Origin of the sequence: Enterobacter sp. 725m/11 (assembly GCF_011683705.1) — a bacterium.
Classification (GTDB): Bacteria; Pseudomonadota; Gammaproteobacteria; order Enterobacterales; family Enterobacteriaceae; genus Enterobacter; species Enterobacter bugandensis.
The window spans coordinates 1-57,671 of the sequence record NZ_JAAQOK010000012.1 but is presented as its reverse complement, the minus strand read 5'-3'; the positions used below and the strand labels follow the sequence as shown (position 1 = coordinate 57,671).

The following is a 57,671-nucleotide window of genomic DNA, read 5'->3' as shown; positions in this document are numbered from 1 at the left end:
GAGAGAAATCCTTATCAGTCCCGTCACACTTACGCATGCTGGACACTTATGGCCGGTGCTAACCCTTCCTTTATCGCCAGCCAGATGGGGCACGAGGATGCGCGTATGGTGTATGAGGTTTACTCAAAGTGGATTGGAGATATGAACCAGGACCAGGTCAACATGTTGAACAATCAGATGCCTACGGCGATGCCCCCAGGACGCCCCCAAGGCATAGGGAGCCTGAAAAAAGTCATTTAATTTCATGGCGCTGGTTTCAAACAACATAATCAGCGTTAAACTATTCATACTATTTATTCTGGGAGAAAAGATGATGCGCGTACTGGTTGTTGAGGATAACGCATTGCTACGCCACCACCTGAAGGTTCAGCTTCAGGAGATGGGACATCAGGTGGATGATGCTGAAGATGCAAAAGAAGCCGATTATTATCTCAATGAACACCTGCCGGACATCGCCATTGTCGATTTAGGCCTGCCTGATGAAGACGGCCTGTCGTTAATTCGTCGCTGGCGCAGCCATGACGTTTCCCTGCCGGTTCTGGTTCTCACCGCCCGCGAAGGCTGGCAGGACAAAGTTGAAGTGCTCAGCGCCGGTGCGGATGATTACGTCACCAAACCGTTTCACATTGAAGAAGTGGCGGCGCGCATGCAGGCGCTGTTACGCCGCAACAGCGGGCTGGCTTCACAGGTTATCTCCATTCCGCCTTTCCAGGTGGATCTCTCCCGTCGCGAGCTCTCGATTAACGATGAAGTGATCAAGCTCACCGCGTTCGAATACACCATTATGGAAACGCTGATCCGTAACAGCGGAAAAGTAGTGAGCAAAGACTCCTTAATGCTCCAGCTCTACCCTGACGCTGAGCTGCGCGAGAGTCACACTATAGACGTGCTGATGGGCCGTTTGCGTAAGAAAATTCAAGCGCAGTATCCGCAGGACGTGATTACGACCGTTCGCGGCCAGGGCTACCTGTTCGAATTACGCTAAATGAGACGGATTTTGCGCCACATTCTGCCCCTCTCGCTGCGGGTTCGTTTTTTACTGGCAACGGCCGCGGTGGTGCTGGTGCTGTCGCTCTCCTACGGTCTGGTCGCCCTAGTGGGCTACAGCGTCAGCTTCGATAAAACGACCTTTCGACTGTTACGCGGCGAAAGTAATCTGTTTTATACCCTTGCTACATGGGAAGACAACCATATCACCGTTGAAATGCCAGAGAACCTGGATCAACAGAGTCCTACTTTAGCCCTGATTTACAATGAAAAGGGAAAGTTGCTTTGGGCGCAACGTGATATTCCGTGGCTGGCGAAAAGCATTCGTCCGGAGTGGCTCAAAACCAACGGGTTTCATGAGATAGAAGCCGATCTCAATACCACCAGCACGCTGATTCGCGAAGATCGCTCGATGCAGCAAAAGCTCAATGAAATCCGGGCTGACGATGCCGAGACGGAAATGACGCACTCGGTGGCGATCAATATCTACCCGGCGACCATAAACATGCCGCAGTTAACCATTGTGGTGATCGACACCATTCCGGTTGAGCTAAAACGTTCCTATAAGGTCTGGGGCTGGTTCGTTTATGTTCTGGCCGCAAACCTGCTGCTGGTGATCCCGCTGCTTTGGGTGGCGGCGTGGTGGAGCTTGCGCCCTATTGAGTCCCTGGCGCGAGAGGTGCGCGAGCTTGAGGAACATCATCGTGAAAAGCTCAATCCGGAAACCACCCGTGAGCTGACCAGTCTGGTGCGTAACCTCAATCGCCTGCTGAAAAGCGAGCGTGAACGCTATGATAAGTACCGTACGACCCTGACCGACCTCACCCACAGCCTGAAAACGCCGCTGGCCGTAATGCAAAGCACCCTGCGTTCCATGCGCAGCTCAAGGCTGAGCGTCGACGATGCCGAGCCGGTGATGCTGGAACAAATCAGCCGAATCTCGCAGCAAATTGGCTACTATCTGCACCGCGCCAGCATGCGTTCCGGCAGCGCGCTCCTGAGCCGCGAACTGCACCCGGTGGCCCCGCTGCTGGATAATCTCACGTCCGCCCTTAACAAGGTGTATCAGCGTAAAGGGGTGAACATCAGCCTCGATATTTCGCCTGAAATTAGCTTTGTTGGCGAAAAAAATGACTTCATGGAAGTAATGGGCAACCTGCTGGATAACGCCTGTAAATACTGCCTGGAGTTTGTTGAAGTATCGGCGCGCCAGACGGATAACGAGTTACACATTATCGTTGAGGATGATGGCCCCGGGATCCCGATTAATAAACGTGATGTGGTGTTCGATCGCGGTCAGCGAGCGGATACGCTGCGCCCCGGTCAGGGCGTGGGTTTAGCCGTCGCCCGCGAGATTGTCGACCAGTATGACGGAAAAATCGAAACCAGCGAAAGCTTGCTCGGCGGGGCCAGAATGGAAGTGATTTTTGGTCGTCAGCAGCCCACATCGGATGATAGTTAACCCGTTATGTGAAAAATGCGAGGATCTCGCAGCCGGGGGGCTGAGCTTCCGTTATAATCCGAGTCAGTAAGAGCCTGCGGATAAAAAAATATGGATTATCATTTAACACTTAACTGGCCCGAGTTTATTGAACGTTACTGGCAAAAGCGCCCGGTGGTTCTGAAACGCGGGTTCAGCAACTTTGTCGACCCTATCTCACCTGACGAGCTGGCCGGTCTGGCCATGGAAAACGAAGTCGACAGCCGTCTGGTCAGCCACCAGGACGGGAAATGGCAGGTCAGCCACGGTCCTTTCGAAAGCTACGATCATCTCGGCGAAAGCAACTGGTCGCTGCTGGTGCAGGCGGTTAACCACTGGCACGAGCCGACTGCCGCGCTAATGCGCCCGTTCCGCGCCCTGCCAGACTGGCGAATGGACGATCTGATGATCTCCTTCTCCGTACCTGGCGGCGGCGTGGGTCCGCATCTGGACCAGTACGACGTGTTTATCATTCAGGGCACGGGCCGCCGCCGCTGGCGCGTGGGCGAAAAAGTGCCGATGAAGCAGCACTGCCCGCACCCGGATCTGCTTCAGGTGGATCCGTTCGAAGGCATTATCGACGAAGAGCTGGAGCCAGGCGATATTCTCTACATTCCGCCAGGATTCCCTCACGAAGGTTACTCCCTGGAGAACTCGCTGAACTACTCTGTCGGGTTCCGCGCGCCGAGCGGCCGCGAGATGATCAGCGGCTTTGCCGACTATGTCCTGCAGCGCGAGCTGGGCAGCTATCGCTACAGCGATCCGGATGTGCCTGCACGCGAGCATCCGGCAGACATCGTGCCAGAAGAGCTGGATAAGCTGCGCGGCATGATGCTGGATCTGATCAACGAGCCGGAACATTTCAGGCAGTGGTTTGGCGAATTTATCAGTCAGTCACGTCACGAGCTGGACGTTGCACCGCCGGAGCCGCCGTATCAGGCAGATGAGATCTATGATGCGCTGCAGCAGGGTGACAAGTTGGTTCGTCTGGGCGGATTACGCGTGCTGCGCATTGGTGAAGAGGTCTTCGTCAACGGTGAGAAGCTCGACTCCCCGCACCGCCCGGCGCTGGAAGCCATTGCCAGCCATATGGTACTGACTGCAGAAACCTTTGGCGACGCGCTGGAAGACCCATCCTTCCTCGCGATGCTGGCCGCGCTGGTCAACAGCGGGTACTGGTTCTTTGAGGACTGAGTTGTGACAATGCCCGGTGGCGCTGCGCCACCGGGCTTTTCTTACCGCTTCGCGGTTAACTCGGCTATGCGCACAATCACCTTCACCGCCTTTTCCATCCCTTCCAGCGTCACAAACTCATGCTTGCCGTGGTAGTTATAGCCCCCGGTAAACAGGTTCGGGCACGGTAGCCCCATAAACGACAGCTGCGAGCCGTCAGTTCCGCCGCGAATCGGTTTTAATACCGGTTCAATATCGCAGTCTCGCATCGCCTGCTGGGCGATATCCAGAATGTGCGGATGGGCCATCACCTTGTCGCGCATATTGTAATAGCTGTCTTCAATGATCAGCTCAATATAGCAGTCAGGATGCAATCCCTTCCCAACCTTCTTGGCGATCTCCATCATTTTGCGCTTGCGCGCCTCAAAGGCTTTACGATCGAAATCGCGGATGATGTAGTGCATCTGCGCGCTGTCCACGGTGCCTTTGATGCTGGTGAGGTGATAAAAGCCCTCGTACCCCTCTGTCTGTTCAGGGCTCTCTTCCGCCGGGACTTCCGCATGAATACGCGACGCCAGCGACAGCGCGTTCACCATCACCCCTTTGGCAGACCCGGGGTGAACGTTGTTTCCGACAATTTTTATGGTCACCGACGCCGCGTTGAAGTTTTCATACTCCAGCTCGCCCACGCCACCGCCGTCGACGGTATACGCCCACTGCGCGTTAAAAGCGTCCACGTCGAAGTGCTTCGCGCCCTTACCTACCTCTTCATCTGGGGTAAAAGCAACGCGGATGTCCCCGTGCGGGATGTTTTTACCTTTCAGCACTGCCAGCGCCGTCATGATTTCCGCGATGCCCGCCTTGTCATCCGCCCCCAGCAGCGTTTTGCCGTCGGTGGTGATCAGCGTCTGGCCGAGCAACTGGTGCAGCACCGGGAACATCACCGGCGACAGCACTTCGTCGCCAATCCCCAGCGCGATATCACCGCCGCGGTAGTTTTCCACGATCTGCGGGTTCACGTGTTTGCCGCTAAAATCAGGTGAGGTATCGACATGAGAAATAAAGCCAATCGCCGGAATATCACCCGGCACATTCGCCGGCAGCGTTCCCATCACAGTGCCTTTTTCGCTTAACGTGACGTTGACCAGCCCCATGGCCTCAAGCTGCTCTTTAAGCAGGTTTAACAACTTCCACTGGCCTTCGGTGCTTGGCACCTGGCGGACACCCGGCTTAGATTGGGTATCCAGCGAAACATACTGTAAAAAACGCTCAAGTAATTTATCCATGCAGTCACCCTCACTTTTTGTGACAACATTATCAGTAAGCATCAAAACGCAAATATTGCGTCAGGTCACTTTTATCCCGCAAACGAGAACTTTTTACGTTTATATCTTTATGCGTTAATAAATGTAGCTTATGAATCAGTGACAAGGATTGGCGATTACGGGGGATTGCCGTAGAATGTCCGCCCTCATTACGAGTCACCAAGGTGGTTACACACAAACCCCGCTTCAGTCTGCTGCCTGAGGCGTCTATATGGGACAGCGCAAAAATTGAATACACAATCCCGTTCTCGTTCACCGCTGGTGCAACTGGAACGAATTCGTAAAAGCTTTGATGGCAAAGACGTCATTTCCGACCTCAACCTGACCATCAATGATGGTGAGTTTCTTACGCTGCTTGGCCCTTCCGGCTGCGGCAAAACTACCGTACTGCGCCTTATCGCCGGGCTGGAAAGCATTGATAATGGCCGCATCCATCTTGAGAACCAGGACATAACCCAGGTTCCTGCCGAAGATCGCCACGTCAATACCGTTTTTCAGAGCTACGCCCTGTTCCCGCACATGACCGTGTTTGAGAACGTGGCGTTTGGCTTGCGGATGCAAAAAACCCCGGCTAATGAGATCGAACCGCGCGTCACCGAAGCCCTGCGCATGGTTCAGCTGGAGACGTTTGCCCAGCGAAAGCCCCACCAGCTCTCCGGCGGTCAGCAGCAGCGCGTGGCCATTGCCCGCGCGGTCGTCAATAAACCGCGCCTGCTTCTGCTGGATGAATCCCTCTCCGCGCTGGATTACAAGCTGCGCAAGCAGATGCAGAACGAGCTGAAAGCGCTACAGCGCAAGCTCGGCATCACCTTTGTCTTCGTCACCCACGATCAGGAAGAGGCGCTGACCATGTCAGACCGTATCGTGGTAATGCGTGACGGTAAGATTGAACAGGACGGTACGCCGCGTGAAATTTACGAAGAGCCGAAAAACCTGTTTGTCGCCAGCTTTATTGGCGAGATCAATATTTTCAACGCCACCGTGCTTGAGCGTCTGGATGCACAGCGCGTTCGCGCGAACGTCGAGGGACGCGACTGCATTATCACCGTGAACTTTGCCGTCGAGAAAGGACAAAAACTCAACGTCCTGCTGCGCCCGGAAGATCTCCGCGTTGATGAGATCCACGACACGGCCGACGTCGAAGGTCTGATCGGTTACGTTCGCGAACGTAACTATAAAGGGATGACCCTCGAGTCCGTTGTGGAACTGGAGAACGGCAAAATGGTGATGGTCAGCGAATTCTTTAACGAGGACGATCCTGACTTTGACCACTCTCTTGACCAGAAAATGGTTATCAACTGGGTAGAAAGCTGGGAGGTTGTGCTGGCTGATGAAGAACACAAGTAAGTTCCAGAAGGTGGTCATTGCCACTATCGTCGGTTGGCTTGTGTTATTTGTCTTTTTACCCAACCTGATGATCATCGCCACCAGCTTCCTGACCCGCGACGATGCAAACTTCGTTTCGCTGGTCTTTACGCTGGACAACTACGCGCGCCTGCTCGATCCGCTCTATTTCGACGTGCTGTTGCACTCGCTCAATATGGCGCTGATTGCCACCGTGGCCTGCCTGCTGCTGGGGTACCCTTTCGCATGGTTCCTGGCGGGACTGCCGCAAAAGGTGCGCCCGCTGCTGCTGTTTCTGCTGATTGTGCCGTTCTGGACCAACTCGCTGATTCGCATCTACGGGCTGAAAATCTTCCTCAGCACCAAAGGCTACCTCAACGCGTTTCTGCTGTGGCTGGGCGTGATTGATACGCCAGTGCGCATCATGTTTACCCCAGGTGCGGTAATCATTGGCCTGGTCTATATCCTGCTGCCGTTTATGGTGATGCCGCTCTACTCCAGCATTGAGAAGCTCGATAAACCGCTGCTGGAAGCGGCAAAAGATCTGGGGGCCAGCAAGCTGCAGACCTTTATCCGCATTATCATTCCGCTGACCATGCCCGGCATTATTGCGGGCTGTCTGCTGGTGATGCTCCCGGCGATGGGCCTGTTCTACGTGTCTGACCTGATGGGCGGGGCGAAAAACCTGCTGATTGGGAACGTGATCAAGAGCCAGTTCCTGAACATCCGCGACTGGCCGTTCGGCTCCGCGACCAGCATTACGCTCACGGTGGTGATGGGGCTGATGCTGCTGGTCTACTGGCGCGCTTCTCGCCTGCTCAACAAGAAGGTGGAACTCGAATGATCGGTCGACTGCTTCGCGGCGGTTTTATGACCGCCATTTACGCTTACCTTTATATCCCGATTATCATTTTGATCGTGAACTCGTTTAACAGCTCGCGGTTCGGGATCAACTGGCAGGGGTTTACCACCAACTGGTACAGCCTGCTGATGAACAATGACAGCCTGCTGCAGGCCGCACAGCACTCGCTGACGATGGCGATCGTCTCTGCCACCTTCGCCACGCTGATTGGCTCGCTGACCGCCGTGGCGCTGTATCGCTACCGTTTTCGCGGCAAGCCGTTCGTCAGCGGCATGCTGTTTGTAGTGATGATGTCGCCGGACATCGTGATGGCGATTTCGCTGCTGGTGCTGTTTATGCTGCTGGGCGTACAGCTTGGCTTCTGGTCGCTGCTGTTTTCCCATATCACCTTCTGCCTGCCGTTTGTGGTGGTCACCGTCTACGCGCGTCTGAAAGGGTTCGACGTGCGCATGCTGGAGGCGGCGAAAGATCTGGGTGCCAGCGAGATGATCATCCTGCGCAAAATCATCCTGCCGCTGGCGATGCCTGCCGTCGCCGCCGGATGGCTGCTCAGCTTTACCCTGTCGATGGATGACGTCGTGGTTTCCTCCTTCGTGACCGGGCCGAGCTACGAAATTCTGCCGTTGAAGATCTATTCGATGGTAAAAGTTGGCGTTTCACCGGAGGTGAACGCGCTGGCGACCATTCTGCTGCTGTTTTCGCTGGTTCTGGTGATCGCCAGCCAGGTTCTTGCTCGTGATAAAACAAAATCTCAGGGGACAATGAAATGAAAAAAATGCTCGCCGCTGCGGCGCTGGTGCTTGGCATGGGTGCCGCGCACGCTGATGACAGCAAAACGCTCTACTTCTATAACTGGACGGAATACGTGCCGCCGGGCCTGCTGGAACAGTTCACAAAGGAGACGGGCATCAAGGTGATCTACTCGACCTACGAGTCGAATGAAACCATGTACGCCAAGCTCAAAACCTACAAGGACGGCGCCTACGATCTGGTGGTTCCTTCCACCTACTTTGTCGACAAAATGCGCAAAGAAGGCATGATCCAGAAGATCGACAAAACGAAGCTAACTAATTTTTCAAACCTCGATCCTGAGATGCTCAACAAGCCTTTCGACCCGAATAACGACTACTCCATTCCGTACATCTGGGGCGCGACGGCGATTGGCGTGAACAGCGAGGCCATCGATCCGAAAACGGTCACCGGCTGGGCGGATCTGTGGAAACCGGAATACAAAGGCAGCCTGCTGTTAACCGATGACGCGCGTGAAGTGTTCCAGATCGCGCTGCGTAAGCTTGGCTATTCCGGTAACACCACCGATCCGAAAGAGATCGACGCGGCTTACAACGAGCTGAAAAAGCTGATGCCTAACGTGGCGGCATTCAACTCTGATAACCCGGCAAACCCGTATATGGAAGGCGAAGTAAACCTGGGGATGGTGTGGAACGGCTCTGCGTATGTTGCCCGTCAGGCCGGGACGCCGCTGGAGGTGGTCTGGCCGAAGGAAGGCGGGATCTTCTGGATGGATAGCCTCGCGATCCCGGCCAACGCGAAGAACGTGGACGGTGCGCTGAAGCTGATTAATTTCCTGCTGCGTCCGGACGTGGCGAAACAGGTAGCCGAGACGATTGGCTACCCGACGCCAAACCTGGCCGCCCGCAAGCTGCTGAAGCCTGACGTGGCTAACGATAAGTCACTCTATCCGGATGCCGAAACCATCAGCAAAGGAGAATGGCAGAACGATGTAGGCGACGCGAGCCGCCTTTACGAAGAGTATTATCAGAAGTTAAAAGCAGGTCGTTAATGCAATACATAACGGGCGACGCAACGTCGCCCGTTACTCTTACAGCCCCTTCAGAAGCTTATCTACAAACGCTGGCACCACTTCGCTCGCCAGGCCATATTGCTTCTCTTCAAACTCGCTGCCCACCTGGCTCGGCTCCAGATTGAGCTCCACCGTATGCGCCCCGTGCAGTCGCGCTTCGTGAACAAACCCCGCCGCCGGGTAAACGTGCCCTGATGTGCCAATAGCGATAAACACGTCCGCCATCGCCAGCGCGCTGTAGATCTCATCCATCCCCAGCGGCATTTCGCCAAACCAGACCACGTGCGGACGCAGGCGCGACGGGAACTGGCAGCAGTGGCACTTGTCCTCTGGCAGCACGTCCTCTTTCCAGTCCAGCACCTGGCCGCTCCAGGCGCAGCGAACCTTGAGCAGCTCACCGTGCATGTGGATGATGTTCTTGTTACCGGCCCGCTCGTGCAGGTTGTCGATATTCTGCGTCACCAGCAGAAAACGATCCCCGAGCGCCTCTTCCAGCTTCGCCAGCGCCAGATGCGCCGCGTTCGGCGCAATCTCAGGCTGCTGAAGCTGTCGACGGCGAGCGTTGTAAAACGCCTGCACGAGATCCGGATCGCGGGCAAAGCCTTCCGGCGTCGCCACGTCCTCGACGCGGTGCTCTTCCCACAGCCCGTCTGCCGCACGGAAGGTTTGAATTCCTGACTCGGCGGAGATCCCCGCCCCGGTCAGTACCACCACTCTGGGTTTATCCATCGCTTCTGGCATGATTCTGTCTCTGAAAAAGATCCGCTGGCGCAAGCGCTCTCGTAAGCGGCGTTTGTTTTTGCGAAAACGGCTGAGTCGACCCTGGCGACGCGACAGCATAAAGACCTCGTAAACTAATCGGTGAGATGAAGGAATGCGGCTCCGCGCATACCTCCCGCGTCCCCGTGTCGCGCGCGTTCAATGCGCGGCACGCGGGCGACCGGCAATAAATGTCGGGGCAGACGCCCGGACAACCGTTCCGTTATCGCAGTAAAGTTTGACAGCCCTCCCCCGATCACCAGCAGATCCGGGTCGACGATGGTGAGAATATTTCCCAGACACACCGCCAGCAGATCCAGATAGCGCTCGACGTGCTCACGCGCCTGCGCATCCCCCTGCTCCCACAGGGTAATGATTTGAGGGGCCTCAAGTTTCTGATGATAGAAGTGTTCGTAAAGCCATGCAAACCCGCGTCCTGAGAGATAGTTCTCGATACAGCCGTGCTGGCCGCAGCCGCAGCGGGTCAGCGGGAAATCACGCCCTACCACCTCCAGCGCATCCACCGGGAGACGGATATGACCAAACTCCCCGGTGATGTAGCTGCGCCCGGTAATCGGCTTGCCGTTGATGACAATCCCCCCGCCTACGCCGGTACCGAGGATCAGCCCCATCACCAGCGGATAGCGGCGGAATTCATCGTCCCAGGCTTCAGAGAGGGCAAAGCAGTTGGCATCGTTATCTAAACGCACGTCGCGTTCAAGGAGGGCCGAGAGGTCGGCGCGGAGCGGTTTACCGCTGGCGGCAGGCACGTTGGCGGCATACAGCGTGCCATCATCGGTTTCCGGCATCCCCGGAATACCAATGCCGACGCTGCCTTTCACGCCAAAGCGTTCATCCGCCTGCGCTACCAGCGCGGCAATGGCGGTTAAAAATTCATCGTAGCTTTCGCGCGGCGTGGGAACGCGGGTTTCCCACTGGAGTTTGAGGTCTTTATCAAACACGCCGAGCGCAATCTTGGTGCCGCCAATATCAAATCCATAATACATAACGCATTCCTCTTTCTGACATAGCGGCCTCAGGACCGCTACACCATGACGTAATTACTGGCCACTTAATACCCTCGCCGGATCAATTCGGCTTGCGCGACGCGCCGGATACCAGCTTGCCAGCAGACTCAGTAAAAGTGCTGTAACCAGCACATAAAAAACGTCCAGCCAGTGCAGTTCAGACGGCAGGAAGTCAATAAAATAGATGTCACCGGACAGGAACTGGTGACCAATAAGCTTTTCAATGCCGTTGATAATCGGCGTCAGCTGCAGAGAAACCACCACGCCAATCACCACGCCGCAAAGGCTGCCGAACAGCCCTGCCAGCAAACCGTACCAGACGAAGATGGCGCGAATAAGACCGTCTTTTGCCCCAAGGGTACGCAACACGGCGATGTCGCCGCTCTTGTCCTTAACCGCCATTACCAGCGTCGAGACGATATTAAAGCACGCCACGCCAATCACCAGCACCATCGCCAGATACATGATCGCACGGATCATCTGGATATCACGGTACATATAGCCGTAAGTGCCGATCCAGCTTTTGATGTAAACATAGTTATTGGTGACGCTGCCGGCATCACGCACCAGTTTGTTGGCGTTAAAGACGTCGTTCACCTTAATGGCAATGCCCGTCACGCTGTCGCCCATGTCGAGATACTGGCGCGCATCTTCCAGCGGAACCATCGCAAAGCTATGGTCAAGCTGGCCGCTCAGCTGAAGAATACCGGTAACGTGCAGGCGCACGCGCTTGGGCTGCTGCAGTTTGTGATCGGCACTGGCGTTGGGGATCATGATTGACACCCAGTCGCCCTGCTTCACCTTCAGGGCATCGGCAACGCCTTTACCCATAATGATCTGCTGCTCGCCGGCCTTAAAGTTCGCCCACGCGCCGTTCTGAACATATTTCGGCAGCGCGCTGAGCCGCTCCTCCTGGGCCGGGTTGACCCCTTTCACCTGGATGGCGCGCAGGTTAACCCCGCTCTCCACCAGCCCGGTAAAGTTAATGTATGGCGCGGCCGCGGCAATGCCCGGCACTTTTTCCACTTTGGCGAGTGCATCGCTCCAGTTGGCCCACGGCTGGTTAACCGGCTCGATCTCCCCGTGCGGCACCACCGCCAGAATGCGGTTATTCAGCTCGCGCTCAAAGCCGTTCATGGCGCTTAAGCCGACAATCAGGACCGCCACGCCCAGCGCAATACCGATGGTGGAGATCACGGAGATCAGCGACACCATACCGCCGCGACGGCGGCCGCGGCTAAAGCGTAACCCGATAAGTAACGATAACGGTGACGCCATTACTCAGCCCCCATCAGGGTCAGTTCCGCATTCAGATGGCCGTCGCGCATCTCAAGCTGGCGACCCATGCGTTTTGCCAGCTGCAGATCGTGAGTCACCACCAGAAACGCGGTTCCCTGCGAGGCGTTAAGCTCGCCGAGAAGCTGGAAGATACTGTCCGCATTGCGCGCGTCCAGGTTACCGGTCGGTTCATCCGCCAGCACCAGACGCGGGTTGTTGACCAGCGCACGGGCAATTGCCACGCGCTGGCGCTCGCCGCCGGACAGTTCCGACGGGCGGTGATTTCCCCGGTGGCCCAGCCCTACCGCTTTCAGCATATCGCTGGCGCGGGCGTTGATTTCTGCCGGTTTCTTTTTGCCAATCAGCAGCGGCATCGCCACGTTTTCCAGCGCCGTAAAGTCCGGCAGCAGGTGGTGGAACTGGTAGATAAAGCCCAGCTCGCGGTTACGCAGCTCGGCCTTCGCCGCAGAGGACATTTTGCTCATCGGCTGACCGGAGAAGATCACGTCGCCGTTGGTTGGCGTGTCCAGCCCGCCCAGCAGGTGCAGCAGCGTACTTTTGCCCGAGCCGGAGCTGCCGACAATCGCCATCATCTCGCCCTCGCCCACGCTGAAGCTCACATTGTGCAGCACGTCGGTCTGCACAGTGCCTTCCTGATAGCGTTTGGACAGGTTGTCGCATTGCAACAGGATCTTATTCATAACGTAAAGCCTCAGCGGGTTGAGTGGCGGCAGCGCGCCAGGAAGGATAAAGCGTAGAAAGCAGCGCAATGGCCATCGCGGCCAGCGCAATTCCGACCACCTGCAGCGGCTCGATAGCCACCGGCAGCGCCGCGCCGTCAAGGAGCGCGCCGATGATCGGCATTAAATTATTAAGCTGGCTGGCAAGCAGTGCGCCGAGCACGGCGCCCAACAGCGCGCCGATAATGCCTGCACTGGCCCCCTGCACCATAAAGACCGCCATGATCTGGCGCGGCGTCAGACCCTGGGTTTGCAGGATGGCGACTTCGCCCTGCTTCTCCATCACCATCAGGCCCAGCGAGGTGATGATGTTAAATGCAGCCACGGCGACGATCAGGCTCAGCAGCAGCCCCATCATGTTTTTTTCCATGCGCACGGCCTGGAACAGCTCGCCTTTACGCTCGCGCCAGTCCTGCCATTTGGTACCGTCCGGCAGTTTTTGCTGGCTGAGGGTATCGACCTTCAGGGGCTGATCGAGCCACAGGCGCCAGCCGGTGATATTTCCCGCCGGGTAACGCATCAGGCGTGACGCATCCTGAATGTTCACCAGCATCTGATAGCCGTCAACTTCGCTGTTGGCGGCAAAAGTACCAATCACGTTAAACAGGCGCTGGCTCGGCAGGCGACCCATTGGCGTAAACTGGCTGGCGGACGGCACCATCACGCGCAGCTGATCGCCGCGGTTGACGCCAAGCTGTCCGGCAAGCTGCTCACCCAGAATCACGTTGTATTTTCCGGCTTCCAGATCGGTTTGCTTCACGTTAACCAGGAACGGCGTCAGCGGGTCTTTTTGCGCCGGGTCAATCCCCAGCATCACGCCGACCGCCACGCTGCGGGCGCTTTGCAGCACCACATCGCCAGTGGTTAAGGGCGCAACGCGCGTGACACCCTGTAACTTCGCCGCGCTTTCCGGCAGCTGTTGCGGGTTAACGGAACCGTTATTCGATGAGAGAACGGCCTGCGGCATCAGCCCCAGGATGTTGTTTTGCAGCTCGCGCTCGAAGCCATTCATGACGGAAAGCACCGTCACCAGAGCCATCACGCCGAGCGTAATGCCAATAGTCGAAAGCCAGGAGACAAAGCGACCGAAGCGGTCCGCGGCGCGCCCACGCATGTAGCGTAAGCCTATGAAGAGTGCGACAGGTTGATACATGAAGTCCGTCTGTTTGCTGATAGCAGACCCACGAGTATATAAGCGAATCCGTTAAGGGTAAATGACTGAAACCGTAAGCTTTGGTAATCATTTTTCCGAAAAACTCAGATAAATCAGGGTGGTACTTTCCATTTACCCTCTGGATAGCCTCCACCTTTTCCGAAAAACGTCCCGATACAGACAGTTACCCGTTACATCTCTCTGTCGTTTTAGAACAATTGCCCCTACGTTTATGGCAAAACTGGTATGGGTTACCAATGAAACAAAAAGCATTATGGATTAATCAGATAAAAGGGCTGTGCATCTGTCTGGTGGTGATTTACCACTCGGTCATCACCTTTTATCCTCATCTCAGCGGGCTACAGCATCCGCTCTCCGGTCTCCTCGCCAAATGCTGGGTCTATTTTAACCTCTATCTCGCCCCGTTCCGGATGCCGGTTTTCTTCTTTATCTCCGGCTATCTGATCCGTCGTTACATTGATGAGGTAGACTGGCGCACCAGCCTCGACAAGCGGATCTGGAGCATTGTCTGGGTTCTGGCGCTGTGGGGGATCCTGCAATGGCAGGCGCTGACCCACCTGAACGCCTGGCTGGCGCCCGATCGCGAGCTTGCCACCTCGTCGAACGCGGCCTACGCCGATTCCCTGGCAGGATTTGTGCGGGGCATGCTCACCGCCAGCACCAGCCTGTGGTATCTGTATGCTCTGGTGGTCTACTTCACGCTGTGTAAACTGCTGAGCCGCTGGAAGCTGACGGTACTCGGACTGCTTGCGCTGGCGAGCATCACGATCAACTTCCTGCCGCTGCCGTGGTGGGGAATGAACAGCGTGGTACGCAACATGATCTACTACAGCCTGGGGGCATGGTATGGCGCCGAACTGATGGCGTGGATGAAAAGCTTCAACCTGCGCCGCACCTGGCTGGCTACTGGCGCTTTCGCGGCCGTCTCCGTGGTGCTGTGGTTTGCTAACGTTCCTCTCCTGCTTTCTCTGCTGTCGATCGTGTTGATCATGAAGCTGTTCTACAGCCTTGAGCAGCGTTATGCCGTACATCCCAACAACCTGCTGAACGTGATTGGCTCAAACACCATTGCGATCTATACCACCCACCGCATCTTAATTGAGGCCTTCAGCCTGATCCTGATCGGCGAGATGAATGCCGCTTACTGGCCGGTCTGGGCAGAACTGTGCTTAATACTGGTCTACCCGATTGCCAGCCTGCTTATCTGTACCCTTGCCGGGCTCGGGGTGCGTAAAATTTCCACCGCGCTGTTCGGGGACCTTTTCTTCTCTCCTCCGTCTGCGCGGAGCCTGTCACCTGCCACCCGTTAATGCCCTCTCCGCCCCCGTTTTGGGGGCGTTTAGCCCTGCCGTGCGGTTACAATTTGCTTATGTAAAACGATCGAGGATAATAAAGACATTGCGTATCAGTGATATGCCCCAATACTGTTGGTATATCCATAAGAGACTCTGACATAGCCATGCCTGAACACTATCGTTATTCCTTGCCCGTCAAAGCGGGCGACCAGCGCCAGCTGGGTGAACTCACGGGCGCGGCCTGCGCCACGCTGGTGGCAGAAATCGCTGAGCGACACCCTGGCCCGGTGGTGCTGGTTGCCCCGGATATGCAAAACGCCCTGCGCCTGCACGATGAAATCCGCCAGTTCACCGATAGCCTGGTGTTCAGCCTGGCCGACTGGGAAACGCTGCCGTATGACAGTTTCTCCCCGCATCAGGAGATCATCTCCTCGCGCCTGTCGACGCTCTATCAACTCCCGACCATGCAGCGCGGCGTGCTGATTGTGCCGGTGAATACCCTGATGCAGCGCGTCTGCCCGCACAGCTATCTGCACGGCCACGCGCTGGTGATGAAAAAAGGCCAGCGCCTGTCTCGCGACACCCTGCGAGACCAGCTTGACGGTGCCGGATATCGCCATGTCGATCAGGTCATGGAGCACGGGGAATATGCCACCCGCGGCGCGCTGCTCGACCTTTACCCGATGGGCAGCGACCAGCCGTATCGTCTGGATTTCTTTGATGATGAAATCGACAGCCTGCGCGTGTTCGATGCCGACACCCAGCGCACGCTGGAAGAGGTGGAATCCATCAATTTACTGCCTGCCCACGAGTTCCCGACGGACAAAACCGCCATCGAGCTGTTCCGCAGCCAGTGGCGCGACAGGTTCGACGTAAAGCGTGATGCAGAACATATCTATCAGCAGGTCAGCAAAGGTACGCTCCCGGCCGGAATCGAATACTGGCAGCCGCTGTTCTTCAGCGAGCCGCTGCCCGCCCTGTTCAGCTACTTCCCGGCGAATACGCTGATTGTGAACACCGGCGATATCGACGCCAGCGCCAGCCGCTTTGAAAGCGAAACCCGCGCACGCTTCGAAAACCGGGGCGTTGACCCGATGCGTCCGCTCCTGCCACCGGAAGCGCTGTGGCTGCGCACCGACGAACTCAACGCCGAGCTGAAGCGCTGGCCGCGCATGCAGCTGAAAACCGATTCGCTTGCCGATAAGGCCGCCAACACCAACCTCGCCTTCCGCACGCTGCCGGAGCTGGCCGTTCAGGCGCAGCAGAAATCCCCGCTGGATAATCTGCGCAAGTTCCTGGAGTCCTTTACTGGCCCGGTGGTGTTCTCCGTTGAGAGTGAAGGCCGCCGCGAAGCTTTGGGTGAGCTGCTGGGACGCATTAAGGTGGCCCCGAAGCGCATCCTGCGTCTGAGCGAAGCGACCGGAAACGGTCGTTATCTGATGATCGGCGCCGCCGAGCACGGGTTCATCGACACGCTCAACAACCTGGCGCTGATTTGCGAAAGCGACCTGCTGGGCGAGCGCGTCGCGCGCCGCCGTCAGGACAGCCGTCGGACCATCAACCCGGACACGCTGATCCGCAACCTGGCCGAGCTGCATCCAGGCCAGCCGATTGTTCACCTGGAGCACGGCGTTGGCCGCTATCAGGGGATGACCACGCTGGAAGCGGGCGGTATCAAAGGTGAGTACCTGATGCTGACCTACGCCAACGACGCCAAACTCTATGTACCGGTCTCGTCGCTGCACCTGATCAGCCGCTATGCGGGCGGCGCGGAGGAAAATGCGCCGCTGCACAAGCTGGGCGGCGACGCCTGGACGCGTGCACGCCAGAAAGCGGCGGAAAAAGTGCGCGACGTGGCGGCCGAACTGCTGGATATCTACGCCCAGCGCGCGGCCAAAGAGGGCTTCGCCTTTAAGCACGACAAAGAACAGTACCAGCTGTTCTGCGACAGCTTCCCGTTTGAAACTACGCCGGATCAGGCTCAGGCTATTAACGCCGTGCTGAGCGACATGTGCCAGCCGCTGGCAATGGACCGCTTAGTCTGCGGCGACGTCGGTTTCGGCAAAACCGAAGTGGCAATGCGCGCCGCCTTCCTTGCGGTTGAAAACAACAAGCAGGTGGCGGTGCTGGTGCCAACCACCCTGCTCGCTCAGCAGCACTTCGACAACTTCCGGGACCGTTTCGCCAACTGGCCGGTGCGTATAGAGATGCTGTCGCGTTTTCGCAGCACCAAAGAGCAGACGCAGATCCTGGAGCAGGCAAGCGAAGGCAAGATCGATATTCTGATCGGCACCCATAAGCTGCTGCAAAGCGACGTGAAGTGGAAAGATTTGGGGCTGCTGATCGTCGACGAAGAGCACCGCTTCGGGGTTCGCCATAAAGAGCGTATCAAAGCGATGCGCGCCGACGTCGATATCCTGACCCTGACCGCGACGCCGATCCCGCGAACCCTGAACATGGCGATGAGCGGCATGCGCGATCTGTCGATTATCGCCACGCCGCCGGCGCGTCGTCTGGCTGTAAAAACCTTTGTCCGCGAGTACGACAATCTGGTGGTGCGTGAGGCGATCCTGCGTGAGGTGCTGCGCGGGGGTCAGGTCTATTACCTGTATAACGATGTCGAAAATATCCAGAAAGCCGCCGACAGGCTGGCGGAACTGGTACCGGAAGCGCGTATTGCCATCGGTCACGGACAGATGCGCGAACGCGAGCTGGAGCGGGTGATGAACGACTTCCACCACCAGCGTTTTAACGTGCTGGTGTGTACCACCATCATCGAAACCGGGATCGACATTCCAACGGCGAACACAATTATCATCGAACGCGCGGATCACTTCGGCCTGGCCCAGCTTCACCAGCTGCGCGGCCGCGTCGGGCGTTCGCACCATCAGGCCTACGCCTGGCTGCTGACGCCGCATCCGAAAGCGATGACCACCGACGCGCAAAAGCGCCTGGAAGCCATCGCCTCGCTGGAAGACCTCGGCGCAGGCTTCGCGCTGGCCACGCACGACCTGGAGATCCGAGGCGCGGGTGAACTGCTGGGTGAGGACCAGAGCGGCTCCATGGAGACCATCGGCTTCTCGCTCTATATGGAGCTGCTGGAAAACGCGGTGGACGCCCTGAAGGCCGGGCGCGAGCCGTCTCTGGAAGATTTGACCAGCCAGCAAACCGAGGTCGAGCTGCGAATGCCTTCCCTGCTGCCGGACGATTTCATTCCGGACGTGAATACCCGCCTGTCGTTCTACAAGCGCATCGCCAGCGCGAAGACGGAAAACGAGCTGGAAGAAATTAAGGTTGAGCTGATCGACCGCTTCGGCCTGCTGCCAGATGCTGCGCGTAACCTGCTGGATATCGCGCGCCTGCGCCAGCAGGCGCAGAAGCTGGGCATTCGCAAGCTTGAGGGCAACGAAAAAGGCGGCGTCATTGAATTTGCCGAGAAGAACCACGTCAACCCGATGTGGCTGATCGGCATGCTGCAAAAACAGCCGCAGCACTTCCGTCTTGATGGCCCGACGCGACTGAAATTTACCCAGGAGCTGACGGAGCGCAAAACGCGCATGGACTGGGTGCGTAACTTTATGCGACAGCTGGAAGAGAACGCTGTCGCGTAACTCGCCCTTCCCCCCGTTAGCGCAGTGCTGGCGGGGGGACAATTTACAAACTCTTTGCACTTCACCCGATCTTCCCGACACACCCATTCGCCATAATTATCTTTAACCCCTTATAAAACAATAACCTTATCATTTTTATGGATTATGGTGATGATGACCTCTTCGCGTTTTACCCGCTGGATAACCCTGTTTGCGCTGGCAGCCACCGTCGCGGTTGCGCTTCCTGCTCGGGCAAACACCTGGCCCCTTCCCCCGCCCGGCAGCAAGGTGGTGGGCGAAAACCGTTTTCATGTGGTTGAAAACAATGGTGGCTCACTGGAAGCGATAGCCAAAAAATATAACGTCGGTTTTCTGGCCCTGCTGCAGGCGAACCCCGGCGTCGATCCGTACGTCCCGCGCGCGGGCAGCGTACTGACCATTCCGTTACAGACTATCCTGCCGGACGCTCCGCGGGAGGGGATCGTGATCAACCTGGCGGAGTTGCGTTTGTACTATTACCCGCCGGGTAAAAATGAGGTTACCGTCTACCCTATTGGTATTGGTCAACTGGGCGGCGATACGCTGACGCCGACGATGGTCACCACCGTCTCGGATAAACGCGCCAACCCAACCTGGACGCCGACAGCCAACATTCGCGCCCGCTATAAGGCCCAGGGCATCGATCTTCCTGCCGTGGTTCCGGCAGGCCCGGATAACCCGATGGGTCATCACGCGATCCGCCTTGCCGCATACGGCGGTGTGTACCTGCTGCACGGTACGAACGCGGATTTTGGCATCGGCATGCGCGTCAGCTCCGGCTGCATTCGTCTGCGCGATGACGATATCAAAACGCTGTTTAACGTCGTTACGCCGGGAACGAAGGTGAATATTATCAATACGCCGATTAAGGTCTCTGAAGAGCCAGGCGGCGTGCGGCTGGTTGAGATTCACCAGCCGCTATCAAAAAATATCGGCGATGATCCCCAGACGTTACCCATTAACCTGAATGCCGCGATGGTGAGCTTCAAAACAAATGCGAATACCGATAGCCTGGTGATGGAGCGCGCGATGGAAGCGCGGTCAGGCATGCCGACCGATGTCACCCGGCATCACAATGTCGTCCAGCAGTCCATGTAAGACGGAAAGTAAAACGCCCTGCTAAGCAGGGCGTTTTTTATTGCAGTGGCATAAATGAGGGTTTATGCCCAGCTTATTTGTAGATGACAGCGGTGCCGTGCAGGGTGTTAGGACCGGTCACAGAGGTGATGCGGTAAGATTTTGCACCCATTGCTTCCGCTTTTTGTGCCAGCTGATCTTCCAGAGAGCCCAGGTTAGTCCCGGCAGAGGCAGAGATCGTCCCGACTTTATGCTGATCGGCTGGAGTGGATTGTACCTGTACAGCAGCAAAGCTTGCGAAAGAGAGTGAACTCAGTACAGCAGCAGCGATGAGGGTTTTTACGTTTTTCATAATGTTTACCTTTGGCAGATGAATTTTTTGGTCGTTAGCTATTTAGTTAACGATCGATAGGTAAATCATAAATGTGATCCAGCTCACGCGTCAACACATTTTTATAACGAGCATTAATTAAATTTTAAAATTGTTATTTTTCATACATATATGATTAATTTATTTTTAAGCATTCTGCACTGGTGGTGGGTTGCGTTTATTTTTATAATGGTCATTCAACAAACCAACAGAGGACCAACGGCAAATGACAACCGACGTCACGAGTTGTGTGAAGAAAAGCCGTGGCCGACCAAAAGTGTTTGACAGGGATGCAGCGCTTGATAAGGCCATGACTCTCTTCTGGCAACATGGGTATGAAGCGACCTCGCTTTCCGATCTGGTAGAAGCCACCGGAGCTAAAGCGCCGACGCTTTATGCTGAATTTACCAATAAAGAGGGGCTGTTCAGGGCGGTGCTGGACAGGTACATTTCGCGCTTTGCGGCGAAACACGAAGCCCAACTATTTTGTGAAGAGAAAAGTGTTGAACAGGCGCTACGGGATTACTTTACCGCCGTTGCCACCTGCTTCACCAGTAAAGAGACGCCCGCGGGCTGCTTTATGATTAACACCTCTGCCACCCTGGCGGCAGCATCAAAAGAGATCGCCAATACGGTGAAATCGCGTCATGCGATGCAGGAGGAGACGCTCAGCGCATTTCTGGCTCAGCGCCAGCAGCGCGGCGAAATTCCCGCGCACTGCCAGCCTCAGATGCTGGCGCAATACCTGAGCTGTATTTTACAGGGAATGTCGATCAGCGCCCGTGAAGGGGCGACGCTGGAAAAACTGCAGAACATTTCCGACACCACGCTGCGCCTGTGGCCTGAACTGCTCAAAATCTGACGCAAAAAAAGCTCCTCAGCCTGAGCGCTTGAGGAGCTAAGTTCAGAGAACATCTTTTTTACGCTTTGTTATTCAGTACCAGCTGGCCGTTTCCATCCAGTGGAATTTGGGTGCCCGGGTCTTTATCCATGCGGATTTTGCCCTGCTGATCGCCAATTTTGTAGGTCACGTCATAGCCCAGCATTTTTTCCGACTTGTCATAGACGGTTTTACAGCGCTGCTGGGTCGTGGTGTAAGTATCGTTATCCTGCATTGCGCCCTGCACCTGGTTACCGGCATAGCCGCCACCCAGCGCGCCGACCACGGTCGCGACATCTTTACCCCGACCACCGCCAAACTGGTGACCAATCACCCCACCCGCTACCGCACCCAGAACAGAGCCGGCAATACGGTTTTCATCCTGTACCGGACGACGATGGGTTACGGAGACGTTACGGCACTCCTGACGTGGGGTTTTTACGGTTTCTTTAATAGGCGTTGCAGAAACCACCTGCGCATACTGCGGGCCGCGATCTAAAACGTTGAGACTGGCAACAGCAGCCACACCTAACGCAGCTGCGACGCCGATCCCTATACCCGCCAACATTGATTTATTCACGGGACTTCCTCCTTTGTTGCTATTGGTAACAATTCTGCTATGGAGGCGCGGCTTCGCCAATAAGACAAAGGATCAAAAAGTGGACATCGGGGAGAGATATATCGCGTTTAGGAGAACTCTTAGGCACCTAATCCACGACGAGCAGCATGATATGCTAAAAAATCCCTCCGGAGGGCCCGGAGGGAGTGAAAGATTAGTGCAGCTTCAGACGTGGACGAATGACGCGGTTGATTCTGCCCACCAGCATCATCAGGCCCGTTTTAAAGTAACCGTGCAGCGCGATCTGGTGCATACGGTACAGGGAGATATACACGAAGCGTGCAATGCGCCCTTCCACCATCATCGAGCCACGCATCAGGTTACCCATCAGGCTACCGACGGTAGAGAAGTTTGACAGCGATACCAGAGAACCGTGGTCTTTATAGACATACGCCTTCATTGGCTTGCCTTTGTACTGCGCCAGGATGTTGTGCAGCACCAGGCTTGCCATCTGGTGCGCGGCCTGAGCGCGCGGCGGCACGAAGCCCCCTTCAGGACGCGCGCAGGAGGCACAGTCACCAATAGCGAAGATTTCAGGGTCGCGCGTGGTTTGCAGCGTCGGCTCGGTGACCAGCTGGTTAATGCGGTTCGTCTCCAGACCACCGATATCTTTCATAAAGTCAGGCGCTTTGATACCTGCCGCCCAGACCATCAGATCCGCTTTGATGTACTCGCCGTCTTTGGTGTGCAGTCCACCTTCGTCAGCGCTGGTCACCATGGTCTGCGTCAGGACGCGCACGCCCAGTTTCGTCAGTTCATTGTGCGCTGCGCCTGAAATGCGCGGAGGCAGCGCAGGCAGAATACGCTCACCCGCTTCGACCAGCGTCACGTTCAGCGCTTCGTTAGTTAACCCTTTGTAACCGTAGCTGTGCAGCTGTTTAACCGCATTGTGCAGCTCTGCGGACAGCTCAACGCCTGTCGCGCCGCCGCCGACAATGGCAATGTTAACCTTGCCATTCGCACCCAGATTGCTGGTGTACTTCAGGAACAGGTTCAGCATTTCCTGATGGAAACGACGCGCCTGGTGCGGGTTATCGAGGAAGATACAGTGCTCTTTAACGCCCGGCGTGTTGAAATCGTTGGAGGTACTGCCGAGCGCCATCACCAGCGTGTCATACGCCAGCTTGCGCTCGGGGACCAGCAGCTCGCCTTTTTCATCACGCAGCTCGGCCAGGGTAATGGTTTTGCTCTCACGGTTGATGTCAACCACCGAGCCCAGTTGGAACTGGAAATGATGGTTGCGCGCGTGCGCCAGATAGCTCAGCGCGTCCACGCCCTCATCCAGTGAGCCGGTCGCCACTTCGTGCAGCAGCGGTTTCCACAGGTGGCTGTGGTTACGATCCACCAGCGTGATTTTGGCTTTTTTACCGCGCCCCAGCTTCTTGCCCAACTGTGTGGCCAGCTCCAGCCCGCCAGCACCACCGCCTACAATCACTATCTTTTTCAATGGCGTAGTCAACGTGACCCCCTCAAATTATTAACCAATTGTTAATTAAAAGTTATGAAAATAACCCTTAATTAACAACAGGTTACAGCACTGAAACCATTCAGGTGCATTGAGAATAACACGTCAGGCGCATTGGTCATACCAAAATTGATATGCATCAAGTTTTGATGGCTTAAAAGTAGACAATTCTGGACAAAAAGAAACCCGGTGCGCGTTCGCGACCGGGTTTCTGAAGTGGCAGGCTGTGGTTTAGCCCAGCGTTTTAAAGGCTTTGATGCGCTGGAGGTGCGGGGAGATGTTCTTGAACTTGTGGGTCTGCTCTTCGTCCCAGACGATCTCGTAATAGTGATGCAGCAGCTCTGCGGCCCGATGGCTGTTCAGTGCTTCATCATTACGCGAGAGGATCACCAGACAGCGATCGCGGTTTTTCTCACGGAAGTTGCTCACGCACTTGGTCGCAATATCGACATACTCTTCCGGGCGGTCAATTTTGCCTTCCATGTTCTCATTCGGGAAAAGATTAGGATTGAAGACCACCTGGCGGATGTCGCACAGGAAGCCAATCCGCTCCGCCCAGTAGCCGCCCAGCCCCACGCCGCAAATCAACGGGCGATCGTCGACGTTAAGCTGCAGCATCTTGTCCACCTCTTTGAGCAGATGCTGCATATCATGCTTCGGATGGCGCGTACTGTAGCTAATCAGCCGTACATCGGGATCGATAAACTGCAGCTGTAGCACCTTCTCATGATTACCAGGACTGTTTGAGTCAAAACCGTGTAAATAGATGATCATTGTCTTCTCACCACGCTACGCCTTCCGGGAGGGTTTACAGGCTGGCTTTATGTGCCTGCCAGCGCTCATTCAGGTCTTCAAGCCGGGCGTTGACCGACTTCCAGCGCGCCGAATCCATCAGCTCCTGACGGCTAAATGAACCTTTATGATACAAATGCGTAACACGCTCTGCATTGATCGGTGACAGGTTATCCAACACGCTAACGGCACCTTTACGATTATTGCAGACCAGGATCATATCGCAACCTGCATCCAGCGAGGCCTGACCGCGCTCAGCATAGCTGCCCATGATTGCCGCCCCTTCCATCGACAGATCGTCGGAGAAAATGACGCCGTTGAAACCCAGCTCCTGGCGCAGAACGGTTTTCAGCCAGTGCGGGGAGCCGCTGGCAGGACGCGGATCGACATCGCTGTAAATCACGTGCGCGGGCATAATGGCGTCCAGCTTGTTATCGGTGATAAGCGAGCGGAACACCGACATATCTTTGGCGCGAATTTCCGCTTCCGGACGCGGGTCGCGCGGGGTCTCTTTGTGGGAATCCGCCGTCACCGCCCCGTGGCCCGGGAAGTGTTTCCCGGTAGTTTTCATTCCCGCCTCGTGCATCCCGTCGATAAACCGGGTCGCCATTGCCAGCGCAATACGCGGATCTTCATGGTAGGAGCGCTCGCCAATCGCGGCGCTGATATGGCCCACATCCAGCACCGGGGCAAAGCTGATGTCGATATCCATGGCAATCATTTCGCTGGCCATCAGCCAGCCGGCTTCCTGCGCCAGTTTCCCACCTTCTTCCGTGCCGAGCAGCGCGGCGAAAGACTGGGCTGCTGGCAGGCGGGTAAAACCGTCGCGAAAACGCTGCACGCGGCCGCCTTCCTGATCGACGGCCACCACCAGATGATTGCGCGACGCGGCGCGGATCTGGCGCACCAGTTCACGCAGTTGCGCCGGATCGTGATAGTTGCGGGTAAACAGGATCAGGCCGCCCACCAGCGGATGCGCCAGAATTTCACGCTCCTCCGCATCCAGCTCAAACCCTTCTACATCTAACATGACTGGACCCACACTCACCTCTCTTATCCTTTCGTTTGTAACTGGCGCCAGGCATCGTCTGCCAGCGCAATAAATTGTTTATCTCTGGACTGCTGCAAACGCATCTCAAACCAGCCCGCCATCAGCATGATGACCCAGGGCCGCCAGCGTCTCACCTGGTGTGCCAGCGCATCGGCGTTAAAGTGCGCAACGCTGGCATAGTCTCTGATGAGTTTCTGCCGCGCGGCTTCACTTTCCGTCCAGACCGCGGCCAGCTCCAGCGCCACATCGCCGTCTCCGGCATATTCCCAGTCGATAAGCCTGGCGCCCTGTGGCGTATGCACGATGTTCCCGGCGTGCACATCCATATGTAACGGCGAGAGCCGAATCGGTTGCGGCTCGCCCGCTTTACGCAGCCGTTTGAGATGCGCAAGCCACACTGGGGTACGTCTTGCTGGAGAGGCTTGTTGCCAGTAGTTTTCCAGCAGTGGAAGTAAGGCGATTCGCCACCCCAGACGCTGTTGCTGGTGCAGATGATACAGCATCGCCGCAAGCGCTGGGGTGTCCGGCAGCGCGCTTTTCACCTCCCCCTCCAGATAGTCGACGGCCATCCAGCCCTTGCTGAAAAATCGGGGTTCAGGCACGAGATCCGACGGAAGGCGTTTGAGGGCGCGAAACTGACGGCGAAACTGGAAAGCCGGGGCGAAGGGATCGTGGTTCTGCCGCAAGACCAGACGGTGCGCGCCCCGCGCTATAATGCAACTCGCGCCGCTAAGCCCGGAGTGGGCCTGCGGCGCGATAAGGCGGTACTGTGGAAAATAACGCGTCAGAATCTCTTCACGCGTGGTGTCATTGTTGCGTAACCGCACCTTTACCTGACCAGATAATTTCGCCTGTCTGAACCAGCATCAGCTGCATCTGCAGGGCTGGGGTATTCACGTTACCGGTCGCATTAGAGTACAGCACATACTGGGCGCCAACGTTGCGGGCAATGCCAATCGCCTTGCTGCGGGTGCCGAGGCTATCCTGCGGCGACAGGCCCAGCTGCTGTTTGGCTAATGCGAGCTGCTGAGCAGAGACCAGCGTAAACTTACCGTTGTTTGCCAGTGCATTGCGCAGCGTTTCTGTCGCTTCGCCCGCGTTCAGCGAACCGTTGGTACGGTTGTTCACGCTATCGACCAGCAGCACGCTGCCTGCCGTCACGCCCTGAGCCTGCAGCATTTTACCGACCATCGGCTGCATCGCACCGTTCCAGTCGTAATGGCGCACGCGCGGCGCAGGTTGTGACGTCTGGTCCTGATGTTCAATCGGGCCAGGCTGTGACGGAATAGACGGTACAGACGGCACGGTTGGCTGGGTCTGCGTTGGCGGTGTCGGCTGCTCGGTACCCGGCTTTGCCTCTTCCACAGGTGCTGGCTGTTCTGTACGGGTCACACACCCTGCGAGGAACAGCGCGAATGCGGTCACGAGCGCATAACGGCTCATATTTTTAATCAAGGTTCACCCCTTAGAGATAAAGATAAAGTCTCACCTTATGCGCACCCAGATAGCTGGCGCTGTCATAGAGCGTTACCGACGACCTTGCCGGAAGAGTGACGCTGCGCGGCGCCTCCAGCGGGTGCATCTCAAGACCTCTTACGTCATACCAGAAAAAACGGTAGTGGACCGTCACCGGTTCATTTCTTTCGTTATAGAGCGTAGAGGAGGCAGAAGATTTAATTTCACTGATGGTCAGTGCGGGCTGTTGCGCCGTGATGCCCGCAGCCAGCACGGAGGATTCCATCACCAGCGTCTGTTCATCGCTGACAGGGATCGCCGGACGCGTGCTGCACCCCACAACCATCATCGTCATTACCAGCGCTGCAATACGCCCTTTAAACATGTTACAGACCTTTGTGAGCCAGCATCGGTCCCAGCGGACGTCCACCCAGCAGATGCATGTGAATATGATAAACTTCCTGGCCGCCATGACGATTACAGTTCATGATCAGACGATAACCGTCTTCCGCTATGCCTTCCTGCTCGGCAATTTTCGCCGCCACCGTCAGCATACGACCTAACGCCACTTCGTGCTCGGTTTTTACGTCGTTTACGGTCGGAATCAGAATATTAGGAATGATAAGGATGTGTGTCGGTGCCTGAGGGGAAATGTCCCGGAAAGCCGTTACCAGTTCATCCTGATAGACGATATCCGACGGGATTTCGCGGCGAATAATTTTACTGAAAATCGTTTCTTCAGCCATGACCTTTTCCTTTTTTGTTAGGTGCGTCCGCTGTTAACACACTCTCTGGAGGACTGTGTGACACAATTCAAGAGTATGAGCGAGTTTCTCCTGTCCTTTCAACCTTCTCCCCCGAATTCTTTGCTGAATATTCATCAGCTGACTGAAGAGTGACCGCTCGCGTGCCTTAACGGGCTGAAACATTATTTCAGTTTCGCACGACACATCTGTTTACAGCATTAATGGCAATGCGTATATTTCGCATTTGCATTTTCATGCGCATTTCTAACATAGAAAACGACGTCAGACCGTATTTGTGGGACTGACGCAAACACTCTTCACCGTTCATAAGGGTTTGATAATGTCTTTCATTGATCACACCAGGGATGGGCAACGTCAGCCTGTCGCAACGCCTTCGTTGCTGGCAGCCTGTATTGCTATGGCATTGACGCCAGCCGCCGCTTTCGCTGCATCAGCAACCGAAGACACCGTCGTCGTGGATGGAGGTTTTGACAATACGCAGGATCCTTCCGCAAGTCAGGACCGGGATTACAGCGTAAAAACCACCACCACCGGCACAAAGCTGTTGCTGGTTCCCCGTGATATCCCACAGTCCGTTAGCGTCATTAGCCAACAGCGCATGGCGGATCAGAACCTTCAGTCTATCGGCCAGGTGTTGACTAACACCACGGGCGTAACGGCGCAGGTGCAGGACAGCGATCGTACCGTCTTTTACTCGCGCGGATTTTTCGTCAGTAATTACGCCTTTGACGACCTGCCAACCTCCATCAGCGAAGTGTGGAACTTCGGCGACACCGCCGCCGATACCGCGATTTACGACCGTATCGAAGTGGTTCGCGGCGCGACCGGGCTGATGTCCGGCACCGGTAACCCGGCGGCGTACGTCAATATGGTGCGTAAGCATGCGGACAGCAATGAGTTCAAAGGCAATGTCTCCGCCAGCTACGGCAGCTGGGACAAGCAGCGCTACGTGCTGGATCTCCAGGCACCGCTGGTAGAGTCCGGGAAGGTACGGGGACGCCTGATTACGGGCTATCAGGACAACGACAGCTTCGTGGATAACTACCACTACCGGAAGAAGTTCCTCTACGGCGTGGTGGATGCGGACGTCACCGACAGCACCACCCTCTCTGTAGGGTATGAATATCAGGAAAGCCACACCGCCGATCCAACCTGGGGCGGATTGCCGACCTGGTACAGCGACGGGAGTAAAACCGACTACAATCGCAGCCAGACCGTCGCGCCTGACTGGGCCTACTCGGACAAGGATAGCACCCGCATCTTCGCTAACCTGACCCAGCGTTTCGACAACGGCTGGGAAGCGCACGTCAACGGCATGCACGCGGAGACCAACTTCGACAGCAAGCTGATGTATATGTCCGGCTATCCGGAAAAAGAGACCGGGGCGGGCATGGTTGGCTACGGCGGCTGGAACAGAGGTGAACGCAAACAGGATGCGGTTGATGCCTTCCTGCGCGGCGGCTTCGATCTTTTCGGCCGCCAGCATGAGATGATGTTTGGCGGCAGCTTCAGCCGACAGCGCAACCACTATGACAACAGAATGCCGGATGCGCTGTACGGCATGGTGGACGTGGGGAATTTCAAAAACTGGAACGGAAATATCGCCGATCCGCAGTGGACGCCGTGGAAGCTCTACAGCCAGGATGACATTCGCCAGTCCTCAGCGTACACCTCCGCCCGCTTCTCGCTGGCTGACCCGCTGCACCTGATCCTCGGGGCGCGCTACACCAACTACAACATTCGCTATAACCCGGCGGGCTCTCCTGACACCCGCCTGGAAAGCACTGAAGATGACGTAACGCCTTACGCGGGCCTGGTCTACGATATCAACGAAGACTGGTCGACCTACGTCAGCTATACCTCCATCTTCCAGCCGCAGGACAAGCGCGACGCCAGCGGACGTTATCTCGATCCAACCACGGGCAAAAGCTACGAAGCCGGTGTTAAAGCAGACTGGTTTAATACCCGTCTGACCACCTCGCTGGCGATTTTCCGCATCGAGCAGGATAACGTGGCGAGCAACACCTATACCTACATGCCGAGCGGTGAGTCGATTTATGAATCGCTGGATGGCGTGGTCAGCAAAGGGATTGAGTTCGAGCTGAACGGCGCCCTGACCGATAACTGGCAGCTGACGTTCGGCGCGACCCGCTACATTGCGGAAGATAAGAACGGCAGCGCTGTCAGTTCCGATCAGCCGCGCACGACAATGAAGCTGTTTACCCGTTATCAACTGCCAATGCTGCCGGCGCTGACGGTAGGCGGTGGCGTAAACTGGCAAAACAAAGTGTGGACGGATGTGGACGGTGGCCCGGCGGGACAATCCCGCGCAGAGCAAGGCAGCTACGGACTGGTTAACCTGTTCAGCCGCTATCAGGTCACCAAAGATTTTGCTATTCAGGCGAACGTCAACAACCTGTTCGACAAAGAGTATTACGATTACGTCGGCTCTTACGTGGTTTATGGCGCACCGCTGAACGTCTCGGTGAGCGCAAGCTACGACTTCTGAGTGTTGGCACAACAAACCACAGCAATAAAAAAGGCAGCCATTCGGCTGCCTTAGTCTCCCCAGGTCACAGCTTAGCTGTTGCGGATGTACTCATCCATTTCGGTTTTCAGGTTATCGGATTTAGTACCGAAGATAGCCTGAACGCCCGAACCTGCAACAACCACGCCCGCTGCACCCAGTTTTTTCAGACCCGGCTGGTCCACTTTCGCAACGTCGGCAACGCTCACACGCAGACGAGTGATGCACGCGTCCAGGTTAGTGATGTTCTCTTTACCGCCGAACGCAGCAACCAGTGCCGGAGCCATTTCGCTGGTCGCGCCTGCTTTGCTGTCTTCAGTTGCATCTTCACGACCCGGAGTTTTCAGGTCCAGTGCTTTGATCAGCACGCGGAAGATGGTGTAGTAAACAACGGCGTAGCACGCACCCACGATTGGGAACAGCCACAGCTTGCTGCTGTTACCGGACAGAACGATAAAGTCGATCAGGCCGTGAGAGAAGGACGTACCGTCACGCATACCCAGCAGGATACAGATTGGGAACGCCAGGCCAGCCAGTACAGCGTGGATGATGTACAGGATTGGCGCAACGAACATGAAGGAGAACTCGATCGGCTCGGTGATACCGGTCAGGAACGAGGTCAGCGCTGCGGAGATCATGATACCGCCCACTTTTGCACGGTTTTCTGGCTTAGCAGAGTGCCAGATTGCAATCGCAGCAGCCGGCAGGCCGTACATTTTGAACAGGAAGCCACCAGACAGTTTACCTGCAGTTGGGTCACCCGCCATGTAACGTGGGATATCGCCGTGGAACACCTGACCTGCTGCGTTGGTGAATTCACCAATCTGCATCTGGAATGGAACGTTCCAGATGTGGTGCAGACCGAATGGCACCAGGCAACGCTCGATGAAGCCATAGATACCGAACGCGACAACCGGGTTCTGGTAAGCAGCCCACTGAGAGAAGGTCTGGATAGCGGAACCGATTGGTGGCCAGATGAAGGACAGGATCACGCCAGTGAAAATCGCTGCCAGACCAGAGATGATCGGAACAAAACGCTTGCCCGCGAAGAAGCCCAGATACTCAGGCAGCTTGATGCGATAGAAGCGGTTGAACATATACGCTGCAATCGCACCGGAGATGATACCGCCCAGAACACCGGTATCTGCCAGGTGTTTCGCGGCAATCTCTTCTGCCGGTAAATGCAGAACCAGCGGCGCAACCACAGCCATGGTTTTCACCATGATGCCGTAAGCAACCACTGCAGCCAGCGCAGAAACGCCGTCGTTATTGGTAAAGCCCAGCGCCACACCGATAGCGAAGATCAGAGGCATGTTAGCAAAGACGGAACCGCCTGCTTCAGCCATCACATGGGAAACTACGGCTGGCAGCCAGCTGAAGTTAGCAGAACCGACACCCAGCAGGATACCTGCGATAGGCAGTACGGATACTGGCAGCATCAGCGATTTACCGACCTTTTGCAGGTTAGCAAATGCATTCTTAAACATAATTGAGAGTGCTCCTGAGTATTTGTGCTTTTTTTACGCTTTCACGCATTGGCCCGGGGGGAGTACCGTGCCGTGGACAGGACATCTAAGCGCCCTTTATTTATTACACAGAGTAAAATAATTCCCTCTGAGTTTGTTTGACGGCTATCACGTTTCAGCTTAAGACGGTCGAAAAACTTTCAGTAATTTACAAAAAGCATGTCTGGATGTTTCTGAGAACACCGTCACCGCCCCAAATGAGGCGGTGAACTTTACTCGTTTTATTTATTAATTACGAGCCTAAAAAAAACAGGCTTATCAGACGGATTGCAGGCGGGCGGGGTCGATATGGAACAGCGCAGAGAAGTTTTGCGTCGTGACGCGGGCCAGCTCTTCGATACTGACGCCTTTAAGCACGGCCATGTACTCTGCGACGTCTCGCGTCATGGCCGGCTGGTTCTCTTTACCGCGATGCGGTACCGGCGCCAGATACGGAGAGTCTGTTTCCACCAGAATGCGATCGAGCGGGACATAGCGCGCAGCATCACGGAGCTGCTCAGCGTTACGGAACGTCACGATCCCGGAAAACGAAATATAAAACCCCAAATCAAGCAGTTTACCCGCCGTTTCTCTGTCTTCTGTGAAACAGTGTAGTACGCCACCGCAATCCGTCACGTTTTCTTCCCGGAGGATCGCCAGCGTATCGGCGCGCGCATCGCGCGTATGTACGATGACCGGTTTATTCAGTTCGCGGCCGATGCGAATATGGTTGCGGAAAGACGCCTGCTGGCGCGCTTTCGTTTCCGGCGTGTAAAAATAGTCCAGCCCGGTTTCACCCATCGCCACGACGCCCGCTTCTGCTGCCAGTCGGCGCAGCTCTTCTACGTCATACTCTTCGTCCTGGTTCAGCGGATGAACGCCGCAGGAGAACACCACGTTATCGCGATCGCCCACCAGCTCACGCATTGAGCGATACCCTGGCAGCGTCGTCGCCACCGCAAGACAAAATTTCACATCGCGGGCAGCGGCTTTTGCCAGCACGTCATCCACGTCGTTGTGCAGGGATTGATAATCCAGGCCATCAAGATGGCAGTGTGAGTCGACTAAAAACATAATGTCTCTCTCAGAGATGGGAAACAGGCGGCGTAACGCCCGGTTGCAGGTAGTGTTCAATACGCAGTAACTGGTCGGTCAGCAAAAGCTCGCGATTAAGACCCGTCACGGTTAAAAGCTGTTCGCGGCTCTCGCAAACATCATGAAGGATAGCGTGCAGAGACGCGCCTGTAAGGCGGCTTGCCAGCATGTTCACCAGGGGCCACGCGTCCGGGTTAGTCAGCAGCGTAGCCCCTTGCTGGATTTTTAGCGCATCGAGCAATAAGGAGGCCAGCCAGTGCAGACGCTCGACGGCCCGATCGCTATTCAGCGCAGGCAGTAAACTCAGCCAGTCCTGGTTGTTAAGTGAAGCCTCAACGGCCCGGCAGAGCGCTTCTCGCTGCGACCAGACGTCAGGCTGTAGTAATGCCAGCGCCGCCGCGGGGGCGCCGCTGCTGAGGCGCAGCGCAGACAACGCACTCTCCTGTGACGTTGTCACCTCTCGCTCAAGCCAGCTTAACGCCCACGATTCCTGAGGTACCGCCAGATGATGGAGACGACAACGGCTGCGCAGCGTCGCCAGTAAACGTCCCGGGTCCCGGCAGGAAAGGAAAAACCACGTCTTTTCCGGCGGCTCTTCCAGGGTTTTAAGCAGCGCGTTCGCCGCCGCCTCGGTAAGCAACGCAGCGTCGTTGAGCCAGACCACTTTTGCCCCGCCCAGACGCGCATGTTCGTACAGTTTCTCGCTGACTTCACGCACGGCATCAATGCCAAGCGCGCTTTTGCCCTTCTCAGGCTCAAGCGTGTAATAGTCAGGATGCGTGCCGGCCTGCATCAGCTGGCAGCCGCGGCATTTACCGCAGCTTTTATGCCCTTCCGGCTGCTGGCACATCAGAAAACGAGTGATGGCGTAGATCAACGCATCATCCCCCATTCCCGGCAACGCCTGAATCAGTAACGCATGATGCCCCCGACCGGCCTGATAGCTGGCGATCAGCTGTTCAAAGTGCGGGCGCAACCATGGATACCATTTCATGCCTGCTGCTCCTGTAGCCACTGCGTAACGGTCTGTTGAATATCGCGCGTGACGTCGTCCAGAGATTGCGTGGCGTCAATGGTACGAATTGCGCTGTCCCGCGCGGCCAGCTCAAGATAGCGTGCGCGCGTGCGGTTAAAGAAATCGAAAGACTCTTGCTCAATGCGGTCCAGTTCGCCGCGCGCGCGGGCGCGCCTGAGGCCCACTTCCGGGGTCACATCCAGGTAGAGGGTCAGGTCCGGGCGAAAATCCCCCAGTACGGCATCGCGAAGGGTTGCCAGCATCGTCTGGTCAATACCGCGTCCGCCGCCCTGATAGGCCTGAGTCGACAGATCGTGACGGTCACCGATCACCCACTTGCCGTCGGCCAGCGCAGGTTTAATCACGGTCTCAACCAGCTGGACGCGCGCCGCATAGAACATCAGCACTTCGGCTTTGTCAGTAATAACCTCGTCGCCAACGGATTTAATATCCAGCACCAGGCTGCGCAGTTTCTCCGCCAGCTGAGTACCGCCCGGCTCGCGGGTAAAGACCATGTCAGCGACGCCAAGCGATTTCAGCGTATCCACTACCACGTTACGGGCGGTGGTTTTACCCGCCCCTTCGAGTCCCTCAATGACAATGTATTTACTGCGCATTTTTTTCCTTAAGTGCCTTCAGATAGTCCTGAACAGAGCGATTATGGCTGGCAAGGTTGGTGTTAAAGGTATGCCCCCCTTTTCCATCAGCCACAAAATAGAGGTACGGTGTTTTGGCCGGGTGCGCGGCGGCTTTGAGCGAAGCCTCGCTCGGCGTGGCTATCGGGCCCGGCGGTAAGCCGTTAATCACGTAGGTATTATACGCCGTTGGCGTCTCCAGATCTTTTCTGGAGATCTTACCGGCATAGCTCTCGCCCATGCCGTAGATAACGGTCGGGTCGGTTTGCAGACGCATGCCGATGCGCAGGCGGTTGATAAATACCGACGCGACCCGGTCGCGCTCGGCCGCCACGGCCGTCTCTTTCTCAATGATCGAGGCCATTGTCACAAACTGGTTTTGATCTTGATAAGGCAGCCCGTCCATACGCCCTTCCCAGGCGGAATCAACTGCCTCAACCATCTTTTTGTGTGCCCGTTTAAGAATCGCCACATCGGTCGTGCCCGCCGTATACATCCAGGTGTCTGGCCAGAACCAGCCTTCCACCCACTCAGGATGTTCAAATTTCAGCGCCTCGGCGACCGTCTCATAGCGATCGTCTTTTAGCGTGTGCTTGATGTAAGGCGCATCACGCAGCTGCTTGAGGTAATCGCTTAAGCGCATCCCTTCAACAAAGCGCAGCGGGAACTGTGCCTCTTTACCGCTTTCCAGCAGCTGCAGCATCTCTCTGACGGTCATGCCGGGCGTAAAGCGATAGGTACCAGCCTTGAAGTGAGACAGTTCAGGCTCGATACGCAATAACCACTGGAACACGCGTGGACGGTTGATGATTTTATCCCCGTAAAGCTGCTCGCCCAGCGCCATCCGCCCGGTACCGGCTTTCAGGGTAAAAATCGTCTCGTCTTTAATCAGTATTTTACTGTCCGCCAGCTGGCGAACCTTCCATACTCCCGCTCCGCCGGCAATACCCAGCGCAACGAGCAGGAGAAGGACAAAGCGCAACATTTTCTTCATGACTTTTTGATTTGCTCACATATCGGGGCTAAAAACGTAAAGAGCTCTCGCGAAGACCAGCGCTGTTGACCATACGCCCGAACGGGTATAACAGGCATCAGCGCATTGCAGATCACAACTTCATCGGCGGACAGCAGCGCCTCTTCCTTCGCGTTTACTTCGACAACGCGAAAGCCTGCATGTGCCAGCTGTTGCAAACAAAACTGGCGCATGATGCCGTTAACCCCAGCCTGCTCCAGCGAAGGGGTGAAGACCTCACGGCCCTTCCGCCAGAGTAAATTAGCCGCACAGCATTCCGTAATGAACCCTTCGCTGTCAAGGACTAGCGCCTCATCGGCGTCCGTCTGTTCAAGATGAGTACGAATAAGCACCTGTTCAAGGCGGTTAAGATGTTTTATTCCGGCGAGCATAGGGTTTCGCCCCAGCCGTACCGGGCTCAGCGTCAGCGTTACCCCCTCCTCACGCCAGCGCGCATAGTGAGCAGGATACGCTGATACGGAAAGAATACGCGTGGGATGCTGACAGGCGGAACCGCTGTACCCTCGCCCGCCGCTGCCGCGGCTAAGAATAACTTTTAAAACGCCGTTTGTATTACCTGACGCCAGCCGGCGCATCTCGCGCTCGAGAATGTCCCACTGCATGAAGGGAATCAGCAATTTCTCGCAGGCTTTTTGTAAACGACGGATATGGGCGTCAAGCAGGATCACCTCACCGTCAAGAATACGCGCAGTGGTGAAACAGCCATCGCCAAACTGGATTGCCCTGTCGCTTGCCGGCAGCGTTTCTTGCTCAAGGCCATTAATTAAAAACATGGTGGCTCCTTATGCGTGGAGGCTCAGTCTGGCAGGATGTTAAAAGCCGGACAAGGGGATTTTCCCTAATAAAAAAGGCCCGCCAAGCGGACCTTTTTTTTATAGCTTTCAGGCAGTCAGGCTCAGACCTTTTTGAAGATCAGAGAACCATTCGTGCCGCCAAAGCCGAAGGAGTTACACAGGGTGTACTCCATACCGCTAACCTGACGCGCTTCGTGCGGAACGAAGTCCAGATCGCAACCTTCATCCGGGTTATCCAGGTTGATGGTTGGCGGCACAGCCTGATCGCGCAGCGCAAGGATAGAGTAGATTGACTCTACTGCACCCGCCGCACCCAGCAGGTGACCGGTCATGGATTTCGTAGAGCTGACCATTACGCGGCTGGCAGCCTCGCCGAAGATAGACTTAACCGCCTGCGCTTCTGCTTTATCGCCTGCAGGCGTAGAAGTGCCGTGCGCGTTAACGTAGCCAATCTGTGCAGGGGTAATACCCGCATCACGGATCGCATTTTCCATCGCCAGCGCAGCACCCGCGCCGTTCTCCGGAGGAGACGTCATGTGATACGCATCGCTGCTCATCCCGAAGCCAACGACTTCAGCATAAATTTTCGCGCCACGTTTTTTCGCATGTTCGTACTCTTCCAGTACGAGCATACCTGCGCCGTCACCCAGCACGAAACCATCGCGGTCTTTATCCCACGGACGGCTCGCCGCCTGAGGGTTATCGTTACGGGTAGAGAGCGCACGCGCTGCGCCGAAACCACCAACACCCAGTGGGGTACTGGCTTTTTCAGCACCGCCCGCAACCATAGCATCTGCATCGCCGTACGCAATGATACGCGCGGCCTGGCCGATATTATGTACGCCAGACGTACACGCAGTAGCGATAGAGATGCTTGGCCCACGCAGGCCGAACATAATGGTCAGGTGACCTGCCACCATGTTAACAATCGTGGACGGAACGAAGAACGGGCTGATCTTACGCGGTCCGCCATTCATCAGCGATGTATGGTTTTCCTCGATCAGGCCAAGACCACCAATCCCGGAGCCGATAGCGGCGCCGATACGGGTTGCGTTCTCTTCCGTAATCTCAAGGCCAGAATCCTGCATGGCCTGAACGCCAGCGACAATTCCATATTGAATGAAGGCATCCATCTTGCGCTGTTCTTTGCGCGAGATGATCTCTTCACAGTTAAAATCCTTTACTAAGCCAGCAAATTTCGTTGCATAGGCGCTAGTATCGAAATGGTCGATTAGGCTGATGCCGCTCTGACCGGCAAGGAGAGCTTTCCAGGTGGACTCTACGGTATTGCCGACAGGAGACAACATGCCAAGTCCGGTCACAACTACACGACGCTTAGACACGTTTGTCCTCCAGGGAGGGATAAAAAAAGAGATACGTGGGACTAAAAAAGATAAAACTCAGGCGGTCGAATGACCGCCTGGAGATGTTCACTTACGCCTGGTGGCCGTTGATGTAATCAATGGCAGCCTGAACGGTGGTGATTTTCTCAGCTTCTTCGTCCGGAATCTCAGTATCAAACTCTTCTTCCAGAGCCATTACCAGCTCAACGGTGTCAAGAGAATCTGCGCCCAGGTCTTCAACGAAGGAAGCGGAGTTCACAACTTCTTCCTGCTTAACGCCCAGCTGTTCGCCGATAATTTTCTTAACGCGTTCTTCGATAGTGCTCATACTCTTAAATTTCCTATCAAAACTCGCTTTCGCGATGGTTTTCGTAGTGTATAAAATGTTGAAAAATTTGCAACTAAATCCCGGCAGGTCTTACCACGATTTTACGTTATTTTGAGGCCATTTGCCCTAATAACGCAAATATTTTCGATCGTGATTAAACCATGTACATCCCGCCGTTGACGTGGAGGGTCTCACCAGTGATGTAACCCGCTTCGTCAGAGGCTAAAAATGCAACCGCACTGGCGATTTCTTTAGGGTCGCCAAGACGACCCGCCGGAACTGCCGCCAGCGTACCCGCACGCTGATCATCAGTCAGCGCACGCGTCATGTCCGTTTCAATAAAGCCCGGAGCAACAACGTTTACAGTAATCCCGCGGGACGCGACTTCACGCGCCAGCGACTTACTGAAACCGATCAGACCTGCTTTCGCCGCAGCGTAGTTAGCCTGACCAGCATTTCCCATGGTACCAACCACAGAACCAACAGTGATAATACGACCATGACGCTTTTTCATCATAGCGCGCATTACCGCTTTTGACAGACGGAATACAGATGACAGGTTGGTTTCGATAATATCGTTCCACTCATCATCTTTCATTCGCATCAGCAGGTTGTCGCGAGTGATCCCGGCATTATTGACCAGAATATCCACTTCACCAAACTCTGCGCGAATATTTTCCAGAACAGATTCGATAGATGCAGGTTCGGTCACATTCAGTACCAGACCTTTACCGTTCGCACCCAGATACTCGCTGATGGCCTGAGCGCCATTCTCGCTGGTTGCTGTACCAATCACCTTCGCGCCGCGCGCGACCAGTGTTTCAGCAATTGCACGCCCGATACCGCGGCTTGCGCCAGTAACCAGGGCAATTTTTCCTTCAAAACTCATGGTATTCCTCTTTTATTGCGAGAGTGCCGCTGACATCGCTTCCGGCTCGTTAATCGCCGAGGCAGTCAGGGTGTCAACAATACGTTTCGTCAGACCGGTGAGGACTTTACCAGGACCGACTTCATAAAGGTGCTCAACGCCCTGAGAGGCCATAAACTCAACGGTTTTGGTCCACTGTACCGGGCTATAGAGCTGGCGAACCAGTGCGTCACGGATAGCCTCCGGCGCGGTTTCGCATTTCACATCGACGTTGTTCACAACGGAAATCGTCGGTGCGTTAAAGGTAATTTTTTCCAGCTCAGCCGCCAGTTTCTCGGCTGCGGGCTTCATCAGTGCGCAGTGAGACGGTACGCTGACCGGCAGCGGCAGTGCGCGTTTGGCGCCCGCGGCTTTACAGGCAGCACCGGCACGTTCAACGGCCTCTTTATGACCAGCAATAACAACCTGGCCCGGCGAGTTGAAGTTAACCGGAGAAACCACCTGCCCTTGAGCAGATTCTTCACACGCTTTTGCAATCGCGGCATCATCCAGACCAATAATGGCAGACATGCCACCCGTTCCTTCTGGCACCGCTTCCTGCATGAATTTACCGCGCAGTTCTACCAGGCGCACCGCGTCAGCAAACGCAATCACACCGGCGCACACCAGCGCAGAGTATTCACCCAGGCTATGGCCCGCGAGCAGTGCTGGCGCTTTACCGCCCTGCTGCTGCCATACGCGCCACAGCGCAACGGACGCAGTCAGCAACGCTGGCTGAGTTTGCCAGGTTTTGTTCAGCTCTTCGGCCGGACCCTGTTGGGTCAGCGCCCACAGATCATAACCCAGCGCATCAGAAGCTTCACGAAAAGTCTCTTCAATGACCGGGTAGTTTGCTGCCATTTCAGACAACATCCCAACGGTTTGAGAACCCTGGCCCGGGAACACAAAAGCAAATTGCGTCATTTTTTATTCCTTATACTAGAAACGAACCAGCGCGGAACCCCAGGTGAACCCGCCACCGAAGGCTTCAAGCAAGACCAGCTGGCCCCGTTTGATTCGTCCGTCGCGTACCGCTTCATCAAATGCGCACGGTACCGACGCCGCAGAGGTGTTGCCGTGACGATCCAGCGTCACCACAACGTTATCCATCGACATGCCCAGCTTTTTAGCGGTGGCGCTGATGATACGCAGGTTCGCCTGATGCGGCACCAGCCAGTCGAGCGCGGTGCGTTCAAGGTTATTTGCTTCCAGCGTCTCATCGACAATGTGCGCAAGCTCGGTCACCGCCACTTTGAACACCTCGTTACCCGCCATGGTCAGGTAGATGGAGCTGTCCGGATTAACGCGATCGGCGTTAGGCAGCGTTAACAGCTCGCCGTAGCGGCCATCGGCATGCAGATGCGTGGAGATGATACCCGGCTCTTCGGACTGCCCCAGCAGCACCGCACCGGCACCATCACCGAAAATAATGATCGTTCCGCGATCGGTTGGATCGCAGGTACGCGCCAAAACGTCAGCACCGATAACCAGCGCATATTTGACGGAGCCAGATTTAACATACTGATCGGCAATGCTCAGCGCGTAGGTGAAACCTGCGCACGCGGCGGCAACGTCAAACGCCGGGCAGCCTTTAATACCGAGCATGTTCTGCACCTGACACGCCGCGCTTGGGAAAGCATGCGTGGCAGACGTCGTGGCAACCACGATCAAGCCAATCTCTTCTTTATCGATACCCGCCATTTCGATAGCGCGCTGTGCGGCTTCGTAACCCATGGTGGACACGGTTTCGTCTGGCGCGGCGATACGACGTTCACGGATACCTGTGCGCGTGACAATCCACTCGTCAGACGTATCTACCATTTTTTCCAGATCGGCGTTGGTACGCACTTGTTTTGGCAGGTAGCTGCCGGTACCTAAAATCTTCGTATACATGTACGCTCAGTCACTTTTAGCTAATACAGATTCCAGGCGAGCGGCAATCCGCTGAGGGACTTGTCGCTGCACCGCCTGCACTGCCTGTTCAATGGCGACAGAAAATGCTCGCTGATTGGCGGCGCCATGACTCTTAATCACGATGCCGCGCAATCCTAACAGACAGGCGCCATTATACTGGTCGGGGTTGAGGTGACTGAATCGCCGCGTCAGGCTCTTTTGTAACCAACGCTTCAATAAAATCAACCACCAGGCGCTTTTTTTGCCTTCTCCCTGAGATTTCAGCAGAGAAAGGAACATGCGCACGACCCCTTCCATGGTCTTCAACGTTACGTTTCCGGTGAAGCCATCGCACACCAGAACATCCGTTTTTCCCGTCAGCAACTCATTGGCTTCGAGATAACCAATATAGTTGATGGAGGGAACCTGTTTGAGCATTTCAGCAGCGTCGCGAATGCTGTCCAGGCCTTTGGTCTCTTCTTCACCAATATTCAATAACGCAACGCGGGGATTGTTGATCCCGACCACGTCTTCTGCCAGCACCGACCCCATCACGGCGAACTGAGCCAGCATGGTACTATCACAATCCACGTTAGCGCCCAAATCGAGCACCACCGTTTTCCCCTTCTGCTGATGCGGTAACACCGTCACCAGCGCCGGGCGCTCAATGCCCTCAATCGGCTTGAGCAGTAATTTCGACAGCCCCATCAGCGCGCCGGTATTGCCGGCGCTGACGCAAGCCTGCGCTCGCCCTTCTTTTACCAGCTCCAGCGCCATGCGCATAGAGCTGCCACGGCTATTACGAATCGCCTGTGAGGGGCGTGCATCACTGGCAATAACTGACTGCGCAGGAATAATCTGCAGACGCGAACGTTGTTCAAAGTCAGCTTTTGCAAGTAATGGCGTGATTGTGTCGGGATTGCCGACTAAAAGAAGTGTGAGTTGCGAATTAGAATTCAGTGCCTGCAATGCTGCAGGCACTGTCACGGAAGGGCCAAAATCTCCCCCCATGACATCTAACGCCAGGGTTAGACGTGTCAAGGTATCGTCGCAGCCTGGTTCGGTAACTTCCCCGTTTGCACGGGGAAATCCTCACTAAGCCTAATCACGCTTTCGCGCGATTACTTAGTGATAACCTTGCGGCCGCGGTAGAAACCGTCAGCGGTGATGTGGTGACGCAGGTGTTTCTCACCAGAAGTCTTGTCTACAGACAGGCTGGTAACTGCAGTCAGCGCGTCATGGGAACGACGCATGCCACGTTTGGAACGGGTTGGTTTATTCTGTTGTACGGCCATGGACCTTACTCCTCAATTACTTACGCTTTAAGCTGGCTAATACGGCAAATGGGTTTGGTTTTTGCGCTTCATCAGGCAGTTCCCCAAAGACCATGTCCGCCTCGGACACTTCACAGTGTTCAGAATCATGCACCGGAACGACTGGCAAGGAGAGGATGATTTCATCTTCAACCAGAGCCAGAAGATCGATTTCACCGAATTCGTTAACCTCAATCGGCTCATACGCTTCCGGGAGTGCTTCAGCCTGTTCGTCAGAACGAACCGGACTGAAACAATACGTTGTGTGAACATGCTGTACAAACGGTTTCCCGCAACGCTGACACTCGAGCGTTACCGTTACCTTTGCATCACCGGTTAAAACGGCGAGACGCTGGTTGTCGATAGCGAACGACATGGAGCATTCTACATCACTGTCCACACTGACTACAGATTCGGCAATACGCTCGGCCTGATCGGAAGTATAGATACCTTCGTAATCAAGGCGTTTTTGAGCCGTACGAACCGGATCAAGAGTCAGGGGTAATTTTACCTTTTGCATAGGGCGCGCATATTAACTTTGTAACGTCATAGAGTCAAAGAAAAAGGCAACCAGAGCTGCCTTTTGCCAATTATTCGCACACATTGCGGCCTGTAGTTTAAAATGGCTGGCATCGATACGCTATATCTGGTGATAAAAATATGCCAAATCTCGTCCTTGCTTCCACTTCTCCCTACCGTCGAACGCTGCTGGAAAAGCTCGGGATCCCGTTTGAATGCGCCGCGCCAGAAGTAGATGAGACGCCGCAACCGGGCGAATCACCGCGTCATCTGGTAACGCGTCTCGCTAAGGAGAAAGCGCAATCGCTGGCCGCACGTTATCCTGCACATTTGATTATAGGCTCCGATCAGGTTTGCGTGCTGGACGGCGAAATCACCGGCAAGCCTCATACGGAGGAGAATGCCTGCCAGCAGCTTCTGCGTGCGCGGGGCACTATCGTGACCTTTTACACGGGCCTGGCGCTCTATAACTCCGCCTCCGGCCATCTGCAAACCGAATGCGAGCCGTTCGACGTGCACTTCCGCCATCTTAGCGAGCAGGAGATTATGGACTACGTGCGCCGGGAACGTCCGCTGAACTGCGCAGGAAGCTTCAAAAGTGAGGGGCTGGGAATTGCGCTGTTCGACAAGCTGGACGGTCGGGATCCGAACACACTGGTGGGATTGCCGCTGATTGCCTTGTGCCAGATGTTACGGCGAGAAGAGTGTAATCCGCTGATCGTGTAAGTTATGCCCAGCGGCGCTTCGCTTGCATGGGCCTACGGGTTTCGTAGGCCGGGTAAGCGCAGCGCCACCCGGCACATAATCAGCCGCGCAGAACCTTCAGGCAGCGTTTCAACTGCTCATCCAGCGGCGCTTCAATACGGATAACTTCCCCGGTATTAGGATGGGTAAACTTCAGCGCTGCCGCATGCAGGAACAGACGCGACAGGCCCGTGCCCGCCAGCTGTTTATCAAATTCCCGGTCGCCGTAGCGGTCATCAAACGCAATCGGATGGCCCGCAAACTGGGTATGGACGCGAATCTGATGGGTACGTCCCGTCACCGGGCTGCAGCGCACCAGCGTGGCAAACTCGTAGCGCTCTTCAACCTTAAAGCGCGTCTCCGACGGTTTCCCTTCCTGGCTCACGCGCACAATGCGCTCGCCGCTTTGCAGAATGTTCTTCAGCAGCGGGGCCTGCACCACCTTCACGTGGGACTGCCACTGACCGCGCACCAGCGCCAGATAATCTTTCTGCATGCCCTTCTCACGCAACTGCTCGTGCAGGGAACGCAGCGCTGAACGCTTTTTCGCTACCAGGAGCACGCCTGAGGTATCACGGTCCAGGCGGTGAACCAGTTCGAGGAAACGGGCTTCCGGACGCAGCGCACGTAACCCTTCAATCACGCCGAAGCTCAGACCGCTACCACCGTGGACCGCGGTACCCGATGGCTTATTCAGCACCAGAATATGATCGTCCTCATAAAGGATGACATCGCTCAGGGCCGCGACTTTTTGCAGCTTCGGCGAAACCACCTCTTCTTCACGTTCAGCCACGCGAACCGGTGGAATACGCACTTCATCACCGGCTTCGAGCTTATACTCAGGCTTCACGCGTTTTTTATTCACCCGCACCTCGCCCTTACGCAGGATGCGGTAAATCATACTCTTTGGCACGCCCTTCAGTTGGGTGCGCAAGAAGTTATCGATGCGTTGCCCCGCGTAGTCATCCGCGATAGCAACCATTTTTACGGCTGGAGTCTCTGTTTTCATGGTTGGCGATTCTAAATATCGTCAGCCATTAGCGCCACTCATTTTTCTATGCTTATATTTACTTTTATCCGGCCTGCGCCCCGTTTCACGCAATCGATTTGGTGGTTATTAAACCAATCACCACCTTGAGGTGAAGAAACTGTGAGTAACCGGGTGATAATTGGTAAAAGTCATCTTGCTATAACCCGGCGAGCAATGGAATAATGGGGCTGTTTTCCGCGTTAAATCCGGGTTTTGTAAGGATGTCGACGGAATGACCAATTTTGTCTGACCGATCATCCACGCAGCAATGGCGTAAGACGTATTGATCTTTCAGGCAGTTAGCGGGCTGCGGGTTGCAGTACTTCCCGGTATAAGGATTGTTCTCTGGAGAGTTCTACCCAGGCAATTCCCCTGATAATTGCGCTGTGTTTCCGTATGAAATACAGGCAACCGACACTCTGCGCCTCTTAAGCGAGCGACAACCGTGAGGTTGGCGACGTGAACAGACACGAGGCCATCGGTTCATACCCCGGAAAGCGTCACCTTGCCCGCAGCTTTGTCGTCAATGTAAGAATAACGAGTAAGTTACGATGAAAAGAATGTTAATCAACGCAACTCAGCAAGAAGAGTTGCGTGTCGCCCTTGTGGATGGGCAGCGCCTGTACGATCTGGATATCGAAAGTCCTGGACACGAACAGAAAAAAGCGAACATTTACAAAGGTAAAATCACCCGCATTGAACCAAGCCTTGAAGCTGCATTTGTCGATTACGGTGCTGAGCGTCATGGTTTCCTCCCTCTGAAAGAAATCGCCCGCGAATATTTCCCTGCAAACTACAACGCCCATGGCCGCCCAAACATCAAAGATGTTCTGCGTGAAGGTCAGGAAGTTATCGTTCAGATTGATAAAGAAGAGCGCGGCAACAAGGGTGCCGCACTGACCACCTTTATCAGCCTGGCGGGGAGCTATCTGGTGCTGATGCCAAACAACCCGCGCGCGGGGGGCATCTCTCGCCGTATCGAAGGTGATGACCGTACCGAGCTGAAAGAAGCGCTGGCAAGCCTTGAGCTGCCGGATGGCATGGGGCTTATCGTGCGTACCGCGGGCGTGGGCAAATCTGCCGAAGCGCTGCAGTGGGACCTGAGCTTCCGTCTGAAGCACTGGGAAGCTATCCAGAAAGCCGCAGAAAGCCGCCCTGCTCCGTTCCTGATCCACCAGGAAAGCAACGTTATCGTGCGTGCCTTCCGTGATTACCTTCGTCAGGACATCGGTGAGATTCTGATCGATAACCCGAAAGTGCTTGAGCTGGCTCGCCAGCACATCGCCGCGCTGGGTCGTCCGGATTTCACCAGCAAAATTAAACTGTACACCGGTGAAATCCCGCTGTTCAGCCACTATCAGATCGAATCCCAGATCGAGTCCGCCTTCCAGCGTGAAGTGCGCCTGCCGTCCGGCGGTTCTATCGTTATCGATACCACCGAAGCGCTGACCGCTATCGACATCAACTCCGCGCGTGCAACCCGCGGCGGGGACATCGAAGAGACGGCCTTCAATACCAACCTTGAAGCCGCTGATGAAATCGCCCGCCAGCTCCGCCTGCGCGACCTGGGCGGTCTGATTGTTATCGACTTCATCGACATGACCCCTGTTCGCCACCAGCGCGCGGTTGAAAACCGCCTGCGTGAAGCGGTGCGTCAGGATCGCGCGCGTATCCAGATTAGCCACATCTCGCGCTTCGGCCTGCTGGAGATGTCCCGCCAGCGTCTGAGCCCGTCGCTGGGTGAGTCCAGCCATCACGTCTGCCCGCGCTGCTCCGGCACCGGTACCGTGCGTGATAACGAATCGCTGTCTCTCTCTATCCTGCGTCTGATTGAAGAAGAAGCGCTGAAAGAGAACACCAAAGAGGTTCACGCCATTGTGCCTGTGCCGATTGCCTCCTACCTGCTGAACGAAAAACGTGCAGCGGTCAGCGCAATCGAAGCGCGTCAGGGCGGCGTTCGCTGCATCATCGTGCCAAACGACCAGATGGAAACCCCGCACTATCACGTGCTGCGTGTCCGTAAGGGCGAAGAGACCAGCACCCTCAGCTACCTGCTGCCGAAGCTGCATGAAGAAGAGATGGCGCTGCCTTCCGATGAAGAACCTGCCGAGCGCAAACTCCCAGAGCAGCCTGCGTTAGCGACCTTCATTATGCCTGAAGCACCACCGGAAGCGGCGCTGGAAAAACCTGCAGCCAAACCGGCGGCGCAGAAACCAGAAGCAACGGCAGTGAAAGCCCAGCCGGCGCAACCGGGTCTGCTGAGCCGCTTCTTCGGCGCGCTGAAGAAGATGTTTGCGGGTGAAGAAGTTCAGCCAGAGCAGCCGAAAGAAGAACCTAAAGCAGCCAAACCTGAACGTCAGCAGGACCGTCGCAAGCGTCAGAACAACCGCCGCGATCGTAACGACCGCAGCGACCGTAACGAGCGTCGTGACAGCCGTTCAGACAATAATGAAGGCCGTGAGCAGCGCGAAGACAACCGTCGCAACCGTCGCGAGAAACAGCAGCAGAATGTTGAAGATCGTGAAATTCGCCAGCAGGCGGGCGATGAGTCCGAGAAGAGCAAACAGCGCGACGAGCAGCAGCCACGCCGCGAACGCAACCGTCGTCGTAACGACGAGAAGCGTCAGGCGCAGCAGGAAGTTAAAAACCTGAACCGCGAAGAGCCCGCTGAGCAGCAGGACGGCGAGCAGGAAGAACGTACTCAGGTGATGCCTCGTCGTAAGCAGCGCCAGCTGGCACAGAAAGTGCGAGTTGGTGCGGCTCCGGTAGAAGAAACCACCGTAGTTGCGGCTGAAGCGGCAGAAACCGCAACAGGCACGCAGGTTGCAAAAGTTGACCTGCCAGCCGTCGTGGACAATAACGTTGAGCAGGATGAAAACGGTGAAAACCGTGACAACGCAGGTATGCCGCGTCGCTCCCGCCGTTCTCCGCGTCATCTGCGCGTGAGTGGCCAGCGTCGTCGTCGCTACCGTGACGAGCGTTATCCGACTCAGTCTCCAATGCCGTTGACCGTGGCGTGCGCGTCACCAGAAATGGCATCCGGCAAAGTCTGGATCCGTTATCCGGTCGCTCGCCTGGAGCAGGCTGTTGAAGAGCAGGCTGTGACCGAAGAGGTGATTGCTCCTGTAGCCGCGGTTGAAGATGCTGTGACCGAAGCAGCAACCGTGGTTGAACCTCAGGTTGTTGAAGCAGCAGAACCACACGCAGTGGACGTCGAAACCACCCATCCTGAAGTGATTGCCGCGCCGGTTGATGCCGCACCGCAGATTATCGCCGAAGAAGACGTCGTGGTGGCTGAGGAAGTCGCTGAAGAGGCTGAACCTGTAACCGCAGTGGAAGAAGCCGCTGAAACCCTCGTCGAAACCACCACTGAAGAAATCGTTCAGGACGTTGAGATTCAGGTTGAACCGGTTGTTGAAGAAGCGAAAGCGCCTGAAGTGGAGCCAGAGCCGGTTAAGGTTGTTGCCACTCCTGCGCCTGCTCACATTGCGACAGCGCCGATGACGCGCGCTCCGGCACCAGAGTATGTGCCTGAAGCACCGCGTCACAGCGACTGGGTTCGCCCGGCGTTCAGCTTTGACGGTAAAGGCGCTGCAGGCGGCCACAGTGCAACGCATCAGGCGACTGCACCAGCGACGCGTCCGCAGTCTGTCGAATAACGACGCAGAAAGTAAAAAGCCGACCTTCGGGTCGGCTTTTTTTATGGCTGCTGCACGGGCTTTCTCATCCCGGTGACCTCCGGCATGATCTGCCGCATTAGCTCCAGAAATCGCCGCAAGCGCGCCGGATAATACCGGGACCAGGGGTAAACCAGATGCACCGGTAACGCCGCCGGCTGCCACTCTGGCAGCAAATGTACCAGCCGACCTTCCCGGATATCATCCTGTACCGTCCAGCTGGATACTACCGCCACGCCAAGGCCGGTGAGTGCCGTATTGCGTGCGACATACAGACTGTCGGTGCTCAGGCGTGGGGTAATTATCACGCGCGCGGTGGCGGATGATGCCTCGTGAAAAAGCTCCACATGGCGCTGGTAGAAAGAGCTGATGGCAATCCAGGGAAGCTGCTGCAGATCCTCCGGGGCGTTAACCGTCGGAAAGCGTTCCAGCAATGCCGGAGAAGCCACCACCGAGCGCGGCACTTCGGCCAGCAGCACGGACACGGTCGCCGGGTCGACTTCCATTCCCACCCGAATAGCGCAGTCAAGGTTGTCGCCCAGAAAATCAGCCGACCGATCGTTGAGCATCCACTCAATCGAAAGTTGCGGGTAACGCTGCAAAAACTCGGTTAGCGGTTTCAGGAGCTGATCCTGACCAAACGCATGCGGCGCCCGCACCCGCAGCACGCCTACAGGTTCATCTTCCGTCTGCCCCACCTCATCTTCCAGCGCCAGCCAGCTGTCAATTACCCGGCGGGCATGCTGATAGCAGCGCTCCCCGTCATCCGTCAGCCGCGTCGTGTGGGTGGTGCGCAACATCAGACGCACGCCCAGCATTGTCTCAAGCGACTGCAGCCGCCGGCTCACCGTGGCCTGGGTGGTGTCCAGCTGCCGTGCCGCCGCAGAGAGAGAACCCGCCTCCACAATGCGGACAAACGTCCGCATCAGCTCTACCCTGTCTATACGCTCAGATCTTTTCATTTACTTTTCATCTATACGTTCAACGTATAAGCGTTTTACCACCGCGCCCGCTACCGCCGCAAGGCGTACTGATGAAAAATAGCCTCACACGATGAATGAGGAACGTCTTATGAACACAACAACCGCCGCCCATGCCGTAAGCCGCTGGGTAATCTTAATGCTGGCGCTCGGTGCAGGCTTCAGCGTGGCATCCATCTATTATGCCCAGCCTCTGCTGCCTCTGATGGGCGCCGATCTTCACCTGAGTATCGAAGGAATGGGCCTGGTCCCGACCCTCACCCAGGCGGGATATGCCTTAGGGATCCTGTTCCTGCTGCCGCTCGGCGATCGCCACGACCGCAGAACGTTAATCCTGATAAAGAGCGCGGCCCTGGCGCTGTTCCTGCTGGGCTGTAGCCTGACCGGACAGATCCACTCTTTGCTGCTGGCAAGCCTGCTCATCGGCATGGCCGCCACCATGGCGCAGGATATTGTCCCGGCTGCGGCGATCCTTGCGCCGGTAGGCAAACAGGGGAAAACCGTGGGTACGGTGATGACCGGTCTGCTGCTGGGCATTTTGCTCTCCCGAACCGTCAGCGGCGTGGTGGGCGAAGCGTTTGGCTGGCGCGTGATGTATCAGCTGGCTGCGGGAAGTATTGCGTTTATCGGCGTGGTGATGTGGGCCGTACTCCCTCGTTTCGCCGTTCACTCCACGCTGAGCTATCCCGCTCTGCTGCGCTCGATGGAACATCTGTGGCGTCGCTATCCCGCTCTGCGCCGTGCCGCGCTGGCCCAGGGTTTTCTGTCGATAGCCTTTAGCGCCTTCTGGTCTACGCTTGCGGTCATGCTGCTGGAACGCTATCACCTCGGGAGTGCCGTCGCAGGTGGTTTTGGTATCGCAGGTGCAGCCGGTGCGTTGGCAGCCCCGCTGGCGGGCGGCCTGGCGGATAAACTGGGTGCCGGGAAAGTCACGCAGCTTGGTGCCGTCCTTGTGACCGTCTCGTTTGCCCTGATGTTCCTGATGCCCGCCCTGGGAGTTCACGGACAGCTGATTCTGATTGCCGTCTCTGCTATTGGGTTCGATCTGGGCCTGCAGTCCAGCCTGGTCGCGCACCAGAATCTGGTTTACAGCCTTGAGCCACAGGCACGGGGTCGTCTGAACGCCCTGCTCTTTACCGTGATCTTTATCGGCATGGCGTTGGGTTCCGCGTTAGGCAGCAATATTTACACGCTGGCTGGCTGGACGGGCGTAGTTGCGCTGGCAACGGTCTGCGGCATCATTGCGCTGGCAATCCGTATGATTGAAAGCGCGCGGGTCGCCTCGGCACCAGCAGAAATGGCATAAAAAAAATGCCCAATCCAGACGGATTGGGCAGTAAAACATGCCCAGTTTCAAGACATGTTCCAAGAGGTCAAGATGTTATTTGTTCAGCTGGAACAGAGACATGCCCTGCATATCGCTAAACGCTTTATAAGAGGCCTGCAGGGCCGCCTGCTGCATGGTGTAAGAGGAAATCGCTTCGTTCCAGTCCACGTCCACCAGGTCGCTCATCTGCTTAGTCTGACCCAGCGCGCGGTCGTCACCCAGGGTATCGAGTTTTTCCAGTTCGTTCAGTTTAGTACCCACATCCGCAACGACCGTCAGGACGTTGTTCTGAGCATTTTTAATACCGATCTGCGCGTTGGAAATCACCTGACCTTGCGCGGCGGCCGCGGCCGGATCGTTCTCAATCGGCGTCTTCAGCGAAGCAATGGCGGAATCAAGAATTTTAAACATGTTGGTATCGCCATACCCACCGCCCGGCAGCTCTTGTGCATTGCTGGTAATGCTCTCAAAGATCTGCTGGCCGGTATGGCTGATCGCCATGTTTCGCGCCGTATCGACCTGTTGAGTGATCGCCTCAGTACCACCATTGTAGGTGCCGGTTGCGGCATCAAACGGTGCACTCTCGGTTTTGTATCCCGCAAAGATAAAGCGACCATTGCCATCCGTCGTGTTAGCCAGGTTCATCAGCTGGTCGCGGATCCCCTGGATATCGGTCGCCAGAGAGAGACGGTCGTCATCGCTTAAGGTGCCGTTTGACGCGTAGACCAGCTTCTCACGCACGCTTGATAACGCGGTGTTCACCTGGGTCAGCACGTTATCTTCCAGCGACACTTTTTGCGTGGCAAAGGTGCGCGCTAACGCGAACTGGCTGTTTTGAGACTGAGACTGTGACAGCACAATAGACTGTGAAGCCGCGATAGGATCGTCCGACGGACGGTTAACGCGCTTGCCGGTGGACATTTGCTCACCGTAGCTCAGCCATCTGCTCTGGGAATCGGTGATCCCGCGCATGTTCTGTTCGTACATCATCTGGGTGCTAATACGCATTTTTCACCTCAACCTTAACGAATGTTGATAATTGCATCGAAGAGCGTACTGGCAGTCTGAAGCACCTGCGCGTTGGCGAGGTAATACTGCTGATAACGCTGCAGGTTGCCATACTCTTCGTCGAGGTTTACCCCAGAGATGGTCTGCTGCTGCTTAATTAACTGCGTTTCCACATTGGCTTTCGTCTGGCTACTGACTTTCAGTGAAGCGGTGGTGCTCCCTACGGTGCTCACCAGTGAGGCATAGGCATCGTTAAAGGTTTTGTTCCCGCCAACCACTTTGCTGTTTTGCAGATCGAGCATTTTCTGCCCGTTGCGGTTGTCGCTCTCACCGCCGTTCTGCACCGCGGCCATGGCCAGTTTGGATTCGTCACTGATGGACAGTTCCATGTTCATGATGACGTCAGAGACGGGCTTCACGGTAAAGCTGTCTTTAGCGTTGGCCGAACCGCTGACGTTCACGTTGAGACCGTCAAACGACAGATTGCCGCTGGCATCCGGGCTCATGGTAAAGCTGGTCTTGTCCGACGTGCGGGTGATGGTCCAGTCGGTGCCGTTAAACTGCAGCTTATAGTCCGTTGCCTGAACTTTGGTGCTGTCCGCAACGGTGGCATTGACGACCGCCGTGCCGCTATTTTTGCTGTTGGAAAGCACAGCCGGAGAACCGAAGCCGAACAGCTTGCCGCCCGCATCGCCGTTGGCATCAAAGCCGGCCTCATGCTGCTTGTTCATCGCGTCAGCAAACGCCAGCGCCATCTGGTTCAGGTTATTACGAGCCTTATCCAGATCTTCCGCGCGGAAGGTCAGCAAACCGCCTAACGAGCCGGTGGTGATCATCTTTTCCGGGATCTCGACATTACCCGCAACTTCATCGACGTAGGCGATAGTGGTGCGGGAAGGATCGGCGCTGGACTTCACGGCAGCCAGCTGGTTAGCTTTGCTGCCCTGCACCAGGCTGTAGCCGTTGCCGAAAGAGATGTTAAACGTGCCGCTATCCTGAACCGAAACTTCCACACCCACGATTTTGTTCAGCTCGTTGACGAGCTGATCGCGCTGGTCGAGCAGATCGTTAGGCGATGCGCCCGCGCCGACGCCGGTGAGGCGGGAAATCTGATCGTTCAGATTGGCAATCTGTTTGGCATAGTTGTTGATCTGCGAAACGCTGGTTCCGATCGCCGTATTCACCTGCGTATCCTGATCGCGGAGATACTGATCGTTGGTTTTGAACTGATTGACCAGGCCGCCCGCTTTTCCCAGCACCGTCTGACGCGCAGCCGGGTCTTCCGCGTTGCTCACCAGCGTTTGCAGGCTCTTAAAGAAATCCTGCAGAGTGGTGGAAAGCGAGTTGGTGGTATCGGAGAGCACATCGTCAATTTTTGACATCTGCTGATAGCGCGTGGTCAGGCCGCTGCTCTGAGTCTGCGCGGCGCGCAGCTGGTTGGTGATGAAAGCGTCATATTCACGCTGGACACCGGAGACATACACCCCGTTACCCACCCAGCCACCGCCGGTCAGCGTGCTGTTAGATGCACCCAGCACCGTCGTCTGGCGGGTGTAACCTGCCACGTTATAGCTTGAAATATTATTACTGACGGTATTGAGTGCCGACTGCGCGGCACTGAGGCCACTCATGGCGCTGTTAATCAAACTGGACATGGGGGTTCCTTTTATACGTTCAGACACGAGTCCTGATGAAGGTTATCGGCAACCTCCACCGGGACTTGAGAACTTTCAGAACAGATTTTCGATATCTGTGCTATAGGCTTTGCTGACCATTTCGCCCATCGATTTCAGCTGCTGGATCATGCTGGTAAGCTTGCGCGCGTAGTTCGGGTCGGTCGCGTAGCCCGCGTTTTGCAGGGCCTGAGCGCCCTGCTCCGCCGTTGCCGCCTGCGTAACGGCGGTATAACGCGGATTTCGGCTCAGCAGGCCTACATAATCGGATAAGGCTTCCAGATACGAGCTGTAGACGCGGAATTTGGCTTTCACCTTCACCGCCGCGCCGTTCTCGTATTCCGTAGTCGTGATCTCGGTGGTCGGCCCCTTCCAGCTGGAGGTGGCCTTCACGCCGAAGATGTTGAAGCTCGGGTCGCCGTTTTCCTTGCGGATCTGGCGCTGGCCCCAGCCCGACTCCAGCGCGGCCTGGGCCAGAATCAGGTGATGAGGCACGCCGCTCTGTTCACTGGCAAGCCGTGCCGGCAGAGAAAGCTGCGCCAGGAAGTCTTTGCTGTCACCGGAGAGCGCCTCGTCGCCGCTGCCCGTTGCCTTCGGTATCGCTTTACGCACCATCTGCGTCAGCGCCTGGTTCTGATAACTGGTCACCGTTTCGAGGTCGAACTTCATCGGCACCTGCGGCGGCTGCTCTTCTGGCTGAACACCCTGTGCGGCAGCGGTCTGTTTGACAATCATGTCAGCCAGACCGAGGCCTCTACCGGCGGTCATCTGCTGCGCAATCTGCTGGTCGTACATGCTGGTATAAAGACGCGTTGAATCGCTGCTGAACATCCCGTCTTTCGGCAGGGTTTCACGCATGCTTTTCAGCATCATCTGTACAAACATCCCTTCCACCTGGCGAGCAACCGGGCGGATATTCGCCGCCGGGTCTTTACCTGCTTTGGCTTTCAGTTCGTTGAGCGACTGGGCGTCCCAGGCGGCACTGGTCAACAGTTTGCTATCGGTCAGCATCAGATGATTTCCAGTTTGGCGCGCAGGCAGCCCGCGCTTTGCATGGATTGCAGAATGGACATCAGATCCATCGGCGTCGCGCCCAGCGCGTTCAGGGCACGCACCACGCTGTTCAGGTTGGCGCTGGAGCGCACGCTCTGCAGGGAACCGCCGCTCTGGCGTAAATCAATCTGCGTTTGCGGCGTCACTACCGTCTGGCCGCCACCAAATGGTGTATCCGGCTGGCTGACGTTGGCGGAACGGTTAACCGTCACCGAGAGGTTACCCTGCGCCACGGCACAGCTATCCAGCGACACTTCCCGGTTCATCACCACGGAGCCCGTACGGGAGTTGATGATCACTTTGGCATCCTGCACCGGCACGTTCACTTCCAGATTCTGGATATCCGCCAGCATGCGCACCTGGTTGCTGCTGCCGGTGGAGGTGCGGATCTGCACGGTACGCGCATCCAGTGCCGTGGCATTGCCATAGCTGCGGTTGATAGTGTCGGCAATCTGCTGCGCCATCGTGAAGTCTTCATTATTCAGCTGCAGGTTGATGGTGTTGCCCGCGCCAAACTGGGTCGGCAGTTCACGCTCGATGATCGCACCGTTGGTGATGCGCCCGCCGTTCAACTGGTTCACCTGGACGCTGCTTCCACCAGCGGATGCGCCTGCCCCGCCGACCAGGATGTTCCCCTGCGCCAGCGCGTAGACCTGGCTGTCGACGCCTTTCAGCGGGGTCATCAGCAGCGTACCGCCGCGCAGGCTTTTGGCGTTACCCATTGAGGAGACCACCACGTCAATGGTCTGCCCCTGGCGCGCAAACGCCGGGTATGAGGCAGTGACCATTACCGCGGCCACGTTTTTCAGCTGCATGTTGGTTCCCGCCGGCACGGTAATGCCGAGCTGGGAAAGCATGTTGTTTAAGCTTTGGGTGGTAAACGGCGTCTGGGTCGTCTGGTCACCGGTACCGTCCAGCCCCACCACCAGGCCATAGCCAATCAGCGAGTTCCCGCGGACGCCCTGAACGCTGGTGAGATCGCGAATGCGATCGGCCTGGGCAAACGTTGCGACAAGAACCAGCGCCGCGGCGAAGATCGATTTAAACATGGGTCACCTCGCTTACATCGGCGATAAATTAAGGAAGAAGCGCTGCAGCCAACCCATATTCTGCGCTTCATTAATGTAGCCGTTGCCGACGTACTCAATGCGCGCATCCGCCACCAGGGTGGACGGAACGGTGTTGGTGCCGCTGATGGTGCGTGGATTCACCACGCCCGAGAAGCGAATGAATTCAGTGCCCTGGTTAATGGCGATCTGTTTTTCACCCACGACGTGTAAATTGCCGTTAACCAACACCTGGTCAACCGTGACCGTCAGCGTACCGCTGAAGGTGTTGCTGGCGTTCGCGCCACCTTTACCGTTAAAGGTGTTGCCGCCGGAGGCCTCAACATCCGCACGGGCATTGCCGAACAGGCCCTGCAGATAGCGTGGAACGGTGTCAAAGCCAAAATTGGTTTTGCCATCGCGGCTGGCGTTCGCCGACGAGCTCTTGCTCGCGCTGACGTTTTCCTGCAGCACAATGGTCAATGTATCGCCGACATTACGCGGGCGGCGATCTTCAAACAGCGGCTGATAGCCGTAGTTAATCGGCTGCGCGGTCTGAAAAATAGAGCCGTTTACGACTGGCGCAGGGCCAGGAACGGGTTGGGCAGTCGTCGCACCCTGGACCAATGGTTTAGACGGGATCAAAGCGCACCCGCTGAGGGTGACGGCCAGAACAGTCAGTATCGGATAACGAAACGCCGCGTTTTTTTGCATTGCCTTCATCTTCGAAAACAGGGAGCCGGTGCGGGGTTTACCGCACCGGGCTACACCTTAGAGTTGCGTCAGTTTCTGCAGCATCTGATCGGTCGTCGAGACTGCTTTACTGTTAATTTCATACGCGCGCTGGACCTGGATCATATTCACCAGCTCTTCCGCCACGTTCACGTTGGAGGTTTCGACATACCCCTGATACAGCAGACCGGCACCGTTCAGGCCTGGCGTACTTTCATTTGGCGTACCGGAGGATTGCGTTTCGGTGTAGAGGTTCTCACCAATGCTTTCCAGACCGGTATCGTTCATGAAGGTGGTCAGGTTGAGCTGTCCTACCTGGACCGGCGCGGCCTGCCCCTGCTGGGTCACGCTCACGATGCCGTCGCGGCCGATGGTAATGCTCAGGGCGTTCGCCGGAATGGTGATCGCAGGCTGAACCTGGAAACCGCCCGCCGTTACCAGCTGGCCGTTCTGATCGACCTGGAAGGAACCGTCACGGGTGTAGGCAGAGGTCCCGTCAGGCAGCTGCACCTGGAAGAAGCCCTGGCCTTTGATCGCCACGTCTTTGCTGTTGTTGGTCTGAGACAGGTTGCCCTGGCTGTGCAGACGCTCGGTCGCCACCGGGCGAACGCCGGTACCGATCTGCAGGCCTGACGGCAGCGTCGTCTGTTCAGAAGACTGCGCGCCCGGCTGGCGGATGGTTTGATAAAGCAAATCTTCGAAAACGGCGCGCTGACGCTTGAAACCATTGGTGCTCACGTTTGCCAGGTTGTTGGCAATCACATCCATGTTGGTTTGCTGCGCGTCCAGGCCAGTTTTCGCGATCCATAAAGAACTGATCATAAAGAGTCCTGTTAACTCATCGACAGAAGTTGGTTAGCCTTGCCCGCGTTTTCGTCCACGCTGCTGATAATTTTCATCTGCATTTCAAAACGACGGGCGCTGGCGATCATGTCGCTCATGGCGGCTACCGGCTTAACGTTGCTGCCTTCCAGAACGCCGGACATCACGCGGATGCTCGGATCGGCCTGTAATGTGGCACCACGGGTAGCCTGAGCTGCCTGGGTCAGACGGAACATACCGTCGTCGCCGCGCTGCACCTCTTTGCCTTCCGCTTTGACCAGCTTCAGACGCCCGACGGGGGCAACGGTGTTGGCCGGATCGCCCGGGTTCAGCGCCGAGATGGTGCCGTCCGCGGCGATGGTCAGCTCAGAGCCTTCCGGCACGGTCAGCGGGCCCGCTTCACCCATCACCGGATGCCCCTGAATCGTCAGCTGGCCGGTCGCGCTGACCTGGATATTCCCGTTACGGGTATAGCCTTCGCCACCGTCCGCCGTTTGCACCGCCAGCCAGCCGTCCTGCTGCAGAGCAACGTCCAGCGGGCGTGAGGTGTAATCCATCTGCCCTGGCGTCATGTCTGCGCCCGGGGTGGATGCCGCCACCAGCGTACGGGTCGGCAGAGAGAGCCCTTCTACCGGCACCGCGCGCAGCGCATTCAGCTGCGCGCGAAAGCCCGGCGTAGAGACGTTTGCCAGGTTGCTGGCGGTAACGGCCTGCTGGCTGAGCGTCTGACTTGCCGCGCCCATCGCGGTATATATTGCGTGATCCATTGCGCTTTCCTGTTAGCCGCTTAACGCAGGTTAACCAGCGTGTTGAGGATCTGATCCTGGGTCTTGATTGTCTGCGCATTCGACTGATAGTTACGCTGCGCGACAATCATGTTCACCAGTTCTTTACTCAGGTCCACGTTAGAGGCTTCCAGCGCGCCGTTGGTCAGCGTGCCGAAGTTACCGGAGCCCGCGGTGCCCAGCAGGGCAACACCGGAAGACTGCGTGGCAGACCAGACGTTATCCCCTTCGGACTTCAGACCTTCGTTGTTGGCGAAGTTTGCCAGCACGATCTGGCCCAGCACCTGAGTCTGCTCGTTGGAGTAGTTCCCGACGACGGTGCCATCATCGTTAATCTGATAGCTGACCAGGTCGCCCGGCTTGAAGCCGTTCTGGTTGGTCGCCACGATATTGTTCGCACCGGTGTTCTGCTGCATGGAGTTAGCAAAACTCATCGCGAAGGTCGCCGGGTCCGCACCTGGGATAGTCGCGGTAGTGACTGTCTCTTATACACATCTGACGCTGCCGACGACGGA

General features: G+C 56.3%; 54 protein-coding genes and 1 pseudogene (1 of these 55 running past the window's edge). 16 read left to right on the top strand and 39 right to left on the bottom strand.

Annotated elements, in window-relative coordinates:
• The 4 genes from HBA26_RS07150 to HBA26_RS07135 all read left to right on the top strand — a co-directional run.
• Positions 1-240, top strand: partial view of a site-specific integrase gene (locus HBA26_RS07150; protein WP_163363187.1) — the final stretch only. The gene continues 1,047 nt to the left of window position 1, outside the view; 240 of the gene's 1,287 nt are visible here — the last part of the coding sequence; the start codon falls outside the window, past its left edge; its stop codon occupies positions 238-240.
• Positions 241-313: 73 nt separating this feature from the next.
• Positions 314-985 (top strand): two-component system response regulator PhoP, encoded by a 672-nt coding sequence (gene phoP, locus HBA26_RS07145; protein ID WP_025911763.1) that lies wholly within the window; start codon positions 314-316, stop codon positions 983-985.
• Positions 986-2,449, top strand: a complete 1,464-nt coding sequence (gene phoQ / locus HBA26_RS07140; protein ID WP_126345247.1) for a two-component system sensor histidine kinase PhoQ — start codon at positions 986-988, stop codon at positions 2,447-2,449.
• 90 nt (positions 2,450-2,539) lie between these two features.
• A complete protein-coding gene (locus tag HBA26_RS07135; protein WP_047364295.1) occupies positions 2,540-3,661 on the top strand; it encodes a cupin domain-containing protein in 1,122 nt (373 codons plus the stop codon).
• 41 nt (positions 3,662-3,702) lie between these two features.
• On the opposite strand, the gene pepT is transcribed toward HBA26_RS07135, so the two are convergent.
• Positions 3,703-4,926 (bottom strand): peptidase T, encoded by a 1,224-nt coding sequence (gene pepT, locus HBA26_RS07130; RefSeq protein WP_032644861.1) that lies wholly within the window; start codon positions 4,924-4,926, stop codon positions 3,703-3,705.
• A 237-nt stretch (positions 4,927-5,163) separates the two neighbouring features.
• On the opposite strand from pepT, the gene potA reads away from it, so the two are divergent.
• Genes potA through potD form a run of 4 tightly spaced genes read left to right on the top strand, consistent with a single transcriptional unit; the run spans position 5,164 to position 8,972 of the window.
• Complete coding sequence (gene potA, locus HBA26_RS07125) at positions 5,164-6,312, top strand: spermidine/putrescine ABC transporter ATP-binding protein PotA (RefSeq protein ID WP_166720859.1); 1,149 nt, start codon at positions 5,164-5,166, stop codon at positions 6,310-6,312.
• Positions 6,296-7,153, top strand: coding sequence for a spermidine/putrescine ABC transporter permease PotB (gene potB, locus HBA26_RS07120; protein ID WP_041910497.1), 858 nt, complete (start codon positions 6,296-6,298; stop codon positions 7,151-7,153). The genes potA and potB overlap by 17 nt, the downstream gene beginning before the upstream one ends.
• Complete coding sequence (potC, locus tag HBA26_RS07115) at positions 7,150-7,941, top strand: spermidine/putrescine ABC transporter permease PotC (protein WP_048959704.1); 792 nt, start codon at positions 7,150-7,152, stop codon at positions 7,939-7,941. The genes potB and potC overlap by 4 nt, the downstream gene beginning before the upstream one ends.
• On the top strand, positions 7,938-8,972 hold the full coding sequence (potD, locus tag HBA26_RS07110; protein ID WP_028012743.1) for a spermidine/putrescine ABC transporter substrate-binding protein PotD: 1,035 nt from the start codon (positions 7,938-7,940) through the stop codon (positions 8,970-8,972). The genes potC and potD overlap by 4 nt, the downstream gene beginning before the upstream one ends.
• Before the next feature lie 39 nt (positions 8,973-9,011).
• Here the strand turns inward: potD and cobB are convergent, their stop codons facing one another.
• From cobB to lolC, 5 genes are read right to left on the bottom strand one after another with little or no spacing between them, the layout of a single operon-like run.
• Entirely contained in the window at positions 9,012-9,833 is an 822-nt protein-coding gene (gene cobB / locus HBA26_RS07105; protein WP_041910499.1) for a Sir2 family NAD+-dependent deacetylase, read from the bottom strand.
• A gap of 14 nt (positions 9,834-9,847) precedes the next feature.
• Positions 9,848-10,759, bottom strand: coding sequence for an N-acetylglucosamine kinase (nagK, locus tag HBA26_RS07100; RefSeq protein ID WP_032638600.1), 912 nt, complete (start codon positions 10,757-10,759; stop codon positions 9,848-9,850).
• 54 nt (positions 10,760-10,813) lie between these two features.
• Positions 10,814-12,058 (bottom strand): lipoprotein-releasing ABC transporter permease subunit LolE, encoded by a 1,245-nt coding sequence (gene lolE, locus HBA26_RS07095; RefSeq protein WP_047368298.1) that lies wholly within the window; start codon positions 12,056-12,058, stop codon positions 10,814-10,816.
• The gene (lolD, locus tag HBA26_RS07090; protein WP_008500772.1) at positions 12,058-12,759 is read right to left on the bottom strand and encodes a lipoprotein-releasing ABC transporter ATP-binding protein LolD; all 702 of its coding nucleotides are present in this window, start codon (positions 12,757-12,759) and stop codon (positions 12,058-12,060) included. The genes lolE and lolD overlap by 1 nt, the downstream gene beginning before the upstream one ends.
• The gene (lolC, locus tag HBA26_RS07085; RefSeq protein ID WP_028012739.1) at positions 12,752-13,951 is read right to left on the bottom strand and encodes a lipoprotein-releasing ABC transporter permease subunit LolC; all 1,200 of its coding nucleotides are present in this window, start codon (positions 13,949-13,951) and stop codon (positions 12,752-12,754) included. The genes lolD and lolC overlap by 8 nt, the downstream gene beginning before the upstream one ends.
• A gap of 257 nt (positions 13,952-14,208) precedes the next feature.
• On the opposite strand from lolC, the gene HBA26_RS07080 reads away from it, so the two are divergent.
• From HBA26_RS07080 to HBA26_RS07070, 3 genes are all read left to right on the top strand, one after another.
• Entirely contained in the window at positions 14,209-15,282 is a 1,074-nt protein-coding gene (locus HBA26_RS07080; RefSeq protein WP_126345245.1) for an acyltransferase family protein, read from the top strand.
• A gap of 149 nt (positions 15,283-15,431) precedes the next feature.
• Complete coding sequence (gene mfd / locus HBA26_RS07075; protein WP_126345244.1) at positions 15,432-18,878, top strand: transcription-repair coupling factor; 3,447 nt, start codon at positions 15,432-15,434, stop codon at positions 18,876-18,878.
• A 150-nt stretch (positions 18,879-19,028) separates the two neighbouring features.
• Positions 19,029-19,994, top strand: coding sequence for a L,D-transpeptidase family protein (locus tag HBA26_RS07070; protein ID WP_063153834.1), 966 nt, complete (start codon positions 19,029-19,031; stop codon positions 19,992-19,994).
• A gap of 73 nt (positions 19,995-20,067) precedes the next feature.
• Here the strand turns inward: HBA26_RS07070 and bhsA are convergent, their stop codons facing one another.
• Positions 20,068-20,325 carry a multiple stress resistance protein BhsA gene (bhsA, locus tag HBA26_RS07065; protein ID WP_023332711.1) on the bottom strand — a complete coding sequence of 86 codons (258 nt, stop codon included), beginning with the start codon at positions 20,323-20,325 and terminating at the stop codon, positions 20,068-20,070.
• A gap of 244 nt (positions 20,326-20,569) precedes the next feature.
• On the opposite strand from bhsA, the gene comR reads away from it, so the two are divergent.
• On the top strand, positions 20,570-21,205 hold the full coding sequence (gene comR / locus HBA26_RS07060) for a TetR family copper-responsive transcriptional repressor ComR (protein WP_028012732.1): 636 nt from the start codon (positions 20,570-20,572) through the stop codon (positions 21,203-21,205).
• A gap of 58 nt (positions 21,206-21,263) precedes the next feature.
• Here the strand turns inward: comR and HBA26_RS07055 are convergent, their stop codons facing one another.
• The 8 genes from HBA26_RS07055 to hinT all read right to left on the bottom strand — a co-directional run bounded on the left by HBA26_RS07055 (position 21,264) and on the right by hinT (position 27,351).
• The gene (locus HBA26_RS07055; protein ID WP_028012731.1) at positions 21,264-21,803 is read right to left on the bottom strand and encodes a glycine zipper 2TM domain-containing protein; all 540 of its coding nucleotides are present in this window, start codon (positions 21,801-21,803) and stop codon (positions 21,264-21,266) included.
• A 193-nt stretch (positions 21,804-21,996) separates the two neighbouring features.
• A complete protein-coding gene (locus HBA26_RS07050; RefSeq protein WP_028012730.1) occupies positions 21,997-23,301 on the bottom strand; it encodes an NAD(P)/FAD-dependent oxidoreductase in 1,305 nt (434 codons plus the stop codon).
• A 237-nt stretch (positions 23,302-23,538) separates the two neighbouring features.
• The gene (gene ycfP, locus HBA26_RS07045; protein WP_008500781.1) at positions 23,539-24,081 is read right to left on the bottom strand and encodes an alpha/beta hydrolase YcfP; all 543 of its coding nucleotides are present in this window, start codon (positions 24,079-24,081) and stop codon (positions 23,539-23,541) included.
• A 34-nt stretch (positions 24,082-24,115) separates the two neighbouring features.
• A complete protein-coding gene (gene nagZ / locus HBA26_RS07040) occupies positions 24,116-25,141 on the bottom strand; it encodes a beta-N-acetylhexosaminidase (RefSeq protein WP_045261820.1) in 1,026 nt (341 codons plus the stop codon).
• A gap of 11 nt (positions 25,142-25,152) precedes the next feature.
• On the bottom strand, positions 25,153-25,977 hold the full coding sequence (gene thiK / locus HBA26_RS07035; protein ID WP_048959699.1) for a thiamine kinase: 825 nt from the start codon (positions 25,975-25,977) through the stop codon (positions 25,153-25,155).
• Positions 25,958-26,602 carry a penicillin-binding protein activator LpoB gene (lpoB, locus tag HBA26_RS07030; protein WP_088205017.1) on the bottom strand — a complete coding sequence of 215 codons (645 nt, stop codon included), beginning with the start codon at positions 26,600-26,602 and terminating at the stop codon, positions 25,958-25,960. Before lpoB ends, thiK begins: the two co-directional genes overlap by 20 nt.
• 13 nt (positions 26,603-26,615) lie before the next feature.
• Positions 26,616-26,990, bottom strand: a complete 375-nt coding sequence (locus HBA26_RS07025) for a YcfL family protein (RefSeq protein ID WP_041910507.1) — start codon at positions 26,988-26,990, stop codon at positions 26,616-26,618.
• Position 26,991: 1 nt separating this feature from the next.
• Positions 26,992-27,351, bottom strand: coding sequence for a purine nucleoside phosphoramidase (gene hinT / locus HBA26_RS07020; RefSeq protein ID WP_006809243.1), 360 nt, complete (start codon positions 27,349-27,351; stop codon positions 26,992-26,994).
• Between the two features lie 340 nt (positions 27,352-27,691).
• On the opposite strand from hinT, the gene fhuE reads away from it, so the two are divergent.
• Complete coding sequence (fhuE, locus tag HBA26_RS07015; protein ID WP_045630101.1) at positions 27,692-29,881, top strand: ferric-rhodotorulic acid/ferric-coprogen receptor FhuE; 2,190 nt, start codon at positions 27,692-27,694, stop codon at positions 29,879-29,881.
• A 71-nt stretch (positions 29,882-29,952) separates the two neighbouring features.
• Here fhuE and ptsG read toward each other — a convergent pair whose 3' ends face one another.
• From ptsG to yceD, 14 genes are all read right to left on the bottom strand, one after another.
• Positions 29,953-31,386 (bottom strand): PTS glucose transporter subunit IIBC, encoded by a 1,434-nt coding sequence (gene ptsG, locus HBA26_RS07010; protein ID WP_028012724.1) that lies wholly within the window; start codon positions 31,384-31,386, stop codon positions 29,953-29,955.
• 297 nt (positions 31,387-31,683) lie between these two features.
• A complete protein-coding gene (locus HBA26_RS07005) occupies positions 31,684-32,478 on the bottom strand; it encodes a metal-dependent hydrolase (protein WP_028012723.1) in 795 nt (264 codons plus the stop codon).
• Positions 32,479-32,488: 10 nt separating this feature from the next.
• Positions 32,489-33,493, bottom strand: a complete 1,005-nt coding sequence (holB, locus tag HBA26_RS07000) for a DNA polymerase III subunit delta' (protein ID WP_045261638.1) — start codon at positions 33,491-33,493, stop codon at positions 32,489-32,491.
• Complete coding sequence (gene tmk, locus HBA26_RS06995; protein WP_100170473.1) at positions 33,490-34,131, bottom strand: dTMP kinase; 642 nt, start codon at positions 34,129-34,131, stop codon at positions 33,490-33,492. The genes holB and tmk overlap by 4 nt, the downstream gene beginning before the upstream one ends.
• Entirely contained in the window at positions 34,121-35,143 is a 1,023-nt protein-coding gene (gene yceG / locus HBA26_RS06990) for a cell division protein YceG (protein WP_100170474.1), read from the bottom strand. The genes tmk and yceG overlap by 11 nt, the downstream gene beginning before the upstream one ends.
• Positions 35,140-35,955: an aminodeoxychorismate lyase gene (pabC, locus tag HBA26_RS06985; RefSeq protein WP_100170475.1), complete on the bottom strand. Its 816-nt coding sequence runs from the start codon at positions 35,953-35,955 to the stop codon at positions 35,140-35,142. The genes yceG and pabC overlap by 4 nt, the downstream gene beginning before the upstream one ends.
• Positions 35,956-36,077: 122 nt before the next feature.
• Positions 36,078-37,319, bottom strand: coding sequence for a beta-ketoacyl-ACP synthase II (gene fabF / locus HBA26_RS06980; protein WP_045630098.1), 1,242 nt, complete (start codon positions 37,317-37,319; stop codon positions 36,078-36,080).
• A 91-nt stretch (positions 37,320-37,410) separates the two neighbouring features.
• Positions 37,411-37,647 carry an acyl carrier protein gene (gene acpP / locus HBA26_RS06975; protein ID WP_003857954.1) on the bottom strand — a complete coding sequence of 79 codons (237 nt, stop codon included), beginning with the start codon at positions 37,645-37,647 and terminating at the stop codon, positions 37,411-37,413.
• 154 nt (positions 37,648-37,801) lie between these two features.
• A complete protein-coding gene (gene fabG, locus HBA26_RS06970; protein WP_010429699.1) occupies positions 37,802-38,536 on the bottom strand; it encodes a 3-oxoacyl-ACP reductase FabG in 735 nt (244 codons plus the stop codon).
• Between the two features lie 12 nt (positions 38,537-38,548).
• Positions 38,549-39,478, bottom strand: coding sequence for an ACP S-malonyltransferase (gene fabD / locus HBA26_RS06965; RefSeq protein ID WP_100170476.1), 930 nt, complete (start codon positions 39,476-39,478; stop codon positions 38,549-38,551).
• A gap of 15 nt (positions 39,479-39,493) precedes the next feature.
• Positions 39,494-40,447, bottom strand: a complete 954-nt coding sequence (locus HBA26_RS06960; RefSeq protein ID WP_041910515.1) for a beta-ketoacyl-ACP synthase III — start codon at positions 40,445-40,447, stop codon at positions 39,494-39,496.
• Between the two features lie 6 nt (positions 40,448-40,453).
• Positions 40,454-41,488, bottom strand: a complete 1,035-nt coding sequence (gene plsX, locus HBA26_RS06955; protein WP_028012715.1) for a phosphate acyltransferase PlsX — start codon at positions 41,486-41,488, stop codon at positions 40,454-40,456.
• Between the two features lie 80 nt (positions 41,489-41,568).
• Positions 41,569-41,742 carry a 50S ribosomal protein L32 gene (gene rpmF, locus HBA26_RS06950; RefSeq protein WP_003857964.1) on the bottom strand — a complete coding sequence of 58 codons (174 nt, stop codon included), beginning with the start codon at positions 41,740-41,742 and terminating at the stop codon, positions 41,569-41,571.
• Between the two features lie 16 nt (positions 41,743-41,758).
• A complete protein-coding gene (gene yceD / locus HBA26_RS06945; RefSeq protein ID WP_021240759.1) occupies positions 41,759-42,280 on the bottom strand; it encodes a 23S rRNA accumulation protein YceD in 522 nt (173 codons plus the stop codon).
• A gap of 140 nt (positions 42,281-42,420) precedes the next feature.
• Here yceD and HBA26_RS06940 point away from each other — a divergent pair, with 140 nt between their 5' ends.
• Positions 42,421-43,005 carry a nucleoside triphosphate pyrophosphatase gene (locus HBA26_RS06940; RefSeq protein ID WP_059354893.1) on the top strand — a complete coding sequence of 195 codons (585 nt, stop codon included), beginning with the start codon at positions 42,421-42,423 and terminating at the stop codon, positions 43,003-43,005.
• Between the two features lie 79 nt (positions 43,006-43,084).
• On the opposite strand, the gene rluC is transcribed toward HBA26_RS06940, so the two are convergent.
• Positions 43,085-44,032 carry a 23S rRNA pseudouridine(955/2504/2580) synthase RluC gene (gene rluC, locus HBA26_RS06935; protein ID WP_028012713.1) on the bottom strand — a complete coding sequence of 316 codons (948 nt, stop codon included), beginning with the start codon at positions 44,030-44,032 and terminating at the stop codon, positions 43,085-43,087.
• A gap of 572 nt (positions 44,033-44,604) precedes the next feature.
• Here rluC and rne point away from each other — a divergent pair.
• On the top strand, positions 44,605-47,712 hold the full coding sequence (gene rne / locus HBA26_RS06930; RefSeq protein WP_126345242.1) for a ribonuclease E: 3,108 nt from the start codon (positions 44,605-44,607) through the stop codon (positions 47,710-47,712).
• Between the two features lie 41 nt (positions 47,713-47,753).
• Here the strand turns inward: rne and HBA26_RS06925 are convergent, their stop codons facing one another.
• Positions 47,754-48,692, bottom strand: a complete 939-nt coding sequence (locus HBA26_RS06925; RefSeq protein WP_126345241.1) for a LysR family transcriptional regulator — start codon at positions 48,690-48,692, stop codon at positions 47,754-47,756.
• A 109-nt stretch (positions 48,693-48,801) separates the two neighbouring features.
• Here HBA26_RS06925 and HBA26_RS06920 point away from each other — a divergent pair, with 109 nt between their 5' ends.
• On the top strand, positions 48,802-50,016 hold the full coding sequence (locus HBA26_RS06920) for an MFS transporter (RefSeq protein ID WP_126345240.1): 1,215 nt from the start codon (positions 48,802-48,804) through the stop codon (positions 50,014-50,016).
• A 75-nt stretch (positions 50,017-50,091) separates the two neighbouring features.
• On the opposite strand, the gene flgL is transcribed toward HBA26_RS06920, so the two are convergent.
• The 8 genes and pseudogenes from flgL to HBA26_RS06880 all read right to left on the bottom strand — a co-directional run.
• Positions 50,092-51,045 carry a flagellar hook-associated protein FlgL gene (flgL, locus tag HBA26_RS06915; RefSeq protein ID WP_041910520.1) on the bottom strand — a complete coding sequence of 318 codons (954 nt, stop codon included), beginning with the start codon at positions 51,043-51,045 and terminating at the stop codon, positions 50,092-50,094.
• Between the two features lie 14 nt (positions 51,046-51,059).
• The gene (gene flgK / locus HBA26_RS06910) at positions 51,060-52,700 is read right to left on the bottom strand and encodes a flagellar hook-associated protein FlgK (RefSeq protein WP_048956760.1); all 1,641 of its coding nucleotides are present in this window, start codon (positions 52,698-52,700) and stop codon (positions 51,060-51,062) included.
• A gap of 75 nt (positions 52,701-52,775) precedes the next feature.
• On the bottom strand, positions 52,776-53,729 hold the full coding sequence (gene flgJ / locus HBA26_RS06905; protein ID WP_126345239.1) for a flagellar assembly peptidoglycan hydrolase FlgJ: 954 nt from the start codon (positions 53,727-53,729) through the stop codon (positions 52,776-52,778).
• Positions 53,729-54,820: a flagellar basal body P-ring protein FlgI gene (locus HBA26_RS06900; protein ID WP_028012706.1), complete on the bottom strand. Its 1,092-nt coding sequence runs from the start codon at positions 54,818-54,820 to the stop codon at positions 53,729-53,731. The genes flgJ and HBA26_RS06900 overlap by 1 nt, the downstream gene beginning before the upstream one ends.
• Before the next feature lie 12 nt (positions 54,821-54,832).
• Positions 54,833-55,531 carry a flagellar basal body L-ring protein FlgH gene (flgH, locus tag HBA26_RS06895; RefSeq protein ID WP_166720834.1) on the bottom strand — a complete coding sequence of 233 codons (699 nt, stop codon included), beginning with the start codon at positions 55,529-55,531 and terminating at the stop codon, positions 54,833-54,835.
• A gap of 57 nt (positions 55,532-55,588) precedes the next feature.
• On the bottom strand, positions 55,589-56,371 hold the full coding sequence (gene flgG / locus HBA26_RS06890; protein WP_000625853.1) for a flagellar basal-body rod protein FlgG: 783 nt from the start codon (positions 56,369-56,371) through the stop codon (positions 55,589-55,591).
• An 11-nt stretch (positions 56,372-56,382) separates the two neighbouring features.
• Entirely contained in the window at positions 56,383-57,138 is a 756-nt protein-coding gene (locus tag HBA26_RS06885) for a flagellar basal body rod protein FlgF (protein ID WP_126345238.1), read from the bottom strand.
• A 20-nt stretch (positions 57,139-57,158) separates the two neighbouring features.
• Positions 57,159-57,614 (bottom strand): annotated as a pseudogene (locus HBA26_RS06880) (flagellar hook-basal body complex protein); the annotation flags it as partial.
• Positions 57,615-57,671 lie beyond the last annotated feature (57 nt).

What these genes read in the sequence shown, in the direction of transcription:
- phoP (WP_025911763.1), top strand. Translation starts at nt 314, where the DNA reads ATGCGCGTACTGGTTGTTGAGGATAACGCATTGCTACGCCACCACCTG.
- phoQ (WP_126345247.1), top strand. Translation starts at nt 986, where the DNA reads ATGAGACGGATTTTGCGCCACATTCTGCCCCTCTCGCTGCGGGTTCGT.
- HBA26_RS07135 (WP_047364295.1), top strand. Translation starts at nt 2,540, where the DNA reads ATGGATTATCATTTAACACTTAACTGGCCCGAGTTTATTGAACGTTAC.
- pepT (WP_032644861.1), bottom strand. Translation starts at nt 4,926, where the DNA reads ATGGATAAATTACTTGAGCGTTTTTTACAGTATGTTTCGCTGGATACC.
- potB (WP_041910497.1), top strand. Translation starts at nt 6,296, where the DNA reads ATGAAGAACACAAGTAAGTTCCAGAAGGTGGTCATTGCCACTATCGTC.
- potC (WP_048959704.1), top strand. Translation starts at nt 7,150, where the DNA reads ATGATCGGTCGACTGCTTCGCGGCGGTTTTATGACCGCCATTTACGCT.
- potD (WP_028012743.1), top strand. Translation starts at nt 7,938, where the DNA reads ATGAAAAAAATGCTCGCCGCTGCGGCGCTGGTGCTTGGCATGGGTGCC.
- cobB (WP_041910499.1), bottom strand. Translation starts at nt 9,833, where the DNA reads ATGCTGTCGCGTCGCCAGGGTCGACTCAGCCGTTTTCGCAAAAACAAA.
- nagK (WP_032638600.1), bottom strand. Translation starts at nt 10,759, where the DNA reads ATGTATTATGGATTTGATATTGGCGGCACCAAGATTGCGCTCGGCGTG.
- lolE (WP_047368298.1), bottom strand. Translation starts at nt 12,058, where the DNA reads ATGGCGTCACCGTTATCGTTACTTATCGGGTTACGCTTTAGCCGCGGC.
- lolD (WP_008500772.1), bottom strand. Translation starts at nt 12,759, where the DNA reads ATGAATAAGATCCTGTTGCAATGCGACAACCTGTCCAAACGCTATCAG.
- lolC (WP_028012739.1), bottom strand. Translation starts at nt 13,951, where the DNA reads ATGTATCAACCTGTCGCACTCTTCATAGGCTTACGCTACATGCGTGGG.
- HBA26_RS07080 (WP_126345245.1), top strand. Translation starts at nt 14,209, where the DNA reads ATGAAACAAAAAGCATTATGGATTAATCAGATAAAAGGGCTGTGCATC.
- mfd (WP_126345244.1), top strand. Translation starts at nt 15,432, where the DNA reads ATGCCTGAACACTATCGTTATTCCTTGCCCGTCAAAGCGGGCGACCAG.
- HBA26_RS07070 (WP_063153834.1), top strand. Translation starts at nt 19,029, where the DNA reads ATGATGACCTCTTCGCGTTTTACCCGCTGGATAACCCTGTTTGCGCTG.
- bhsA (WP_023332711.1), bottom strand. Translation starts at nt 20,325, where the DNA reads ATGAAAAACGTAAAAACCCTCATCGCTGCTGCTGTACTGAGTTCACTC.
- comR (WP_028012732.1), top strand. Translation starts at nt 20,570, where the DNA reads ATGACAACCGACGTCACGAGTTGTGTGAAGAAAAGCCGTGGCCGACCA.
- ycfP (WP_008500781.1), bottom strand. Translation starts at nt 24,081, where the DNA reads ATGATCATCTATTTACACGGTTTTGACTCAAACAGTCCTGGTAATCAT.
- HBA26_RS07025 (WP_041910507.1), bottom strand. Translation starts at nt 26,990, where the DNA reads ATGTTTAAAGGGCGTATTGCAGCGCTGGTAATGACGATGATGGTTGTG.
- hinT (WP_006809243.1), bottom strand. Translation starts at nt 27,351, where the DNA reads ATGGCTGAAGAAACGATTTTCAGTAAAATTATTCGCCGCGAAATCCCG.
- fhuE (WP_045630101.1), top strand. Translation starts at nt 27,692, where the DNA reads ATGTCTTTCATTGATCACACCAGGGATGGGCAACGTCAGCCTGTCGCA.
- ptsG (WP_028012724.1), bottom strand. Translation starts at nt 31,386, where the DNA reads ATGTTTAAGAATGCATTTGCTAACCTGCAAAAGGTCGGTAAATCGCTG.
- HBA26_RS07005 (WP_028012723.1), bottom strand. Translation starts at nt 32,478, where the DNA reads ATGTTTTTAGTCGACTCACACTGCCATCTTGATGGCCTGGATTATCAA.
- holB (WP_045261638.1), bottom strand. Translation starts at nt 33,493, where the DNA reads ATGAAATGGTATCCATGGTTGCGCCCGCACTTTGAACAGCTGATCGCC.
- tmk (WP_100170473.1), bottom strand. Translation starts at nt 34,131, where the DNA reads ATGCGCAGTAAATACATTGTCATTGAGGGACTCGAAGGGGCGGGTAAA.
- yceG (WP_100170474.1), bottom strand. Translation starts at nt 35,143, where the DNA reads ATGAAGAAAATGTTGCGCTTTGTCCTTCTCCTGCTCGTTGCGCTGGGT.
- pabC (WP_100170475.1), bottom strand. Translation starts at nt 35,955, where the DNA reads ATGTTTTTAATTAATGGCCTTGAGCAAGAAACGCTGCCGGCAAGCGAC.
- acpP (WP_003857954.1), bottom strand. Translation starts at nt 37,647, where the DNA reads ATGAGCACTATCGAAGAACGCGTTAAGAAAATTATCGGCGAACAGCTG.
- fabG (WP_010429699.1), bottom strand. Translation starts at nt 38,536, where the DNA reads ATGAGTTTTGAAGGAAAAATTGCCCTGGTTACTGGCGCAAGCCGCGGT.
- fabD (WP_100170476.1), bottom strand. Translation starts at nt 39,478, where the DNA reads ATGACGCAATTTGCTTTTGTGTTCCCGGGCCAGGGTTCTCAAACCGTT.
- HBA26_RS06960 (WP_041910515.1), bottom strand. Translation starts at nt 40,447, where the DNA reads ATGTATACGAAGATTTTAGGTACCGGCAGCTACCTGCCAAAACAAGTG.
- rpmF (WP_003857964.1), bottom strand. Translation starts at nt 41,742, where the DNA reads ATGGCCGTACAACAGAATAAACCAACCCGTTCCAAACGTGGCATGCGT.
- yceD (WP_021240759.1), bottom strand. Translation starts at nt 42,280, where the DNA reads ATGCAAAAGGTAAAATTACCCCTGACTCTTGATCCGGTTCGTACGGCT.
- HBA26_RS06940 (WP_059354893.1), top strand. Translation starts at nt 42,421, where the DNA reads ATGCCAAATCTCGTCCTTGCTTCCACTTCTCCCTACCGTCGAACGCTG.
- rluC (WP_028012713.1), bottom strand. Translation starts at nt 44,032, where the DNA reads ATGAAAACAGAGACTCCAGCCGTAAAAATGGTTGCTATCGCGGATGAC.
- rne (WP_126345242.1), top strand. Translation starts at nt 44,605, where the DNA reads ATGAAAAGAATGTTAATCAACGCAACTCAGCAAGAAGAGTTGCGTGTC.
- HBA26_RS06925 (WP_126345241.1), bottom strand. Translation starts at nt 48,692, where the DNA reads ATGAAAAGATCTGAGCGTATAGACAGGGTAGAGCTGATGCGGACGTTT.
- HBA26_RS06920 (WP_126345240.1), top strand. Translation starts at nt 48,802, where the DNA reads ATGAACACAACAACCGCCGCCCATGCCGTAAGCCGCTGGGTAATCTTA.
- flgL (WP_041910520.1), bottom strand. Translation starts at nt 51,045, where the DNA reads ATGCGTATTAGCACCCAGATGATGTACGAACAGAACATGCGCGGGATC.
- flgK (WP_048956760.1), bottom strand. Translation starts at nt 52,700, where the DNA reads ATGTCCAGTTTGATTAACAGCGCCATGAGTGGCCTCAGTGCCGCGCAG.
- flgJ (WP_126345239.1), bottom strand. Translation starts at nt 53,729, where the DNA reads ATGCTGACCGATAGCAAACTGTTGACCAGTGCCGCCTGGGACGCCCAG.
- HBA26_RS06900 (WP_028012706.1), bottom strand. Translation starts at nt 54,820, where the DNA reads ATGTTTAAATCGATCTTCGCCGCGGCGCTGGTTCTTGTCGCAACGTTT.
- flgH (WP_166720834.1), bottom strand. Translation starts at nt 55,531, where the DNA reads ATGCAAAAAAACGCGGCGTTTCGTTATCCGATACTGACTGTTCTGGCC.
- flgG (WP_000625853.1), bottom strand. Translation starts at nt 56,371, where the DNA reads ATGATCAGTTCTTTATGGATCGCGAAAACTGGCCTGGACGCGCAGCAA.
- HBA26_RS06885 (WP_126345238.1), bottom strand. Translation starts at nt 57,138, where the DNA reads ATGGATCACGCAATATATACCGCGATGGGCGCGGCAAGTCAGACGCTC.